Annotated in this window: 53 protein-coding genes (1 of these 53 cut by a window edge); 31 read left to right on the top strand and 22 right to left on the bottom strand. The window is 63.1% G+C overall.

From position 1 onward, the window contains the following. The 6 genes from F3J17_RS32420 to F3J17_RS32400 all read left to right on the top strand — a co-directional run. Positions 1-818, top strand: the 3' portion of a protein-coding gene (locus tag F3J17_RS32420; RefSeq protein ID WP_167069364.1) for an aspartate aminotransferase family protein. It extends 553 nt beyond the left edge of the window; the window shows 818 of its 1,371 coding nt (coding positions 554-1,371); the start codon falls outside the window, past its left edge; it ends in the stop codon at positions 816-818. A gap of 125 nt (positions 819-943) precedes the next feature. Beyond that, a complete protein-coding gene (locus tag F3J17_RS32415; RefSeq protein ID WP_167069362.1) occupies positions 944-1,501 on the top strand; it encodes an FUSC family protein in 558 nt (185 codons plus the stop codon). Positions 1,502-1,615: 114 nt separating this feature from the next. Continuing rightward, the gene (locus F3J17_RS32410) at positions 1,616-1,906 is read left to right on the top strand and encodes a nucleotidyltransferase domain-containing protein (protein WP_167069360.1); all 291 of its coding nucleotides are present in this window, start codon (positions 1,616-1,618) and stop codon (positions 1,904-1,906) included. Then, positions 1,903-2,271 carry a DUF86 domain-containing protein gene (locus F3J17_RS32405; RefSeq protein ID WP_167069358.1) on the top strand — a complete coding sequence of 123 codons (369 nt, stop codon included), beginning with the start codon at positions 1,903-1,905 and terminating at the stop codon, positions 2,269-2,271. The genes F3J17_RS32410 and F3J17_RS32405 overlap by 4 nt, the downstream gene beginning before the upstream one ends. Positions 2,272-2,544: 273 nt before the next feature. Further along, positions 2,545-2,676 carry a hypothetical protein gene (locus tag F3J17_RS36515; RefSeq protein ID WP_275692937.1) on the top strand — a complete coding sequence of 44 codons (132 nt, stop codon included), beginning with the start codon at positions 2,545-2,547 and terminating at the stop codon, positions 2,674-2,676. A gap of 51 nt (positions 2,677-2,727) precedes the next feature. Then, positions 2,728-3,144, top strand: coding sequence for a rubredoxin (locus tag F3J17_RS32400; RefSeq protein ID WP_167069356.1), 417 nt, complete (start codon positions 2,728-2,730; stop codon positions 3,142-3,144). A 28-nt stretch (positions 3,145-3,172) separates the two neighbouring features. On the opposite strand, the gene F3J17_RS32395 is transcribed toward F3J17_RS32400, so the two are convergent. Then, a complete protein-coding gene (locus F3J17_RS32395) occupies positions 3,173-4,024 on the bottom strand; it encodes a helix-turn-helix transcriptional regulator (protein ID WP_167069354.1) in 852 nt (283 codons plus the stop codon). Positions 4,025-4,180: 156 nt separating this feature from the next. On the opposite strand from F3J17_RS32395, the gene F3J17_RS32390 reads away from it, so the two are divergent. After that, positions 4,181-5,011, top strand: coding sequence for a carbon-nitrogen hydrolase family protein (locus tag F3J17_RS32390; protein WP_167069352.1), 831 nt, complete (start codon positions 4,181-4,183; stop codon positions 5,009-5,011). A 281-nt stretch (positions 5,012-5,292) separates the two neighbouring features. Continuing rightward, positions 5,293-6,648, top strand: coding sequence for an APC family permease (locus F3J17_RS32385; RefSeq protein WP_167069350.1), 1,356 nt, complete (start codon positions 5,293-5,295; stop codon positions 6,646-6,648). 114 nt (positions 6,649-6,762) lie between these two features. On the opposite strand, the gene F3J17_RS32380 is transcribed toward F3J17_RS32385, so the two are convergent. Next, a complete protein-coding gene (locus F3J17_RS32380; protein WP_167069348.1) occupies positions 6,763-7,434 on the bottom strand; it encodes a GntR family transcriptional regulator in 672 nt (223 codons plus the stop codon). A 426-nt stretch (positions 7,435-7,860) separates the two neighbouring features. Between F3J17_RS32380 and F3J17_RS32375 the strand changes: the two genes are divergently transcribed. Then, complete coding sequence (locus F3J17_RS32375; protein WP_167069346.1) at positions 7,861-9,024, top strand: branched-chain amino acid ABC transporter substrate-binding protein; 1,164 nt, start codon at positions 7,861-7,863, stop codon at positions 9,022-9,024. A 390-nt stretch (positions 9,025-9,414) separates the two neighbouring features. After that, positions 9,415-10,467 carry a DUF2242 domain-containing protein gene (locus F3J17_RS32370; protein WP_167069344.1) on the top strand — a complete coding sequence of 351 codons (1,053 nt, stop codon included), beginning with the start codon at positions 9,415-9,417 and terminating at the stop codon, positions 10,465-10,467. Positions 10,468-10,512: 45 nt separating this feature from the next. On the opposite strand, the gene F3J17_RS32365 is transcribed toward F3J17_RS32370, so the two are convergent. Next, positions 10,513-11,145 (bottom strand): LysE family translocator, encoded by a 633-nt coding sequence (locus F3J17_RS32365; protein ID WP_167069342.1) that lies wholly within the window; start codon positions 11,143-11,145, stop codon positions 10,513-10,515. A gap of 409 nt (positions 11,146-11,554) precedes the next feature. Between F3J17_RS32365 and F3J17_RS32360 the strand changes: the two genes are divergently transcribed. Continuing rightward, entirely contained in the window at positions 11,555-12,037 is a 483-nt protein-coding gene (locus tag F3J17_RS32360; RefSeq protein ID WP_027817200.1) for an Lrp/AsnC family transcriptional regulator, read from the top strand. Positions 12,038-12,050: 13 nt separating this feature from the next. On the opposite strand, the gene F3J17_RS32355 is transcribed toward F3J17_RS32360, so the two are convergent. Continuing rightward, positions 12,051-12,767: a TetR/AcrR family transcriptional regulator gene (locus F3J17_RS32355; protein WP_167069339.1), complete on the bottom strand. Its 717-nt coding sequence runs from the start codon at positions 12,765-12,767 to the stop codon at positions 12,051-12,053. 455 nt (positions 12,768-13,222) lie between these two features. On the opposite strand from F3J17_RS32355, the gene F3J17_RS32350 reads away from it, so the two are divergent. The 5 genes from F3J17_RS32350 to hydA all read left to right on the top strand — a co-directional run bounded on the left by F3J17_RS32350 (position 13,223) and on the right by hydA (position 20,418). Next, positions 13,223-14,488, top strand: a complete 1,266-nt coding sequence (locus F3J17_RS32350; RefSeq protein ID WP_167069337.1) for a Zn-dependent hydrolase — start codon at positions 13,223-13,225, stop codon at positions 14,486-14,488. A gap of 111 nt (positions 14,489-14,599) precedes the next feature. Then, positions 14,600-15,994, top strand: coding sequence for an NAD(P)-dependent oxidoreductase (locus F3J17_RS32345; protein ID WP_167069335.1), 1,395 nt, complete (start codon positions 14,600-14,602; stop codon positions 15,992-15,994). A 52-nt stretch (positions 15,995-16,046) separates the two neighbouring features. Beyond that, complete coding sequence (preA, locus tag F3J17_RS32340) at positions 16,047-17,324, top strand: NAD-dependent dihydropyrimidine dehydrogenase subunit PreA (protein ID WP_167069333.1); 1,278 nt, start codon at positions 16,047-16,049, stop codon at positions 17,322-17,324. A 58-nt stretch (positions 17,325-17,382) separates the two neighbouring features. After that, a complete protein-coding gene (locus tag F3J17_RS32335) occupies positions 17,383-18,909 on the top strand; it encodes an NCS1 family nucleobase:cation symporter-1 (protein WP_240161240.1) in 1,527 nt (508 codons plus the stop codon). A gap of 51 nt (positions 18,910-18,960) precedes the next feature. Beyond that, the gene (gene hydA, locus F3J17_RS32330) at positions 18,961-20,418 is read left to right on the top strand and encodes a dihydropyrimidinase (protein WP_167069331.1); all 1,458 of its coding nucleotides are present in this window, start codon (positions 18,961-18,963) and stop codon (positions 20,416-20,418) included. Between the two features lie 19 nt (positions 20,419-20,437). Here the strand turns inward: hydA and F3J17_RS32325 are convergent, their stop codons facing one another. From F3J17_RS32325 to F3J17_RS32300, 6 genes are all read right to left on the bottom strand, one after another. Continuing rightward, positions 20,438-21,124 carry an OmpA family protein gene (locus F3J17_RS32325; RefSeq protein WP_167069329.1) on the bottom strand — a complete coding sequence of 229 codons (687 nt, stop codon included), beginning with the start codon at positions 21,122-21,124 and terminating at the stop codon, positions 20,438-20,440. Positions 21,125-21,143: 19 nt separating this feature from the next. Continuing rightward, a complete protein-coding gene (locus F3J17_RS32320) occupies positions 21,144-21,944 on the bottom strand; it encodes a flagellar motor protein (protein ID WP_167069327.1) in 801 nt (266 codons plus the stop codon). 108 nt (positions 21,945-22,052) lie between these two features. Beyond that, positions 22,053-23,264: a cyclic nucleotide-binding domain-containing protein gene (locus tag F3J17_RS32315; protein ID WP_167069325.1), complete on the bottom strand. Its 1,212-nt coding sequence runs from the start codon at positions 23,262-23,264 to the stop codon at positions 22,053-22,055. 308 nt (positions 23,265-23,572) lie between these two features. Continuing rightward, positions 23,573-23,812: a DUF2783 domain-containing protein gene (locus F3J17_RS32310; protein ID WP_167069324.1), complete on the bottom strand. Its 240-nt coding sequence runs from the start codon at positions 23,810-23,812 to the stop codon at positions 23,573-23,575. Positions 23,813-23,927: 115 nt separating this feature from the next. Beyond that, on the bottom strand, positions 23,928-25,640 hold the full coding sequence (locus tag F3J17_RS32305) for an FAD-dependent oxidoreductase (RefSeq protein ID WP_167069322.1): 1,713 nt from the start codon (positions 25,638-25,640) through the stop codon (positions 23,928-23,930). Between the two features lie 27 nt (positions 25,641-25,667). Next, positions 25,668-26,627 carry an MBL fold metallo-hydrolase gene (locus F3J17_RS32300; RefSeq protein WP_167069320.1) on the bottom strand — a complete coding sequence of 320 codons (960 nt, stop codon included), beginning with the start codon at positions 26,625-26,627 and terminating at the stop codon, positions 25,668-25,670. Between the two features lie 275 nt (positions 26,628-26,902). On the opposite strand from F3J17_RS32300, the gene F3J17_RS32295 reads away from it, so the two are divergent. The 3 genes from F3J17_RS32295 (at position 26,903) to F3J17_RS32285 (ending at position 30,149) form a co-directional block, all read left to right on the top strand. Then, on the top strand, positions 26,903-27,751 hold the full coding sequence (locus tag F3J17_RS32295) for an IclR family transcriptional regulator C-terminal domain-containing protein (RefSeq protein ID WP_167069318.1): 849 nt from the start codon (positions 26,903-26,905) through the stop codon (positions 27,749-27,751). A 2-nt stretch (positions 27,752-27,753) separates the two neighbouring features. Then, positions 27,754-28,584 (top strand): IclR family transcriptional regulator, encoded by an 831-nt coding sequence (locus F3J17_RS32290; RefSeq protein WP_167069317.1) that lies wholly within the window; start codon positions 27,754-27,756, stop codon positions 28,582-28,584. Between the two features lie 110 nt (positions 28,585-28,694). Continuing rightward, on the top strand, positions 28,695-30,149 hold the full coding sequence (locus tag F3J17_RS32285) for a cytochrome P450 (RefSeq protein WP_167069315.1): 1,455 nt from the start codon (positions 28,695-28,697) through the stop codon (positions 30,147-30,149). Here F3J17_RS32285 and F3J17_RS32280 read toward each other — a convergent pair. From F3J17_RS32280 to F3J17_RS32265, 4 genes are all read right to left on the bottom strand, one after another. Beyond that, entirely contained in the window at positions 30,146-32,359 is a 2,214-nt protein-coding gene (locus tag F3J17_RS32280) for a tetratricopeptide repeat protein (protein ID WP_167069313.1), read from the bottom strand. The genes F3J17_RS32285 and F3J17_RS32280 overlap by 4 nt on opposite strands. A gap of 220 nt (positions 32,360-32,579) precedes the next feature. Next, complete coding sequence (locus F3J17_RS32275; RefSeq protein WP_167069311.1) at positions 32,580-33,452, bottom strand: MurR/RpiR family transcriptional regulator; 873 nt, start codon at positions 33,450-33,452, stop codon at positions 32,580-32,582. Between the two features lie 77 nt (positions 33,453-33,529). Continuing rightward, positions 33,530-34,597: a sn-glycerol-3-phosphate ABC transporter ATP-binding protein UgpC gene (gene ugpC, locus F3J17_RS32270; protein WP_167069309.1), complete on the bottom strand. Its 1,068-nt coding sequence runs from the start codon at positions 34,595-34,597 to the stop codon at positions 33,530-33,532. 43 nt (positions 34,598-34,640) lie between these two features. Then, a complete protein-coding gene (locus tag F3J17_RS32265; RefSeq protein WP_167069307.1) occupies positions 34,641-35,414 on the bottom strand; it encodes an SDR family oxidoreductase in 774 nt (257 codons plus the stop codon). 291 nt (positions 35,415-35,705) lie between these two features. Between F3J17_RS32265 and F3J17_RS32260 the strand changes: the two genes are divergently transcribed. The 3 genes from F3J17_RS32260 to F3J17_RS32250 all read left to right on the top strand — a co-directional run bounded on the left by F3J17_RS32260 (position 35,706) and on the right by F3J17_RS32250 (position 38,908). Beyond that, positions 35,706-36,950 carry a sugar ABC transporter substrate-binding protein gene (locus tag F3J17_RS32260; RefSeq protein ID WP_167069305.1) on the top strand — a complete coding sequence of 415 codons (1,245 nt, stop codon included), beginning with the start codon at positions 35,706-35,708 and terminating at the stop codon, positions 36,948-36,950. A 201-nt stretch (positions 36,951-37,151) separates the two neighbouring features. Continuing rightward, positions 37,152-38,066 (top strand): sugar ABC transporter permease, encoded by a 915-nt coding sequence (locus F3J17_RS32255; RefSeq protein WP_167069303.1) that lies wholly within the window; start codon positions 37,152-37,154, stop codon positions 38,064-38,066. Further along, complete coding sequence (locus F3J17_RS32250) at positions 38,063-38,908, top strand: carbohydrate ABC transporter permease (protein WP_167069299.1); 846 nt, start codon at positions 38,063-38,065, stop codon at positions 38,906-38,908. The genes F3J17_RS32255 and F3J17_RS32250 overlap by 4 nt, the downstream gene beginning before the upstream one ends. A 38-nt stretch (positions 38,909-38,946) precedes the next feature. On the opposite strand, the gene F3J17_RS32245 is transcribed toward F3J17_RS32250, so the two are convergent. The 5 genes from F3J17_RS32245 to F3J17_RS32225 form a co-directional block, all read right to left on the bottom strand. After that, positions 38,947-40,170: a patatin-like phospholipase family protein gene (locus F3J17_RS32245; RefSeq protein WP_167069296.1), complete on the bottom strand. Its 1,224-nt coding sequence runs from the start codon at positions 40,168-40,170 to the stop codon at positions 38,947-38,949. Continuing rightward, a complete protein-coding gene (locus F3J17_RS32240; protein ID WP_167069293.1) occupies positions 40,167-40,952 on the bottom strand; it encodes a 3-hydroxybutyrate dehydrogenase in 786 nt (261 codons plus the stop codon). The genes F3J17_RS32245 and F3J17_RS32240 overlap by 4 nt, the downstream gene beginning before the upstream one ends. A gap of 17 nt (positions 40,953-40,969) precedes the next feature. Continuing rightward, entirely contained in the window at positions 40,970-41,731 is a 762-nt protein-coding gene (locus F3J17_RS32235) for an acetoacetate decarboxylase (protein ID WP_167069290.1), read from the bottom strand. Between the two features lie 292 nt (positions 41,732-42,023). Further along, a complete protein-coding gene (locus tag F3J17_RS32230) occupies positions 42,024-42,239 on the bottom strand; it encodes a glycine zipper 2TM domain-containing protein (RefSeq protein WP_167069287.1) in 216 nt (71 codons plus the stop codon). Between the two features lie 87 nt (positions 42,240-42,326). Beyond that, a complete protein-coding gene (locus F3J17_RS32225; RefSeq protein ID WP_167069285.1) occupies positions 42,327-43,874 on the bottom strand; it encodes a DHA2 family efflux MFS transporter permease subunit in 1,548 nt (515 codons plus the stop codon). 163 nt (positions 43,875-44,037) lie between these two features. Between F3J17_RS32225 and F3J17_RS32220 the strand changes: the two genes are divergently transcribed. Then, the gene (locus tag F3J17_RS32220; RefSeq protein WP_167069283.1) at positions 44,038-44,481 is read left to right on the top strand and encodes a MarR family transcriptional regulator; all 444 of its coding nucleotides are present in this window, start codon (positions 44,038-44,040) and stop codon (positions 44,479-44,481) included. A 42-nt stretch (positions 44,482-44,523) separates the two neighbouring features. Here the strand turns inward: F3J17_RS32220 and speB are convergent, their stop codons facing one another. From speB to F3J17_RS32205, 3 genes are all read right to left on the bottom strand, one after another. After that, complete coding sequence (gene speB / locus F3J17_RS32215; protein ID WP_167069280.1) at positions 44,524-45,486, bottom strand: agmatinase; 963 nt, start codon at positions 45,484-45,486, stop codon at positions 44,524-44,526. Positions 45,487-45,574: 88 nt separating this feature from the next. After that, positions 45,575-47,065: an aldehyde dehydrogenase gene (locus F3J17_RS32210; RefSeq protein WP_167069278.1), complete on the bottom strand. Its 1,491-nt coding sequence runs from the start codon at positions 47,063-47,065 to the stop codon at positions 45,575-45,577. Between the two features lie 103 nt (positions 47,066-47,168). Beyond that, complete coding sequence (locus F3J17_RS32205) at positions 47,169-47,738, bottom strand: cupin domain-containing protein (protein WP_167069275.1); 570 nt, start codon at positions 47,736-47,738, stop codon at positions 47,169-47,171. Positions 47,739-48,177: 439 nt separating this feature from the next. Here F3J17_RS32205 and F3J17_RS36375 point away from each other — a divergent pair, with 439 nt between their 5' ends. From F3J17_RS36375 to F3J17_RS32165, 8 genes are all read left to right on the top strand, one after another. Further along, the gene (locus F3J17_RS36375; RefSeq protein WP_224013171.1) at positions 48,178-48,402 is read left to right on the top strand and encodes a hypothetical protein; all 225 of its coding nucleotides are present in this window, start codon (positions 48,178-48,180) and stop codon (positions 48,400-48,402) included. A 292-nt stretch (positions 48,403-48,694) separates the two neighbouring features. Beyond that, on the top strand, positions 48,695-49,501 hold the full coding sequence (locus F3J17_RS32195; RefSeq protein ID WP_167069273.1) for a gamma-glutamyl-gamma-aminobutyrate hydrolase family protein: 807 nt from the start codon (positions 48,695-48,697) through the stop codon (positions 49,499-49,501). Between the two features lie 31 nt (positions 49,502-49,532). After that, on the top strand, positions 49,533-50,867 hold the full coding sequence (locus F3J17_RS32190) for a glutamine synthetase family protein (protein ID WP_167069271.1): 1,335 nt from the start codon (positions 49,533-49,535) through the stop codon (positions 50,865-50,867). Between the two features lie 19 nt (positions 50,868-50,886). Beyond that, entirely contained in the window at positions 50,887-52,329 is a 1,443-nt protein-coding gene (locus F3J17_RS32185) for an aspartate aminotransferase family protein (protein WP_167069269.1), read from the top strand. 79 nt (positions 52,330-52,408) lie between these two features. Next, positions 52,409-53,530 (top strand): polyamine ABC transporter substrate-binding protein, encoded by a 1,122-nt coding sequence (locus F3J17_RS32180; protein ID WP_167069267.1) that lies wholly within the window; start codon positions 52,409-52,411, stop codon positions 53,528-53,530. A 308-nt stretch (positions 53,531-53,838) separates the two neighbouring features. Then, a complete protein-coding gene (gene potA, locus F3J17_RS32175) occupies positions 53,839-54,990 on the top strand; it encodes a polyamine ABC transporter ATP-binding protein (RefSeq protein ID WP_167069265.1) in 1,152 nt (383 codons plus the stop codon). A gap of 16 nt (positions 54,991-55,006) precedes the next feature. Next, a complete protein-coding gene (locus F3J17_RS32170) occupies positions 55,007-55,969 on the top strand; it encodes an ABC transporter permease subunit (RefSeq protein WP_167069263.1) in 963 nt (320 codons plus the stop codon). Further along, on the top strand, positions 55,966-56,877 hold the full coding sequence (locus tag F3J17_RS32165) for an ABC transporter permease subunit (RefSeq protein WP_167069261.1): 912 nt from the start codon (positions 55,966-55,968) through the stop codon (positions 56,875-56,877). The genes F3J17_RS32170 and F3J17_RS32165 overlap by 4 nt, the downstream gene beginning before the upstream one ends. Positions 56,878-57,046 lie beyond the last annotated feature (169 nt).

Below are 57,046 nucleotides of genomic sequence, written 5' to 3'. Positions count from 1 at the left end.
GCGCGAGCCTGCTCGGCCAGGTGTACGACCTGTTGCCGCATACGCGCGTGGTCGAGTTCAACGATCTCGCCGCGCTGGAAAACGCCCTGGCCGATGGCGAAGTCGCCTGCGTGCTGGCTGAGCCGGCCATGACCAATGTCGGCATGGTGCTGCCTGATCCCGGCTTCTGGCGCGAAGCCCAGGCGCTCATCAAACGCTACGGCACGCTGCTGCTGATCGACGAGACCCACACCATCAGCAGCAGCCCGCGCGGCTATGCACGCGCACACGGCATCGAGCCCGACCTCTTCGTGCTCGGCAAACCGGTGGGCGGCGGCGTGCCTTGTGCCGTCTATGGCTTTACGGCGGAACTGGCCGCGCGAGCGCAGAAAGCGAAACTGGATGCGCCTGCTGGACACTCGGGCATCGGCACCACCCTCACGGCCAATGCGCTCTCCATGAGCGCGATGCGTGCAACGCTCGACGAGGTCATGACCGATAGCGCTTACGCGCATATGTTCGCGCTGTCCGAGCGGCTCGCGGATGGCCTCACGGCGACCATCGCGCGCTACGCCTTGCCCTGGTGCGTGACACGCGTGGGTGCGCGCAGCGAATTCCAGTTCTGCGCCACGCCGCCGCGCAACGGCAGCGAAGCGCGCGCCGCCATGGACGACGAACTTGAGCACATCATCCATCTGTATCTGCTCAATCGGGGCGTGCTCATCACGCCATTCCACAACATGATGCTGGTCTGCCCCGACACCCGCGAAGCCGATGTCGACCGTCTGCTCGCAGCGTTCGATGCCTGTCTTAAGGAGTTGTGCGCGAATTCTTGCTGATAGCCGTCGAGATCCGATCTGGCACACGGACTTGCTATGCTTGGCGGCCTGACAGCGCGTGTCGATGGCGAACAACGCGACGCACGCGCCTGGTTTTCGATTCGGCTTTCAGACGCCTTTTGACGATGCACGACCCGCAAGACAATCTCTACGCTTACCTCACGTCTCTTCAGCAATCGGCGCTGGCCGCACTCAAGCGCCTGCCGCTGAAGAGCCGCGCCGCACAGGGCGCATTGATGGCGTTGCGCGCCGTCTGCGGCGCCGGACTCGCCTACACGATCGGCCGCGCGCTGCATACCGAACAGGCGTTCTGGGCCGCGATCACGGCCATTGCCGTCACGCAGCACGATTACGCCGATACGCTCACTCAGTCGCGCGACCAGTTCATCGGCGCTATTGCAGGCGGCATCGTCGGCTTCGCAGCGGCGACGCTGGGCGCGGAGAACATTCCCGCCTACCTTGCGGCGGTGGCGGTGGTGATCATGGCGTGCTGGTGTCTGCGCGTGAGCACCGCCGCACGCCTGGGCGCCATCACCACGACCATCGTGCTGCTCGTGCCCACCCAGGGGCCCGTGTGGGATGTTGCGCTATTCCGGATAGCGGAAGTGGCCATCGGCATGGCCTGCGCGCTGCCAGTGTGCTGGGTGGCTTCGTTTGTGGAGCGGCGGTGGTTGCATGGGTAGCCGTGCTGCAGGCCCAACGTAACCAAACAAAAACTCCACCTCGGGCTGCGCTATCATGAGGCGCTACACACAGCACGGCTTCACATCACGAGCGTCGTTGACCGGGAGAAGTCCATGAGGCCATCCACTGCGCTGAATGCCCATCGCGCCAGAATCCGCGAAATCGTCATCGCCAACAATGCGATGAATCCGCGCGTATTCGGCTCGGTAGCGCATGGCGACGACAACGAGGGAAGCGATCTCGATCTCCTCGTCGATCCCACGCCGGAAACTTCGCTGCTTGATATCGGCATCATTCAGGACACGCTGGTCCAGTTGCTCGGCGTCGATGTCGACGTCCTGACGCCCAAAGCGCTGCCGGAGTCGTTCCGCGCGACAGTGATCGCGGAGGCCGTGCCCGTATGAGTCGCGACAAGCTTCGCCTGCCGGACTATCTGCAACACATCCTTGACGCCATTGAACGCGTCGATCGCTACACATCGGGCATGGACAAGCAGGCCTTCGACGCGAACGATCTGGTACGCGATGCAGTTATTCGTAACATCGAGATCGTCGGCGAGGCGAGCTTCAATATTCGCAAGCACCATCCGGAATTCGCCGCGGCTCACAACGAGCTGCCTTGGGGCGGTGCCTATGGCATGCGCAACGCGCTGGCGCATGGTTACTACGCGGTAGATCTGGACGTTGTATGGAATACGGTACAAAGAGATCTCCCCGACCTTGCCAGACGCGTGCAGATATTACTGGACGACATCGCACCCCAAAATTGAGGTCGTCGCAGCACCGCAACGCCTGGCTCTCAACCCTCACGAAATAATCCATCTCCGCTCGCTGCGCAATGATCTGCGTAATAGCGGCGATAATGGCGCATGCCATGCGGCGATTCCCGATCCGGGCGCTTGCAAGGGCATCGCCGGGTGCGGCGGTAGCGCACGGGCGGCGTGCAAACGCCCCCTGTCGACGCGAAATCGTGCGACACTCCTCGGCCGCGCCAATCCGGGCGCACGAGATCTCACGACACGCGTTTCACGACGCCGCACGCCATGAATACGACCCCTCAATCTGTCCCCGCCACGAACGCCGCGCCGCGCAAGTCCATTTCGCTGCTGCAAATGCTCGCGCTGATCGCCTTCGGCGGCATCGCGGCCTCGCTGGTGCTCCGCCTCTTCGTTTGAGCGACTGAGCATCGAGCCGTGCGGGACGCCTGAACACCTGTTTTTTCGCTTATGTACAAGAAAGGCGTCGCCCTCGAAATCCAGTTTTCTCCCGAACGTCTGAACGACGGCGCAGGCGATCCGTACTGGATCGACCTCACCGCCGAGGAAGCCGCTGCGCTGCTCGAAACGCTGCAGACGAAGCTTGCGGCACGCGAGAGCACCTCGGCGCCGCTCGTCGTCGCGCTCGACACGCCGCCCGATGCGCCGGCAGCGCAAACGCCTGCAGCGGAAGCCGCCAAAGCGGCTGCCGAAGACACCGCTTTCAAGCAGTGGGTCTGCGTGATCTGCGGCTGGGTCTACGACGAGGCAGCCGGCGCGCCCGACGATGGCCTGGCGCCCGGCACCCGCTGGGCCGACGTGCCCGAAGACTGGCGTTGCCCGCTGTGCGACGTGGGCAAGGAAGACTTCGCGCTCGTCGAGTTCTGATCTCGCGCGCGAACGCCGGGCCAGGGTTTTAGCCGCCCTCGCGGGCGTGCGGCTCGTAGAACAGCGCGAACAGTTCCGACTGCGAACTCACGCCTAGCTTGGCGTAGATGTGCTTTTTGTGCGCCCGTACGGTCTCGAACGAGATTTCGAGCCGTTCGGCGATTGCACGTGTCGAAAAGCCCGACAGACTCTGCCGCACCACTTCGATTTCGCGCGCCGTGAGCGGCGTGCGCCCGTTCTGCTGCGTGACCGCCTCGAAGCGCCCAGCACTGTCCGCCTCGCGCAACGTCACGAGCGCGCTCGGCTCCACCGCTTCCGATTGCGGCGCATCCGCGACCACGTCGTTTGCGATCAGGGGTTCGTACGCCAGTCGCTGGCGCATCAGCGCAATCACCCACGGCGCGAACATCGCAAACTGCGCAATATCGCGCTCGGTGTAATGGTGCTTTGCACCCAGCGAAAAAATCAGCGTGCGCTGCGCGTCGAACGGCACGTTGAACTGCACTTCGTCGCCGATGATGTTGCTCTTGAAGTAGCGCTGATAGTAGTCCGTCATGCGGAAGTTATCGGGCGCGACTTCGGCGAGCGTGACGAGCCCCGCGCGCGGTCGTTCGCAGGCGTTGATATAGAACGGATCGAGCTGGTACATCCCCTCCAGATACGCGCGGAACAAGAGATCCACGGTGCCGTCGGGCATCGGCGACTCGGCGCAGACGAGCGGTGCGCGGTCGCGGATAAAGACCAGCGCGACCCAGTTGTCGAAGGCGGCGAAACGTTCGATGACGCGCGTCGTGCGGGTCCAGAAATCGGGGCCGTCGAGGGCGTCGATCAGCGTCGCGATGTGATGATGGAACGCGCGGTCCTGCCAGTCGGGTTCCATGGTTCCTCCGATCAGGGTAACCCTGCTGGGTAATTCCTGGACAAAAATAACGTGGTGATAATAGCCGCTATAGAGACTCGCGCGGCCAAATAAATGGGCAGCACCGAAGCAACACCGCCCGCGAGCCGGTAAGACGGATGCAATCTGGAGACAAGCATGCAACTCGAACTCGCGCAAATTCCCCTCATCGATGGCAATGTCGCGTCCAATCTGGCGCGCACGCTTGAGGTCATCGGCCAGCGCCGCGCGGGCACCGACCTGATGGTCTTCCCCGAAGCCACCCTGACCGGTTTCCCCACGCGCGAGAATGTGCGCGATATCGCCGAGACGCTGTCCGGCCCGTCGCTGTCCGCCGTGCGCGACGCCGCCCGCGCCGCCAGTATGGCCGTCGCCGTGGGCCTCGCCGAACGCGACGGCGAGCGCTTCTACAACACCACGGTGCTGATCGACGAGCGCGGCGACATCGCCCTGCGCTATCGCAAGACGCACCTGTGGGCCACGGACGTCGGCGTCTTCACGCCCGGCGAGCGCTTCGAAGTCTGCGAATTCAAGGGCATGACCGTCGGTCTGCTGATCTGCTACGACATCGAGTTTCCCGAATCCGCGCGTGCGGTGGGCTCGCTCGGCGCCGAAATGCTGGTCGTCACCAACGGCAACATGGACCCGTTTGGGCCGGTGCATCGCCGGGCCATCGTGGCGCGCGCGCAGGAGAACCAGATGTTCGCCGCGCTCGTGAACCGTATCGGCGATGGCGACGACAACCTCACGTTCCCCGGTGAATCGGCGCTCGTGAGCCCGTTCGGCGACGTGCTGGCCGAGCTGAAAAACGAAGACGCCGTGCTGCCCGTGACCGCGGACCGCGCGCTGCTCGCCCAAAGCCGCGAGCACTACAGCTATCTGCACGACGCGCGCATCGCCCTCAATCTCGTGGATGAGAACGACGCGCAAGGTCGCCGTTCGCTCAATATCCGTCCCCGGACGCGTTGATCCACGCCGATCAGCGCAAGATCACCCTACCCCGCAGTATTGTTTCGCCGCTGAGCGCGCTGCCCGTTTTGTAAATCGACGGGCTGGCGCGGCTCGATCAAGCAACATCCAGTGATTCGGACACCAAAACGAATCGCGAAGTCGAATGGAAATACCTGGCGCGCAACGCAGGGAGAACGCGCGCCGCAAGTTTGCCCCGGGATTCGCAGGCCCTTGCCGCACGGCATGGCGATGCGAGCCTGCGCAACCCACACCCGCAGCACTTTGGAGACACCTGCATCATGAAGCCATCCTCACCGGCCGCCGCCAGCGGCGCACGAGAACCGCATCTCAAGCGCACGCTCGGCCTGCCGTCCGTGCTGCTGTTCGGCCTCGCCTACATGGCCCCGCTGATCGTCTACGGCACCTACGGCGTGCTCGCCGGCGCAAGCCAGGACACGGCCGCACTCGCCTATCTGATCGCGCTCGTCGCCATCGTCTTCACGGCACTGAGCTACGGCAAGCTCGCGCGTCTGTTCCCGGTCGCGGGCTCCGCCTACACCTACACGCGCAAGAGCTTCAACGCGCACATGGGCTTCATGATCGGCTGGGCCACGCTGCTCGACTACTTCTTCCTGCCGATGGTGATCTGGCTGATCGGCGCGGCCTATCTGGGCGCGGCGTTCCCGAGCGTGCCCGCGTGGATCTGGATCGTCGCTTTCATCGTGCTGACCAGCGGTCTGAACGTGCTCGGCATCGAACTGGCCGCGCGCTTCAACATCGTGCTGATGGTCGTGCAACTGGCGATCTGCGCGATGTTCGTGGTGCTGTGCTGCCACTACGCGTCGGCGGCAGCGGGTCCTGGCGGCCTGATCGCCGCGCAGCCGTTCTTCCAGCCGCACGTGCCGCTGTCGGCCACCATGGCGGGCGCTGCGATCGCGGCTTACTCGTACCTCGGCTTCGACGCTGTCTCGACGCTGACCGAAGAAACCATCGAGCCTGAAAAGACCATCCCGCGCGCCATTGTGCTGATCGCACTGGTGGGCGGCGCGATCTTCGTGATCGCCGCGTACACGCTGCAGCTCGCGCATCCGGGCGCGGTGTTCAAGGACCCGGATTCGGCCGCGTTCGAAATCGCCCGCAAGGTTGGCGGCGACATCTTCGTGACGATCTTCCTGGCTGGCCTGATCCTCGCGCAGTTTGCTTCGGGCATCTCGGCGCAGGCAAGCGTTGGCCGTCTGCTCTACGCGATGGGCCGCGACGAAGTGCTGCCCAAGTCGATCTTCGGCTATATCCACCCGCGTTTCCGCACGCCCGCGATCAACATCGTGATCGCCGGTGTCGTCGGTCTGATCGCACTGAAGCTCGACGTCGCCACGTCCACGTCGTTCATCAACTTCGGCGCGTTCCTCGCGTTCACGTCGGTGAACCTGTGTGTGATTCGCCAGTACTTCAGCGGCGCGGCCGGTTCGCGCGGTTTCGGCTTCCTGGGCGGTCTGGTGTTCCCGCTGATCGGCGCGGTCACCGACATCTGGCTGCTGTGCAGCCTCGAAAAGACGGCGATCGTGCTGGGCGTGATCTGGTTCGTGCTGGGTCTTGCCTACCTCGGCTGGATCACGCGCTGCTTCCGCCGCGCGCCGCCGGAAATGGCTGTCTAAGCGGCACGTTTCTCTAAAGGCATCAAAACAAACGGCGAGCGTCCCGCAAGGGGCGCTCGCCGTTTTTCGTTGCGCGCGCAATTAATGCACAATCAACGCGCAATCAACACACATTCAATCCGATAACCCCGCCAGCCGCGCCGCGGCCATCACTTCGCGTTTGGTATCGAGAATATGCCGCTCGATCAACGCCACCACATCATCCACCGCGCGCCGCTTGCAGGCATCGACGATCTCGTAGTGATCGCGCTGCACGTCGCCCTTTTCCGTATCGAGCGACATGCGCAGGTGCGGATAGCGGTTCGTCGTGCTCAAACAATATTCCTCGATCATCTTGCGCAGCCGCGCGTTATTCGCGGGCGCGCACAGCGCGAGGTGAAACTGGCGATTGCACTCGGCCCATTCAGCGGGTGAAGTGGCGGCGTCGTAGGCGGCGAGAATGCGCTTCATCACGTCGATGTCTGCGGCCACCATGTTCGGCACCGCCAGCTTCGCGGCGTACGTCTCCAGCGCCGCGCGAATGTCCAGCAGTTCGCAGATCTCGCGCGTGGACATCGCCATCACCACCGCGCCGCGGTTGAGCTGATAGCTCACCAGGCCTTCGGCTTCGAGCTGGCGCAACGCCTCCCGCACGGGAATGCGGCTCGCACCGAAGCGCTCCGCCAGCCCCTCCTGGCGCAATTGCGCACCCGGCGGCAGCACGCCGCGCAGGATCTCGTCGCGCAGCTGATCGCGGATGGTTTGAGGCAGCGATCGTTGGTCTTCCTTGCCCTGCACTGTCGTCATGTGTTCGTGAGCGTTTTGGCCGGCCGAGCGTAGGCCGACGAAAAAATGTTGTCGTCGTTTTTTTCGTCTGCCAGAATTGGATACAATTCAGTCAGATATGGATACTCATGTTGACGGGTTGTATCCGTCAAACTGACCTTCCTTGTTGCCGCATCCTTGTCCGGAGACCCTATGGGATGTTGTAAGCGTCTGAAAAACAAACAATTTTAGCGTATCCGTCCGGGCCGACCGAGACCGTTGCGGGCGCAACGGTTTAAGGGTCGCAGCGCTGGATCGTTTTTGGATCCAGTTTTGGATTCCGCTTTGGATCCATTCGGCCCGGCTCCAGCCGATTTACCCCTGCGCATCAGGCACGCCGCGCGTTTTCACGCGGTGCGGGCCCGCTTGCGCCCATGAAAAACGTAGAACGCAGAGGAGAGAACCAAGATGGCACGCAACACCCATGGCAACAACCCGAAACTTCGCGCATCTGCGCTGATCGCCGCGCTGGCAGGCCTGTGGAGCGCAGGCGCGTTCGCCCAGACCAACGACGTGAAAATCGGCTTCGCCGCGCCGCTCACTGGCGGCCAGGCGCACTACGGCGCGGACTTCCGCAGCGGCGTGGAAATGGCGATCGAGGACGAAAACGCCACCAACCCGACCATCGGCGGCAAGCCCGTGCACTTCGTGCTGGACGCCTACGACGATCAGGCCGACCCGCGCACCGGCACGACCGTCGCGCAAAAGCTCGTCGACGACAATGTCGCCGCCGTGATCGGCCACTTCAACTCGGGCACCAGCATTCCGGCCGCGCCGATCTACGCCAAGGCCGGCATCCCCGAAATCGCCACCGCCACCGCGCCCGCCTACACGCGCCAGGGCCTGCCGACGACTTTCCGCCTCGTCACGTCCGACGCGCAGCAGGGCAGCGTGCTCGGCGCTTACGTGGTGAAGGATCTGAAGTTCAAGCGCTTCGCGGTGATCGACGACCGCACGGCCTACGGCCAGGGCGTGGCCGAGGAGTTCGCAAAGTCCGTGAAGGCGGCGGGCGGCACGGTGGTCGCGCAGGAGTTCACCAACGACAAGGCGGTCGATTCCCGCTCGATCCTCACGCACATCAAGTCGGCTGACGTCGACGCGATCTTCTACGGCGGCGCCGACACCCAGGCCGCGCCGATGCTCAAGCAGATGAAATCGCTCGCCATCAAGGCGACGCTGATCGGCCCCGACATGGTCCATTCCGCCGAGCTGATCAAGATCGCCGGTCCGGCCGCCGACGGCGCGCTGGCTTCGTCGGGCGGCAGCCCGCTCGAACAGATGCCGGGCGGCAAGAGCTATGTCGAGCGCTACTCGAAGCGTTTCAACAAGCCGGTCGAGCTGTACTCGCCGTACGCCTACGACGGCACGCGCGCGGTGTTCGCGGCGATGAAGAAGGCCAATTCGACCGATCCGCACATCTATCTCGCTTCGCTCAAGTCTACGGCGATGAAGGGCGTAACCACCAACGAGCTGGGCTACGACCAGTACGGCGACCTGAAGTACGGCGGCGTGACGGTTTACAAGGTCGTCAACGGCCAGTGGCAGCCGCTCACGACGGTCGGCACGAAGTAAGCCCAAAGAGGAAAGTAAGTGAACACTCACGTCGCAAACCTTGCAGGCGGCGCGACGTGTACGGGACAGCCGGCGGTACCCGGCTGCGGCGCGCAAACCGGCAGGCACCTTCTCCGTCTGCCGACGCGCGCGCCGGGTTGACACGGGCTCTCGCCTTAAGCGGAAGCCCGTTTTTTTCGCTCCGCAAATTTTTTTCGCGTACTCCCGGCAAGCGCGACACGAAGCCGCGCATCACCGTCCCACGGGGCTTCCAGCGCTTTTAGGGTCGGGCGGAAACTGTCATTCGGTCCTGCAGACCGGAACCGAACTACAATGCATGCCGTCCACTGGTTTGCCGGTCGTTCGTTAACTGTGGTTTGAGTCTCGAACGCCGTCCCGTTTGCACCGAACATGCCCCGTTTTTCCAGACTTACCCCGTTCCTGCTGATTCCGCTGGTTGCTGTCCTCGGCGCGTGCTCGTCGGCCAAGCCCTCCAACAAGTTTCAGGACGACCAGCTGCTGAGCAGCGCGCCCAGCCCGTTCTCGCGCAACTTCAGCTATGCCAGCGCCGATGCCTGTGAGGCCTCGCGCCGCGCACTGCTGAGCCAGGGCTACATGACGACGATGACGCACAACGACACCGTCGACGCCACCAAGAACTTCCAGCCGACGAGCGATCAGCACATCGTCGTGGAAGTGCACGTGGTCTGTACCGTGGCCGATGCGTCCAATACCAGCATGGTCTACGTGAACGCCGTGCAGAACGGCTATGCGCTCAAGAAGAGCGACACGTCGGCGAGTGTGGGTTTGTCGATTCTGGGGTCGGTATCGCTGCCGATCCGCTCGAATAGCGACGAGATGGTGAAGGTGTCGAGCGAGACGATCCAGTCGGGCGCGTTCTACACTCGCTTTTTCGACCTGGTCGGCAAGTATCTGAACACCGTTGCGAAGAGCGAGCCGGTGCCGGGCAGCGGGTCGATCAAGATCACGCCCCTGCCGCCGAGTCTCGAACCGCAGACCGCGCTGGCCAATGCGGGTGCGCCGGGTGTGGCGACGCCGGGTATGTCGGCCTCGCCGGCGGCCGCGGTGGCGGCAGCGGCGACGGGCGCAGCCGCCGTCCACAACGACGCACTGCCCGCCACGCCGGTGCTGGGCGCGATCCAGCCGATCCAGCCGACGGCGCAAGGCAATCAGGCGGTGCACGCGGTCATGCCGGTGGCGCCCGCCGCCTCGGCGACGTTACTGACGCCGGTCGTGCCTGCCGCAGTCGCGGCGGCGGCCAGCGCAGCGAGTGCTGCCGGCGTGGCGAGTGTGGCGAGTGTGGCAAGTGCGTCGAGCCCGAGTGCGGCGGCAGCGCCCGCCGCAGCGTCGGCTACCCCTGCGGCGCAGGCGTCGGCCGCAACGGTCGCCAGCGCGGCGCAGACATCGAGCGCCACGCCAGCCACGACCACCACGGCACCCTGACGCTTATCTCACGCAGCAGGACGGGGCATCGCGCGCAAAGTCGCTTTAGCGCAGCCCCGCCATCATCGCCCCCATCCCCACCAGCAGGCTGCCCATCAGGCGATTGACCGCGCGCAGACGGCGCGGCCGTTGCAGCACATGACGCAGCCGGTGCGAAAACAGCGCCATCGACGCCACGCCGCCCGCGAACAGCACCGCGAAAGTCGCCGCCAGCACCAGATACTGACGATTCGCGCCCCACGCCGCATCGGCGCTGATGAACTGCGGGAAAAACGACGGGAAGAACAGCAGCGTCTTCGGATTGAGCCCCGAAGTCGCGAACCCGCGCCAGAACAGATCGCGATGCGAAGTGAGCGTCGGCTCCGCGGCTTCGCTTTCTTCAGGACCGCCCAGCGTGCGGCTGCGCCATTGCTTGCAGCCCAGCCACACCAGATAGGCCGCGCCGACCCAACGCAACACGGTGAGCGAGTGCTCACTGATGAGCAGCAGCGAATTCAGACACAAGGCCGTCAGCACGAGCTGCAGCAGCACCGCGAGCGTGCCGCCCCAGACGCAGGGCAGCGCGCGCCGCCAGCCGGCGTGCAGCGCCTGGCTCATGGTGAGCACGTTGACGGGACCGGGGGTGTACACGAGAACCAGCGCGGCGGCGAGAAAGGACAAATACAGCTGGAGCGACATTTCCGGGAATTCTGGCGAAGGCGTTTGGATGGAAGCGGCGGCCCGCTCAAGCGCAATAGAGCCGCACGGCGACGAAAAATCGGCAACAAAAAACCGCGCAACAGCGCGGTTTTCAAATGCCATCCGCCCGATCGGACGCCGCAGGCCGCGAGATAAACGCGCGCCGCGCCCGATAGCCGCCGCAGGATGCAGCGAAGGATCGGCTCAGACGGTCCACCGCGGCTTGTGGCTGCGGCGGCGCGCCCCAACGCGGGGAGGTGGCCGCGTGGGTCGTGCCGGACGAGAAGGCATGTGAAAAATATACCGGGATCGAGGCTGGATTTGCTTCCTGTTTTCCGGCCAAAAGCCCCTCTAACCAGAAGCTCCTTCCGCTAGAATCGACTTTCCCTGTACAAAATTCTTTTTCGCCATGAGCGCCCGCGAACGCCAGCCCAAAACCCTCGACAATCAGGACCGCAAGATCCTGCGCGCCCTGCAGCAGAACGCGCGTCTGTCCAACGCCGAACTCGCCGAGCAGGTCGGCATGTCCACCACGGCGTGCTGGAACCGCACACGCCAGCTCGAAGCCGATGGCTATATCGACGGCTACGTGGCGCTGGTGAACCAGCGCAAGCTAGGTTTCGCCGATATCGTGATTCTGGAAGTGACGCTCGATCGCCACGAGGACGACGCGCTCGCGCGCTTCGGCTCAGAGCTTGCGGCGCTGCCCGAAGTGCTGGAGGCGTATCTGGTGTCCGGTGAATACGACTACTGGATCAAGGTGGCCGTGGACGGCACCGCCGGCTACGAACGGTTCCTGCGCGAGAAGCTCTATCGCATCTCCAGCATTCGCCATAGCCGTTCGATGTTCGCGTTGCGCTGCATGAAAGACGTGGCGTCGATGCAGGTTTGATTCGGCTTCCGAATTATTTTCCGGGCGAGCGAGCCCCGCTCGCCCGCAGAATCATCTTGACGACCTCTTCGGTCGTCGTTTCGAAGCTCGCCGCCGACAACGCGCGCTTGCCCGCGAGTGCACGAATCTGCGCTTCGAAATCCGCGTAGTGCTGCGTGGTCGCCCAGATCATGAAGAGCAGCGTGCGCGGCTCGACGGGCGCAAGCAGGCCTTCCGCGACCCAGCGCTCGATCAGCGTCACGCGCGACTCCATCCACGGCTTGACGCGCTTCAGAAGAATGTCCTGCATGTGGGTCGCGCCGCTGATGATTTCGTTGGCCCACACCTTCGAGCCCAGCGGCCTGCGCCGGGACAGTTCCATCTTCGCGCGCACATAGCCGCCAATTGCTTCGACGGGGTCGTCGCTCGCATCGAAGGTATCGGCTGCCGCGTTCCATTCCTCGAACAGATCGTCCAGCACGCGCCAGTAGAGCGAAAGCTTGGTTGGGAAGTAGTAATGCAGATTCGCTTTGGGCAGGCCCGCGCGTTCGGCGATCAACGCCGTGCTCGCGCCTTCGAAGCCACGCTCGGCGAATACGGCTTCCGCGCACGCGAGCAGATGCGTTTCGTTCGACGCACGGATCGACGCCTTGCGGCGCGGCTTTTTCGTGCTGTCCTGCTCCTCGTGCGCGCTCCCACTTTGGCGCAGTGCAAGGTTCGCGGCTGGCGTGCTGGTTTCGTCGTCGCGCATGGCTTCGGTCCGTTCAAGAAAGTGGCATCGCAGCGCGACGCGGTTTCATTGTAGACACGCAGTGTGCGCACGGTGATCCGGCGTGTGTCATGTCATCGGGTAAACGTGAGTACTTCGCGTGTGTACTGCGCATGTCTACTGCGCCTCTGTATCGCCCGCGTACCGCGCGTTTTTCGCGCACTGCAACATCGATGGCACGCTTCTCGCTCGTATTACCGCATTGAATTCCCTTTATTTATAGCCTACAACCTGTCCAATCGGACAGGATTCGGCGAGCGGGATTTCACTGCCCCGAATGAGCGTCGCGCGCATGCACCGTGATTGCGCAACACGCCCCAGACGATGGCACCGATGCACGCTTCATGAACACAAACGTCGTCGCGAACCCCACAGCGGCCCCATGAAAAACCGCCTCGCGACGCAACGCCCAGTCGAACATTGACAGGAGAGCACGCATGAACGTAGTAAGCGAAGCCGCGCTGACCACCGCGATTCACGTGAATGGCCAGCGTCTCTGGGACAGTCTGATGGAGATGGCGAAGATCGGCGCGACGCCCAAGGGCGGCGTATGCCGCCTCGCGCTCACGGACCTCGATAAACAGGGCCGCGATCTCATCGTCAAGTGGGCGAAGGAAGCGGGCTGCACGGTGAGCGTCGACCAGATGGGCAATGTGTTCATGCGCCGCGCGGGCCGCAACAACGATCTGCCGCCCGTGATGACGGGCTCGCATGCGGATTCCCAGCCCACCGGCGGTCGCTTCGACGGCATCTACGGCGTGCTGGGCGGTCTTGAAGTGATCCGCTCGCTCAACGATCACGGCATCGAAACCGAACACCCCATCGAAACCGTCATCTGGACCAACGAAGAAGGCTCGCGCTTCGCGCCCGCGATGGTGGCGTCCGGCGTATTCGCGGGCGTGTTCACGCTCGATTACGGACTGTCGCGCAAGGACGTTGACGGCAAGACCATCGGCGAGGAACTCAAGCGCATCGGTTACGCAGGCGATCTGCCGTGCGGCGGCCGCAAGATTCATGCGGCGTTTGAATTGCATATCGAACAAGGCCCGATTCTCGAAGCCGAAAACAGGACGATTGGCGTGGTGACGGACGCGCAAGGTCAGCGCTGGTATGAAGTAATCCTGACCGGTCAGGAAGCGCATGCGGGCCCCACGCCGATGCCGCGCCGCCGCGACGCCTTGCTGGGCGCGTCGCGCGTCGTGCAGCTCGTCAATGAAATCGGCCTGCGTCACGCGCCGCTCGCGTGCGCCACGGTCGGCATGATGCAGGTGCACCCGAACTCGCGCAACGTGATTCCGGGTCGCGTGTTCTTCACCATCGACTTTCGCCATCCGCTGGACGAAGTGCTCGCGCAGATGGATGCCGAACTGCGCGAGGGCATCGCGAAGATCGTCGAGCAAGGCAAGCTGGAAGCCGAGGTCGAGCAGATTTTCTACTACGCTCCGGTGCCGTTCGACGCGGCCTGCGTGAAGTCCGTTCGCGCCGCGGCCGAGCGCTTTGGCTATTCGAATCGCGACATTGTGTCGGGCGCGGGCCACGATGCCTGCTATCTCGCGACGGTCGCGCCCACCTCGATGGTGTTCGTGCCGTGCATCGACGGCATCAGTCACAACGAGATCGAAGACGCCACGCAGGAATGGATCGAGGCCGGCGCGAATGTGTTGCTGCATGCGATGCTGGAGCGCGCGAGCGAGCCGGGCTGAACATCGCGTTATCCGCCAGATAAAGCCATAACAAGCTGTTCCCCACGTACCGGCTGCCGCGCCCCGCGCGCAGCCGGCGGACCCGTGTTTTGCCTCGTCAGGAGCATCCGGATGTCCCACTCCGCTAAAAACAATACGCGTGCCACTCAAGGCATCGCGGCAGGACGCCTCAGCGCAGAAGAACTGGGCTGCCAGTTCGCCGATGTCGCCCCGCCGCTTTCCGCCAATGCCGCCGTCATTGCTTCCGACCGCTGCCACTACTGCTACGACGCGCCATGCGTTGCGGCCTGCCCCACCGGCATCGACATTCCCAGCTTTATCCGCAAGATCGGCAACGGCAATCTCAAGGGCGCGGCGCGCGATATCCTGAGCGCGAATCCGCTGGGCGGCATGTGCTCGCGCGTGTGTCCAACCGAAATTCTCTGCGAAGGCGCCTGCGTGAGAAATCATCAGGATGGCGAACCGGTTCAGATCGGCGCGCTGCAACGGCATGCCACCGACTTCCAGATGGCGCGTGAGGCCGAGGGCGCTGCGCCGCTGTTTCGCCGAACCAGCGAGACCGGCCGCAAGGTCGCGGTGATTGGCGCGGGTCCGGCGGGACTGGCGTGCGCACATACGCTTGCGCTCGCGGGTCATGACGTGAGTGTTTTCGACTCGCGCGAGAAACCCGGCGGCCTCAACGAATACGGTATCGCCGCGTATAAAACCGTCGACGATTTTGCGCAGAAGGAAGTCGCCTGGCTGCTGTCGATTGGCGGCATCGAGTTGAAACAAGGCCAGCAACTGGGCCGCGACTTCACGCTCGACGCATTGCGCCACGACTTCGACGCCGTGTTTATCGGCATCGGTCTGGGCGGCACGCACGCGCTGAAGATCGACGGCGAGGCGCTCGATGGCGTGCGCGACGCGGTGGACTTCATCGCGCAACTGCGCGAAGCGGACGATCTCGCCACGCTGCCGGTGGGCCGCCGCGTGGTGGTGATCGGCGGCGGCAATACCGCCATCGATGCCGCCGTGCAAAGCCGCAAGCTGGGCGCGGAGCACGTGATACTCGCGTACCGTCGCGGCAGCGCGCACATGAGCGCGACCTGGGCCGAGCAGGAATTCGCGCGCCAGCAAGGCGTGACGATTGTGGAGTGGATGAAGCCCGTGCGAATCACGGGCGATGGTGCGGTAGAAGCCGTGGAGTTCGAGCGCGCGGCGCTCGATGCAAACGGCGTGCTGCAAGGCACCGGCGAGATCGAACGCATCGAAGCCGACATGGTGCTCAAGGCCATCGGCCAAAAGCTCTTGCCTGAAGGCCTGGAAGCGCTGCAATTGAGCGCGGGCGGCGTGCGCATTGCCGTCGATGCCGATGGCGCGACGTCGCTCTCAGGCGTGTGGGCCGGCGGCGATTGCGCGGGCCACGGCGCAACCGACCTCACCGTGCAAGCGGTGCAGGACGGCAAGCTCGCCGCACACGCCATCGACCGCTATCTCGCCGCGCAAACCGGCAAGGCCGCATAAAGCAGGAACGCACAAGCAAACGCCCCACACCGATAAAACAAGGAGTCGCATCATGGCCGATCTGCGCTGCTCGATTGCCGGTATTGAATCGCCCAATCCGTTCTGGCTTGCCTCCGCGCCGCCCACCGACAAGGCCTACAACGTCAACCGCGCCTTCGAAGCAGGCTGGGGCGGCGTGGTCTGGAAAACGCTCGGCCTGGACCCGCACGTGGTCAACGTGAGTTCGCGCTACGGCGCAACCACGTGGCGCGGCCAGCGCATCGCGGGCCTGAACAATATCGAACTCATCACCGACCGCCCGCTCGACGTCAATCTCAAGGAAATCGCCGAGGTGAAACGCGACTGGCCGGATCGCGCGTTAATCGTTTCGCTGATGGTGCCGTGCACCGAAAGCGACTGGAAGTGGATTTTGCCGCTGGTCGAAGACACCGGCGCGGACGCGGTGGAACTGAACTTCGGCTGCCCGCACGGCATGAGCGAGCGCGGTATGGGCGCGGCCGTCGGTCAGGTGCCCGAGTACATCGAAATGGTCACGCGTTGGGTCAAGGAGGGCACGCGCCTGCCTTGTCTCGTCAAGCTCACGCCCAATGTCACCGATATCCGTCACGGCGCGCGCGCGGCGCTCAAGGGCGGCGCGGATGGTGTTTCGCTCATCAACACCATCAATTCGATCGTGGGCGTCGATCTGGATGTCATGGCGCCGCTGCCGACCGTCGACGGCAAGGGAACGCACGGCGGCTACTGCGGCCCCGCAGCCAAACCCATCGCGCTACACATGGTGGCCGAAATCGCGCGTGATCCACAAACGCAAGGGCTGCCGATCTCGGGCATTGGCGGCATTTCCGACTGGCGCGACGCCGCCGAATTCATGGTGCTGGGCGCGGGCAGCGTGCAGGTCTGCACCGCCGCGATGCATTACGGATTCCGAATCGTCGACGACATGATCGACGGCCTGTCGAACTGGATGGATGACAAGGGCTACGCCAATCTCGACGCGATTCGCGGCCGCGCAGTGCAGAACGTCACCGACTGGCAATACCTCAATCTGAACTACGACATCAAGGCGCGCATCGATCAGGACCGTTGCATCCAGTGCGGGCTGTGCCACATCGCCTGCGAAGACACCTCGCACCAGGCCATCACCGCGACGAAGGACGGCCAGCGCCATTTCGAAGTGGTCGATGCGAATTGCGTCGGGTGCAATTTATGCATGCATGTTTGCCCGGTCGACGCATGCATCACGATGGAGCGCGTCGATTCGGGCCGCTACTCGAACTGGACCACGCATCCCAACAATCCTGGCCGCGTAGCCGATCCGAAGGCCGCCTGATCTACCGGTACTAAAAAAACCCAATAAACCGAACGACAAGACACGGAGAATCCGCATCATGAGCCAGCCAGCAGCCAGCGGTGACGCAGGTGCAACAGCAGGCGACGCCAGCGCGCGCCGCAGCGCCAGCGAGTTGTACAACGACGATCTCGCACCCACGGGCGTCGACCAGCGCACGTGGCGCTGGTATCACTTCGCGGCGCTGTGGGTGGGGATGGTGATGAACATCGCCTCCTATATGCTCGCGGCAGGGCTCACCGAGCAAGGCATGTCGCCGTGGCAAGCTGTTATCACCGTGCTGCTGGGCAACGTGATCGTGCTGGTGCCGATGCTGGCCATCGGCCATGCGGGCGCGAAGTACGGCATCCCGTATGCGGTGCTGGTGCGCTCGTCGTTCGGCACGCAAGGCGCGAAACTGCCCGCCATGCTGCGCGCCATCGTGGCGTGCGGCTGGTACGGCATCCAGTCGTGGCTGGGCGGCAGCGCCATCTATACGCTCGCCAACATCCTGTTCCACAACGCACTGGTGGGCGATGCGCTGCCGTTTCTGGGCATCTCCATCGGCCAGGGCGCGTGCTTCCTGCTGTTCTGGGTGCTGCAGCTTTACTTCATCCTGCATGGCACGGATTCGATCCGCTGGCTCGAAAGCTGGTCGGCGCCAATCAAGGTGGTGATGTGCGTGGCGCTGGTCTGGTGGGCCTGCTCGAAAGCGGGCGGCGTGGGCAGCATGCTGTCGCAGCCCTCGCAATTCACCGCGGGTGGCAAGAAAGCCGGCCTCTTCTGGGTCACGTTCTGGCCGAGCCTCACGGCGATGGTGGGCTTCTGGGCCACGCTCGCGCTCAATATTCCCGACTTCACGCGCTTCGCGAAGACGCAGAAGGACCAGCTCGTCGGCCAGGCCATCGGTCTGCCGATTCCGATGGCGCTGCTCTCCGTGGTGTCGGTGGTGGTGACGTCAGCGACGGTGGTGATCTACGGCAAGGCAATCTGGGACCCCATCGATCTCACCAGCCGCATGGAAGGCATCGGCGTGGGCATCGCGCTCGTGATTCTCACGCTCGATACGATGTGCTGCAATCTGGCCGCGAATCTGGTCGGCCCGGCCTACGATTTTTCGAGCCTGTGGCCAAAGGGCATTTCGTACAAGGCAGGCGGCCTCATTACGGCGGGCATCGCCATCGTCATGATGCCGTGGAAGATTCTGGCCACCACGCAGGGTTATATCTTTACGTGGCTGGTAGGGTATTCGGCGCTGCTCGGCCCGGTCGCGGGCATTCTGATGGTCGACTATTTCCTGATTCGCGGCACCCGGCTCGATACCGAACAACTCTTTGAGGAAAGCGGCGAATACGCCTATTCGAACGGCTGGAATCCCGCTGCTGTGATCGCGCTGCTCGCGGGCGTGCTGCCGAACCTGCCGGGCTTTCTCAACGAGGCATTCCCGAACGCCTTCCCCTCCGTGCCCGATGCGTTCAAGGGACTCTATACGTACGCGTGGTTCGTGGGACTCGCGATTGCCGCCATCGTCTACGGCGTGCTGATGAAGCTGGGCAAGAGCCGCAGGCCCAGCGTCGCCAATGCGTGACAGCTTAAAACCACTGGAAATGCAGGCTCAAACTGAAGGAGACATAGCATCATGGCGATCCTGATTCGAGGCGGCACCATCGTGGACGCGGACAAGACGTATCGCGCCGACGTGCTCTGCGACAACGGCACGATCACGGCGATCGGCGAGAACCTCGACGCGCCCGCCGGGGCCACCGTCGTGGATGCGGGCGGCCAGTATGTGATGCCGGGCGGCATCGACCCGCACACGCATATGGAACTGCCCTTCATGGGCACCAAGGCGCACGACGACTTCTTTACGGGCACGGCGGCCGGCCTTGCGGGCGGCACGACATCGATCATCGACTTCGTGATTCCCAACCCGAAGCAACCGCTCATGGAAGCGTTCCGCGAGTGGCGCGGCTGGGCCGAAAAAGCCGCCGCCGATTACGCCTTTCACGTCGCCGTGACGTGGTGGGACGAGAGCGTGCATCGCGACATGGGTCTGCTCGTCAACGACCACGGCGTATCGAGCTTCAAGCACTTCATGGCGTACAAGAACGCCATCATGGCCGACGACGAAATCCTCGTGAACAGCTTCGCGCGCGCGCTCGAACTGGGCGCGCTGCCCACCGTCCACGCGGAAAACGGCGAACTCGTGTTCCAGCTTCAGCGCCAATTGCTGGCGCGCGGCTTTACGGGACCGGAGGCGCACCCGCTTTCGCGTCCGCCCGAAGTGGAAGGCGAAGCCGCCAACCGCGCGATCCGCATCGCCCAGGTGCTGGGCGTGCCGGTGTATATCGTGCACGTTTCCGCCAAGGAAGCGCTGGAAGCCATTACGCGGGCGCGCGCCGAAGGCCAGCGCGTGTTTGGCGAAGTGCTTGCCGGGCATCTGGTGATCGACGCAGCGGTCTATCGCGACCCCGACTGGACGCGCGCCGCCGCGCACGTCATGAGCCCGCCGTTCCGCACCAAAGAACACCGCGACGCGCTCTGGCGCGGCCTGCAAGGCGGCCTGCTGCAAACCACGGCCACCGATCATTGCGTGTTCTGCGCCTCGCAGAAAGCCATGGGCCGCGACGATTTCACACGGATTCCTAACGGATGCGGCGGCGTGGAAGACCGCATGGCGATTCTGTGGGATCAGGGCGTGAACACGGGACGGCTAACGCCGAACGAATTTGTGCGCGTCACGTCCACCAACGCCGCACAGATTTTCAATCTCTATCCGCGCAAGGGCGCGGTCGTCGTGGGCGCGGATGCCGATCTCGTCGTCTGGGACCCGGAAGCCACGCGCACGATCTCGGTGAAGACGCATCACCAGAACGTCGACTTCAATGTATTCGAAGGCATGACGGTGCGCGGCGTGCCCACGCATACGGTTTCGCAGGGCGAACTGGTATGGGCCGATGGCGACTTGCGTGCGCGCCGCGGCGCAGGCCGCTATCTGAAGCGGCCCGCGAATCCGGGCTATCTGCAAGCTTCGCGTCTGGCGAAACAGTTGAAGGAAACCGAGCCGGTGCATCGCGAAGGCGACAAGGTTGCCTGAGCGCTGAGGTCAAACCAAGTCAGTACTGCACGACGATCGTCACGCGGCGATTGAGCGCGCGGCTCGCAGGGTCGGTGCCGGCAACGAGCGGAAAGTTGTCGGCCCGGCCGATCGCCGCGAGGCGATGCGGCTCGACACCGCGTTCCACCAGATAGCGCACCACCGCGCCCGCGCGCGCCGACGACAACTCCCAGTTCGACGCGTAACGCGCATTGGCGATCGGCGTGCTGTCCGTATGGCCTTCCACGAGGATATTGCCCTCGGGCACTTGCGCAAGCACGCTGGCAACCCGGCTCAACACGCCGAATGACTCCGGCAGCAACGCGGCATCGCCGGCATTGAACAGGATCTTCGCATTGATGCCGATTTCCATGCCATGCGCCACAGGCGAAACGGTAATCTCACCGCGCGCGCGCAAAGGATCGAGCGAGGCCAGCAAGACGCGTTCGGTGTTCTGTGACGGCGCTGGTTTTGCAGGCTGCGCCTGCACTGTCTGTGACTCGGTGCGCAGTTCCTGTTCGTGACGCTTCGCAAGCTGCATGGCGTAGAGCGCGAGGAACAGCACCATCATCGTCGTGACGAGGTCCGCATACGAAAGCAGCCAGCGGCCCGTTTGCCCCGAATGCTCGCCGCTTTCTTCCTCGTCGTGATCGAGTATGCCCGCCAGCAGGTCGCGCGCTGCGGGCTTGTCGGATGAGGTTTGCATGCTGATGGTCCGCTCGCGCTCAGTTGACGGTCGCGCTCTGGCGCGCCCACGCATGGGTATCGCCGCGTCCGCCCGCATGCGTGATGACTTCGCCCGAAAGACGCGTGGCGATCATATGCGGCGTTTCCTTGCGAGAAATCGCCAGCAGGCCATCCAGATAGAGCTTGCGCAGGCGCAGTTCGCTTTCGATATGCGCGCGCATCTTGCCGTATAGCGGCAGAAACACGAGATTCGCCAGCGCAAGGCCGTAGAGCGTGGCGACGAAGGCCACCGCGATGCCCGTGCCGAGTTGCGACGGCTCGACCAGATGCGCGGTCACCTGGATCAAACCCAGCACCGAACCCAGAATGCCGAAGGTCGGCGCATAGCCGCCCGCCTGCTGCCAGACGCGCGCGGCCGCCAGATGGGTGCGGCCATAGTTTTCGAGCTCGCGGTTGAGCGCGTCTTCCAGCACGGCGGTGGAAACGCCACTCGCCAGCAGTTCGAGCCCACGGCGCGCGAAGGGATGGATACCCGCCCAGTCCATCGACTCGAAAGCAAGCAGACCGTTGAGCTTGGCCTGATCGCCCCATTCAAGCACGGCGGCGAGGCTCGCCTCATCGACCTGCTGCGCGCGCACGAACACCGTGCGCAGACGGCGGATCGCGTCGAAAAAGCGCGCCCACGTATTCTGGATCATGACTGCACCCAGCGTGCCGCCCAGAACGACCACGAACGCTTCGGGCTGCAACAGCGCGGCAAAGTGACCGCCTTCGAGCATAAAGCCCACGATGACAGCCGCGCCGCCAAGCAGGACGCCGAACAACGTCAACAGATCCATGCGTGTTTCCAATGAAAGTCAGGTAAAGGTGAGGCGCGTGCGCGTTCAGCGCGCCCACATCGTGCGGGCGCGCCAGGCTCCATGCCGTTGTCGGAATGAATCGCTGCGTTAAGCGGCGCGCGCCCGGAGTTCGCGCACTGCGCTGAGAAGGCGCTCCTCGATGCCTTCCAGTTCGAGCGGATCGGACTTGATCTCGCGCCGCATGAGCCAGGAGATTTCGTTCTTGCGCGCTTCGGACAGCACCGATTGCAGACGCTCGGACACCGCCGGATCCTGAAGCGACGCCAGCAGCTTCGCGAGATCGTAGGTATCGAGCGCGCTGACCGCGTCGAACAGCGTGCGTTGATCGACGAACAGCAGATCGTCGAGCGTCTTCACATCGCCGGAACCGCGATTCGCGCGTTTGCTGAAATACGCAACGCCCTTTTGCTCGACAAAATTCAGCACCTTCGATTTGCGGAACGCGAACAGTTCGTCGGCGATCTCGCCATGCGAGAGCTTGTTGAGCAGCAGCGTGCGCTCAACGCCGATCAGCGCTTCCAGATCGCTCAATTCGATGAGTTCGAGTTCGCTGTTGATCGAGACGTCCAGATCGTGATCGGCCACCTGCCCCGCGCGATCGATGATCCGCACCGGGTCGAAGGTCACGAACTGACGGCCGAGCGCGCCATCGCCGCTATCCGCGCCGGCCAGGTGCGAAGCCGTCTGGCCCGATTCCATCGTGATGAGGTTGAGCTTTTCCATGCGGCGCAGCATCGCCATCACGTGCGGGCGCGAATGGCCCGCCACGGCGCGGCACTTGTGCACCACGTCCGCCAGCGCGACGCTCACTTCGCCCGCGCTGGAACCGGCGCCCTGGCGCAACCAGCCGCCCTTGGGCTCGGCGCGCTCGGCGCCCGCCAGCAGCGAGAGCACGTGCGCATAGGACAGCACGCCAGGCATGAAGTCGGCGTGCGTGTAGGTGGCGAGTTGATCGTCCTTCGCCTTCGCGCGGCGGATCATCGTGCGCACGACGTGGCGCAGCAGCGGCGAGACGCGTTCGAGTTCGTCCTCGATGATGTTCGCGGGAATGACGGTGAGCTGGCAGAACGACAGCGCCTTGGCGGTGCTCGGGCGCGGCTCCGCGCCCAGCAAAGCGCTTTCGCCAAAGAACTCGCCGCGGCCCAGCGTTGCCGTCACGACGCGCTTTTCTTCGCAGCGGGTGGAAATTTCGACTTTGCCGTCGGCGATGACGAAGAGCAGGCGCTCGCCCGCGTAGCCTTCCGAATAGATGACTTCGCCCGGCGCGGCGGTGCGCGACCATGTTTGACTGCGATTCAAGGTGATTCCCCGTATGCGGTGTCGTTGTTGACCGTCTGAAGCGCCCGGTTTGAAAGCTCAAGGACGATCGATCTGGTTCTCGTATGACTGCCGTTTACGGCTTTGCGCAGGGGGTTCTTGAATCAATTTGCATCGGCGTTGCGCGGGTGCAAGCGGGCCTGGTCCGGCCGGTGGAATGCGTTGCAATCGATACGCACGTTTTAGCGCTTCGATCGACGCAGATAGCGTGAAGGCAAACGATTGCGTTCGCTGTGCATGTACACGCTCGCGGAGACCGGGATAGGGAATCCCGGACCCACATTTTTTAATCAAGCCGCCAGTTTCCCTACCGATCCCATCGTTCCATTCGCCGGCGGCACGACGACGCCCGCACGCGCAAAGCGGATCGCCTCCATCAAGGCCTCGTGCTCGCCCACGTGATTGGCCAGCAGCAGGATCAGTTGCGCGTTGACCGACTGGCTCTGCGCATCGTCGAGATCGCGATGCATGTCGATCAGCGCTTCGTAGAAGTCGTCGGGGCGCGCGAGATTGGGTTGGGTATTCAGCATCGTCGTCTCCTGTCCCATCTTCATTTCGTCGTTCGTTTCGTAATGGTCTACATAAGCGATCCGAAAGGCGGCGCGCTTTCGTTCGCGCAAAACGGCCGCCTTTCTCGTCACCGCGTCATGCCGTGCCTTCCACGCACAGCGCCCGCTTCAACGCGCGCTCCACGCGCGGTGCGCTGATACGATGCCAGCGCGCGCTCACGTGCTGATCCGGACGGATCAGATAGAACGCGCCGTCCTGCGCGCCGTAGCGCTGCGCCGCCAGCCCTTGCGCATCGCGCAGCACGGTCGTGCCTGCCGGCAAGGCTTCGGGCGCCGCGCCCTCGCCTTCGATCACCGCGACGAAGTTGAGCGGCACCGCGCCGCCTGCCAGCGCATCGAGCGCGGCGCGCGTTTCGCTGTCGAGCGTCGATCCCGCGCGGCAGAACAGCAGCCCCGTGAAGCGTCCGCCAAGCTGCTTGAGCAGCCATTGCGCGTTGCCTTGCGCATCGGACAGCGGCGCGTCGGCGCAGGACGCGCCGGGCACCATCTGGCCGGAGAAGCGGTCTTCATCGGCGGTATTGAGCGTCGATTCGTGCAGCACGGCAGGCACCGAAAGACGCCCGCTATTCACGAGTTGACGCGCAAACGCATGCTCGCGCGCCAGCGTGAGCACGGCGTCGCGGAACACCCGGCTCACCGCGCTCTTGGGCGTGATGAAATCGGTCGAACGCGTGGAATTGCGGATGTTTTCATCGGCGGCAAATTCTCGCTCGCTTGCGTAGGTGTCGAGCAGCGCATCCGGCGCGCGATGCTCCAGCACCATCGCGAGTTTCCACGCCAGATTTTCGCTGTCCTGGAAGCCGCTATTTGCACCACGCGCGCCGAACGGCGACACCAGATGCGCGGAATCGCCCGCGAACAGCACGTTGCCGTGCCGGAAGCTGTCCATGCGCAGGCACGAAAACGTGTAGATGCTCACCCATTCAAGCTCGAATTTCACGTCCGGGCCGAGCAAGGCGCGCACGCGCGGAATCACGCGTTCGGGCGTCTTTTCCAGCACCGGATCGGCATCCCAGCCGAGCTGGAAGTCGATGCGCCAGACATTATCCGGTTGCCGATGCAGCAGCACCGACTGATTCGGATGGAACGGCGGATCGAACCAGAACCAGCGCTCGGTCGGGAAATCGGCTTCCATCTTCACGTCGGCGATCAGGAAGCGATCCTTGAAGGTGCGGCCGTGGCTGTCGAGGCCCATGAGCTTGCGCACGGGACTGCGCGAGCCGTCCGACGCCACCACGTAGCGCGCGAGCAGTTCATACGGACCGTCGGGCGTGTCGATTTCGAGCGCGACGTGCGCGTCGTCCGTGTGAGGCTCGCCACGTTGCGAAAGCCCCGTGACCTTGCTCTTCCAGCGGATTTCGAGGTTCGGCAATGCCTGCGCGCGTTCGAGCAGGAAGCCTTCCACATAGTACTGCTGAAGATTCACGAAAGCCGGACGATGATGGCCGCTTTCAGGCAGCAGATTGAAGGTGTAAACCAGTTCGTCCTTGCGGAACACCTTGCCTACGTTCCAGCTCACGCCCTTCTCGACCATGCGCTCGCCGCAGCCGAGGCGGTCGAAGATATCGAGCGAGCGCTTCGAAAAGCAGATCGCCCGCGAACCGGTGGAAAGCGTGCAATCGTCGTCGACGAGCACGACCTTGATGCCCTGTTGCGCCAGGTCGATTGCCGTGGCGAGGCCCACCGGGCCCGCGCCAACGACGACGACCGGTCGCACGCTCTTTTCAACGCCGACGCCTTGTTCATGGCAGCGTGCGTAGTCGAACGTCAGAGATTGGTAATCGATCATGTGTCTCTCCGTCTCCTCCAGAACCGCTCAATCCTGCAGCGCGTCCCACATTTCCTTGTCGCGCTGCGCGGTCCAGATGCGCGGATGCGTGATGCCGCTCGCTTCGTCATAGGCGCGCGTCACGTCGAACGGCAGGCAATGCTCGTAGATGAAGACGTGGCCGAACTTCGGGTCCATCGCTTCACGCGTGAGCGCCATCGCGCCCTTCAGATCGAGCTTCTGTTCGACGGCGGCACGACCCTGCGTGAGCAGCGTCGACACGAAATCCTTCGTGTAATCGAGGCCCTTGTTGACTTCGTCGGGATTGAGCAGCGCGGGGCCGCGGCCCGGCACCAGCTTGTCAGCGCCCAGTGCGCGCAACGCTTCGAGCGTGGCGGGCCATTCGGCCAGTTGGGCGTCGCCGCAATAACAGGCCGCGTCGTATTCCACCAGGTCGCCCGAGAACAGCACCTTCTGCTGCGGCAACCACACCACCGTGTCGCCCTTCGTGTGGCCCGAGCCCAGATGCGCGATCTTGACTTCGAGCTTGCCGAGGAACAGCGTGATTTCCTTCTCGAACACCAGCGTCGGCCACGTCAGGCCCGGCACGGTTTCGACGCCTGCGAACAGCCGCGGGAAGCGCTCGATTTCCGACTTCATGTCCTGCTCGCCGCGCTCGACGATCATCTCGTACGTGCCGCGACTGGCGATGATCTGCTGCGCGCCTTCCTCGAAATACGCCGACGCGCCCAGCACGCGCACCGCGTGATAGTGCGAAAGCACCACGTATTTGATGGGTTTGTCGGTGACGCTGCGGATCTTCGCGATGAGGTCCTGCGCCATCGCGGGCGTGGCGGTGGTGTCGACGATCAGCACGCCGTCGTCGCCAATGATGACGCCCGAATTCGGATCGCCTTCGGTCGTGTACGCGTAGGCGTTTTCCGAAAGCTGGGTGAAGGTGACCTGCTTTTCTTCGAGGTCGGCCTGCGATGCGAACGCCTTTGCCATCTGAGTCTCCGTATCTGTGGGGAACGGTCGACAAGGCGAGGCTGAACGCACGCGCCACAGAAGCGCACGTGCAGGAACCGGCGCGCAGGCGCCAGCCGTTTTTGTCTCGCCCCGTCTGGTTTAGTTGAACCGCTGTTCTGCCGGGGTGAAGCCATGATCGCCCGACGGTTTTTATTTGTCAATAGCGAATACACTAGCCATATGCAAACAACGAAACCCACAGGATTCTTCTGTCATTCAGTTAACATGGACCCTTTTTCAGCCTGGTACAACGAGTGAAGACCCCTCGCAACGCGCCGCCGTCCGCCGCCGGAACCGACGATGAAGCCGCTGGAGCCAGCCGCGCCCAGCGCGGCATCCAGAGCGTCGAAGTGGGCGCGCGCCTGCTGCGCGTGCTCGCCGACGCGCGCGTGCCGCTCGCGCCCACCGATCTTGCGGCCGCGGGCGACATCGCCTCCAGCCAGGCGCATGCCTATCTGGTGAGCCTCACGCGCCTCGGTCTCATCAAGCGCGACGCGCTGTCCGGGCGCTACGAGGCAGGGCCGCTGGCATTGCGCCTGGGCCTGCTGCATCTCGCGCAGCAGCCCGCGCTGCGCGAAGCCGTGCCGCACGCGGCGGCGCTCGCGCAGGCGCACAACTGCAGCGTCGCGCTGTGCATCGCCGGGCCGCAAGGGCCCACCATCGTGCGCTACGAGCACGCCAGCCTGCCGCTGCATGTGAACCTGCACGTCGGCACTGTCATGTCGCTGCCAGCGACCTCGACGGGCCGCGTGTTCGGCGCATTTCTCGACGACGCTACGCTGCGCGCGATGTGGGCCAACCAGACGGCGCAGCCGGTCTGGCGCGGCACCGCGGCGGCCGAAGACATCCCGGCGCCCGACGCCGCCTTTTCCGCCACGCTGGACACGATCCGCGCGCGCGGCTTTGAAATCGGCATCGACGCGCCCAGCCCCGGTGTGAGCAGCGTCTGCGTGCCGGTGTTCGACGCCCAGCGCACGCTACGCCTGACGCTCACCGCCATCGGCGCGAGCGGCGCGCTCGATGTGCGCGTCGATGGCAAGCTCGTGCACGCGCTACGCGACGCCGCGCAAGCCATCGCGCAAGCCGCCTTTCAATCGACCTGACCATGCCCAAAGAAGCCACAGAGACCATCGAAGCCGCCGACAAGCCCCAGCGCGGCATTCAGGCGCTCGACGTCACAGGCGAGCTGCTCGCCGCGCTCGTTGCGGCCGGCACGCCGCTGTCGCTGCGCGACCTCGCGGCGGCGGCCGGCATGCCCAGCGCGAAGGCCTTCCCGCATCTGGTCAGCCTGCTCAAAACCGGCCTGTTGGCACGCGACGAAGCGGGCCGCTACGAAGCCGGGCCGCTGAGTCTCGAACTTGGCCTGCTGGGCCTGGCGCGCCTGTCTCCCGTGCGCGAAGCCGATGCCGAACTCGTCGATCTCGCCACCGGCACGGGCATGAGCGTCGCGCTCGCAGTGCCGGGGCCGCTCGGCCCTACAGTCGTGCGGCTGGAGGAATCGCCGCGGCCGCTGCATGTGAGCCTGCGGCCCGGCACGGTGATGTCGCTCGTAAATACCGCCATCGGACGCGTGTTCGCCGCGTGGCTCGACGACGATGTGCGCGCGGCGCTGCTCGCACAGGACTCGCTGCGGCTGGCTGGCGTAACGCAGGCGCCAATGCCTGACGACGACGCGCGCTACGCCGAACGCCTCGCCGCAATCCGCACGCAAGGCCTGGACACCGCACTCGACAAGCCTATTCCCGGCATCAGCACCGTGGCCGCGCCTGTGTTCGATCACACCGGCAGCGTGTGCCTCGTGCTCGCCTTGATGGGGCCGTCGGGGAACCTCGACACCACCCGCGAAGGCTCCAGCGCGCAACGCCTGATGGCAGCGGCGGAGCGCCTTTCGCGTCGCTTCGGCTACGTGGCGGGCGCGGTGCTCCCGGCTTTATAAGCCGTCGATATAATCGCGCTTTTAGCGCGGCTTATCCGGCACACGCGAGACAGCACGCGCGCGCTCGCACCGCCGCGTCACCCACGCCATCAAGGCACAAGGACCCGCCCATGAGCACGGCCTCCACCGGTTCCAACGCAGCGTTGCGTCAGGTCGCAGATCTGCCCTGTCCGCGCGGCCTGCCGCTCGTCGGCAATCTGCTGCAGCTTTCGCCCACGCGCCTGCATCTGATCCTCGAACGCTGGGCCGAAGAACTCGGCACGCCGTATCGCTTTCAGGTGGGCAGCATTCCCATCACGATCTGGACCGACACCGAGCTGATCCAGCAGATCATGCGCGAGCGTCCGCACCGCTACCGGCGCTATCAGCCGATCGAAGCCGTGCTCGAAGAAATGGGCGCGAACGGCCTCTTTTCCGCCGAAGGCGCGGCGTGGGAAACGCATCGGCGTCTGGTGATGCAGGCGCTTTCGATCAACAACATCAAGGCGTTCTATCCCACGCTCGCGGACATCACGCAGCGCCTGCGCACGCGCTGGCTGCGCGCCTCCGAACGCGGCGACACCGTGGAGATGACCGACGATCTCAAGCGCTATACGGTGGATGTGACGAGCGCGCTGGCGTTCGGCGAAGACCCGCGCACGCTGGAACGCGATCACGGCGTGATCCAGGAGCATCTGGAGCGCATCCTGCCGAGCGTGATGGGCCGCATCAATGCGCTCTTTCCGTATTGGCGCGTCTTCAAGCTGCCGGCGGATCGCAAGCTCGATCAATCGCTTGCGGAAGTGCATCGCTACATCGATTCGATGATGGCCCGCGCCCGCGAGCGCATGTGCGACGAGCCGTCGGACACGCCGCGCAATTTGATGGAAGCCATGCTCGTGCAACAGCAAGGTGGCGAACACGGCGGCACGCCCATCACCGATGCGCAGATTCGCGCCAATGTGCTCACGATCCTGCTCGCGGGCGAGGATACGACCGCGGATTCGATCGCGTGGACGTTGCCCTATCTGGCGGCTGATCCTGCCTTGCAAACCCATCTGGGTGAAGAAGCGCATCGTGTGCTGGGCGACGCGCCGGTTTGCCCCGACTACTCAACGCTCAAGGAACTCGATATTTTCGAGGCGATCTGCATCGAGGCCACGCGCCTGCGCCCGGTGGCCGCCGTGCATTCGTTCGAGCCGCTCGAAGACGTGGTGGTGGATGACGTGGCGCTGCCCAAGGGCACGCGCATGTTCTTCGTTGCACGGCCCGCGATGATCGACGCGAAGAATTTCGTTGATCCGCAGCGCTACGATCCGTGGCGCTGGATGCGCAAGGGCGAACACGCCGAGCATGCTGCCAGCGCGGGCGCGCATGATGTACGCGCTTATCTGCAGTTTGGCGCCGGACCGCGCGTGTGTCCTGGGCGTCATCTGGCCACGGTGGAAATGCGCCTGGCGCTTTCCATGTTGATGAACGAGTTCTCAATCGAAATGGCGATGGATCCGGCGAAGATCAATGAGGTGTCCGCATTTACGATGGTGCCGGACACCATGCCGGTGAAGCTGACTAAACGCGTGCGCTAGCTACGCGGCTCCTCGCACCACACACGCCACATGTGGCGAAAGGCGGCTTCCATGTTGCGTGCGAAGCGTGCGCCATCCATCAGCGGCGATGCCTGCATGCGCGAGCGTAGGCCCGCGCGCAACGCCGCGAGACGCGGGAGATCGCGGGCAAGCGCGACGACGATGGACGCGTAATCGGCGTCGTTGTCGGCGGCGAGTTCGGGCAAGCCGAGGTTCGCAAGCAGGCAAAGACCCGCGCGGCTGGTTGCTGACCGCCCGTAACGCGTCGGCACCGGGACGCCCATCCAGAAGGCGTCGAGGCTGGTGGTATGGCCCGTGTAGGGGAACGTGTCGAGCGCGATGTCGATTTGCTGATAGGTGCGCAGATAGTCGGCGCGTGCCTGGAAACCGATGAATTTCACGCGCGCCGGATCGATTCCGGTTGCCTGAAAGCGCATTAGTAGCCGCTCGCGGGCCGAACCTTCCGGTGCCATCAGCAGGAGCTTCGCGTCGGGAAGCGCGACAAATACCTGCGACCAGAGCGCAAGCGTCGCGTCGGTCAGTTTGCAGGGATTATTCAGGCATCCGAATGTTATATGGCCGTTCGTGAGCGCGGGTAGTTCATTGATCCCGGCGTCTGAAGTCAGCGAGTCGTAACACCAGAAAGCGTCGAGGAGGCGCAGTGAGCGCTCGGTGTACTGGTCGTCGACATTGGGTTCGTGCGGCGGATCGATCCACGGATCGGTGAGCCGCCAGTCAATCGACGGGCTGCCCGTCGTGCCCGGATACGCCAGCCACGCCACCTGCACTGGCGCGGGCCGACGCGCAAACAGCAGACGCCGCGCGCCATCCATATGCATCGTCAGATCGACGAGAATATCGATGCCATCGTCGCGAATCTGCTGCGCGAGGCGCGCGTCATCGAATTCACCCATTTCGCGCCATGTGTCGGCGTGGCGCTTGAGTTGCGCAGTAACGTCGTCGCGCTGGTTGCCGAGCGCGTAGCAAACGATTTCAAAGTCCGCGTGATCGTGATGACGCAACAGCGGCATCGTGAACAGCGACTGGCAGTGATTGCGAAAATCCGGAGAAACATAGCCGATGCGCAACCGCCGCGCGGGCACAGGCGTATTCGCGTGGCGCGTCTGCGCACTCTCGGCAAGCAGCGCGGATTCGTGCTGCGCGGCGAAGCGCTCTGCCTCCGCGCGAATTGCGTGACCGTCGTCGCAAGCGAACATCAGCGAAAACAGCAAGTTGCTGTGGGCGCCAATGCGCGTGGGTTGGCTCGCCAGAATGCGTCGATAGACAGCGATGGCCTCGTCGATATCGCCCATCTTGCTGTGCGTACTGGCAAGGTTATGGAGCGCATCGGCGAAATCCGGCTTGATTTCAATGGCACGCGCGAACGCGGCGCGTGCTTCGTCCACTTGCCCCACGCGCAGACGCAGATTGCCGAGATTGTTCCAGGCGGACGCGCGGCGGGGATCCAGTCCGAGCGCGCGTTCTAGCACGGCTTTCGCTTCTTCGATACGGCTTGCGCCAGTCAACGCGGAACCGAGATTCGTCAGGACTTCGACAGAGTCTGGCGCAAGCGATTGGGCGTGCTCGAAGACTGCAAGCGCTTCGCTCAGCCGATGCGTATTCAGCAGTACTTGCCCCAGATTGTTCCAGGCGTTCACGTGTGTGGGCGCAAGTTCCAGCGTGCGCCGCAAGACGGCTTCCGCGCGCGCAAACTCGCCCGCCTGAGAAAGCATGGTGCCGTAGTTGAAGTGAATGCCCACATGCGTGGGCGCCAGTGCAAGCGCGCGCTCGAAGCAATGCGACGCCGCAGCGCAATCGCCCGCTTCGCCGTATAAATGGCCGAGGTTATTGAGCGCAATCGGGGAATTCGGTTCGAGTTCGAGCGCGCGTTGCAGCGCGCGGATCGCCGTGTCTCGATTCGTGGCGTCACAGGTCATTGCGAACGTCACGAGGTAGTGCGGCGCTTCGCGCACGCTCAGTGCGCGATCGATCAGAGCGCGCGCCGCAAGCCGATCGCGCGCGAGTTCCAGCATGGCGGCAAGGTTGAGCGCGTCGGCGTCCTGCGGGTTAGCGCCGAGCAGTCGCGCGCACATTTCGCGGGCGATGTCGATTTCGCCGCGTTGCCAGGCGGATTCGGCGGCGGCGAGCGTGATGTGCGGCGTATCACGTTCAAGACGTTTTAATACTTCCGGAGCTCGAAATTGGGACATGATGCGAGACGCGCCACAAAGCGGATAACGCTCAAGTCTAGTGACGTCTCAATATCGGTGGCCGGATTTCTGACAGACAGCGCTTGCAACGCAATGCTAAACGCCGAAACGCGCGAAAAAGCCCTGATGTTTCTCGACCCTGGCAATCTTCGCCGCAGCATCGATATAGACATCCGCCCGACTACCAGCAACGCAGCAAGAACGGCCAATGCGCGCCGCCTCACTCCTTAACCTCCCCCAAACTATCCGACCCACTACGCGTTTGCGCATCCCGCATCTTCTCCAGCGTACGCGGCGTCAGCCCCATCGCCACCGCAATCGCCAGCGCATCGATCACTGCCAGATGCGCGATACGCGCAACACCAGGCGCATGCGGTTCCTGCGCAGCCGGCACGCGCAACAGCAACGGGATATCGACAACCCAAGCCAGCCGCGACCCTGCATTAGTCAGCGCAATCGTCGTCGCACCACGCTCCTTGGCGATCTGAATACTCTCATTAACCTCGACACTGCGTCCCGACTGCGAAATCGCGAACGCCACATCGCCGGGTTCCAGCAAACCCGCATAGAGACGTTGCAAATGCGCATCCGTAAAAGCGCTTGCCGCGATATCCAGACGCAACAATCGTAAAGCAGCGTCCTGCGCCACCAGCCCAGACCCTGCCCCCACGCCAAAGAAATAAACCCGCCGCGCGCTTCCAAGCGCCGTCGCCGCTGCCTCGAACACCGCCGGATCAAGCGATGCGCGCGCGTGCTTCACCCCCTGCGCCACCGCTTCCGCGACGTTATCGAGCAGCGTGCCGACCGACGTAACGTCGCCGCTCGTCACTTCCTGCGCCGCCACGAACGGCATGCCGCCCGCCGCGCTTTGCGCCAGCCGCATCTTGAAGTCGCGCAGTCCGTGCGCGCCCACCGCGCGGCAAAAGCGCGTGACCGAGGGCTCGGACACATCGGCGCGCAGCGCGAGTTCGGTGATGCTTGCGCGCATCGCGAAGTCAATGTCGGCGAGCACCATCTCCGCGACCTTGCGTTCGGCGGGCCGCAGCGACTCCGCAACATTGCGGATGTGATGGATCAGGTTGGAAACCGGCAAGCTATTTTCCGTGGAGTGAGCCGTGGATGAACCATGGAAGGCGCGAGCGACACCAGGCCCGAGGCCGGACATTCACCTCATCCGTCGAGCCGCTTGCCGCTTTCGGTATCGAACAGATGCAGGTGCGCGAGAGGCAAACCCAGCGCCATACGCTGGCCCGGTTCGATGCCGGGCCGCGCGCGCGTCGTGACGCACCATGAATTGCCGCCAATTTTCCCGTACAAGTGGGTTTCGGCGCCAGTCGGCTCGATCACTTCGACCGTGAACGGCGCTTCCCCATTGCCAGTTTCGATATGTTCCGGACGGATGCCCAGCGTCACGCGCGCGCCTTGCTCGGCGCGCCCTTCGGGAATCGCAATGCGCACGCCATCGTCAAGCACCAGCGCCGTCCCGCGCGCGTCGCTCACCACCGTGCCCGCCACGAAATTCATTGACGGCGAACCCAGAAAGCTCGCCACGAAGAGATTGCCGGGTTTGTCGTAGAGATCGAGCGGCCGCCCGATCTGCTCGATGCGTCCGGAATTCATCACGACGATGCGGTCCGCCATCGTCATCGCTTCGATCTGATCGTGCGTGACATACACCACGGTATTGCGCAGTCGCTGATGCAGCGCCTTGATTTCCGTGCGCATCTGCACGCGCAGTTTGGCGTCGAGATTCGAAAGTGGTTCGTCGAACAGGAACAGCGAAGGCTCGCGCACCACGGCGCGGCCCATCGCTACGCGCTGACGTTGTCCGCCCGATAGCGCGCGCGGCAGACGGTCGAGATAATTCGAGAGATTGAGCATTTTCGCAGCGGCTTCGATGCGCGGCTTGAAGCCGTCCTCTCGCTCCTTGCGAATTCGCGGGCCAAACGCAATGTTGTCGTACACCGATAGATGCGGATACAGCGCGTAGCTCTGGAACACCATCGAGATATTGCGTTGCTGCGGCGGCAGCGCATTGGCGCGCGTGCCGCCGATGGTCAGATCGCCGCCGCTGATGTCCTCCAGACCCGCGATCATGCGCATGAGCGTGGTCTTGCCGCAACCCGAGGGGCCGACCAGCACGACGAATTCGCCGTCCTCGATGTCGAGGTCGACGCCATGCACGACCTGGGTCTCGCCGTAGCGCTTGTAGATGCCGTTCAGTTGTACCGCTGCCATGCTGTCCTCGTTCGCGTGTGCGCGTTTTGCGTGCGTCTTTGCTTCAGATTTCGTCGAGCGTGAGTTCGTTCGCCATCAGCCGGTTGCCCGCCATCAGTCCCGCATCCACCGGCAGCGCGACGCCCGTAATCACGCGCGCCTGCGGCGAGGCGAGAAATTGCACGGCATCGGCGATATCGTCGGGCGTGGCCACGTCGCCGAGCGGATACCATTTCTTGAGTTGTTCGAATATTTTCGGATTCTTCTGCACGCGCGAGTGCCACGCCGGGGTCTTGACGGTGCCAGGGCAAACGATATTCGCGCGGATGCCATGTGGCCCCAGCTCCATCGCCAGGGCTTTCGTATAGCTCACCAGTCCCGCCTTGGCCGCGCTGTATGCCGGATGACCCAGCGCGCTCAAGCCATTCACCGAGCCGATCAGCACGAGCACGCCGCGCCCGCGCTCGATCATCGAAGCGCGCACCGCTTCCACGGTGTAGTAGGTGCCGTTCAGATTCAGGTCGACGTCGCGCCGCCAGCTGGCCGCGTCGGTATGCGCGAGCGTGGTGCCGAGCGCGCCGCCTGCGTTCGCCACCGCCACGTCCACCGGCCCGCGCGCAGCGACGGCGCGCGCCACCGCGTCTGCCAGCGCGGCGGCGTCGCTCACGTCGGCGGCCAGCGCTTCGAGGCGCTGTGCGCCGAATTCATCGGCGAGTTGCTGCACAGCCGCGGCCTCGCGGTCGAGCGCCAGCACGGTGTCGCCCGCGTCGAGGAATCGTTTGCACAACGCACGGCCTATGCCGCCGCACGCGCCCGTCACCAGCACCACCCGGCTCATTGTCGACTCTCCGCGAAAGGTTGCTTTCGGGCGCGGCGCAGATCTGAGCCGGGCCTGTAAATTTCCAACATCATCATGTTTTCAATCATCGATGAAACCGATGATCGAGGGTTTACACGCAGGCGTCCCAAATATTGCACTGCGAGAATTTCCCTTGTTTTACTGCATGTTATGCAAATTCAGGAGCAGAAAACAATATCGCGTTTCCCAGGTGACAACGCTTTTTTCATCCTGTAGGATTTTTTCAAACAACGCAAGGCCAGCCAGATAACCACGTTAGGAGAGACAGAAATGGCGTTTAAGGCACGTGCATCCACCACGCTCGGCAAGCTTGCCGTCGCATTGGCCGTAGGTATGACTACGGCAGGCATCACCGTCGCGGCGCATGCCGATACGGTCCGCGTGACCGTCGCCCACTACAGCGACGCAACGGCCCCGTACTTCGAGAAAATGGCCAAGCAGTTCGAAGCCGCCAACCCCGGCACGACCATCAAGATCGAAGACGTGAACTGGGATTCGCTGCAGCAGAAACTGCAGACGGATATCTCGGGCGGCGCCAATGCCGACCTCGCGATCATTGGCACGCGCTGGCTGCTGGACTTCGTGAAGGACGACATCGCCGAGCCGCTCGATCCCTATATGGACGCCAATTTCAAGGGCCGCTTCATTGGTCCGTTCCTGGCGCCGGGTGAAATCAACGGCAAGATCTACGGTCTGCCGATCGCCGCTTCGGCGCGCGCGCTCTACTACAACAAGGACATGCTCGCCTCGGTGGGTTATCCGAACGGCCCGAAGACGTGGAATGACGTGATCGACGCGTCGAAGAAGCTCAAGGCCAAGGGCATCGCCGGTTTCGGCCTGCAAGGCAAGGAAATCGAAACCGACGTGTATTTCTACTACGCGCTGTGGACCAATGGCGGCGACGTGGTGGGCAAGGACAACAAGGCCGCGTTCAATTCGGCCGCCGGCGTGAAGGCCGCCACGCTCTACAAACAGCTGATCGACGAAGGCCTCACGGAACCGGGCGTCACCGGCTACAGCCGCGAAGACGTGCAGAACCTCTTCAAGCAGGGCCGTGTGGCGATGATGATCTCCGCGCCGTTCCTCGCCAAGCAGTTGAAGAAGGAAGCGCCGAACATCAAGTACGGCATCGATCCGATCCCGGTCGCCACGACGCCCGCGACCTACGCGGTCACGGACTCGATCATGATGTTCAAGAACTCGAAGGTGAAGAAGAGCGCCTGGAAGTTCCTCGACTTCCTGTTCACGAAGCAGCCGCGCGTGGAGTTCACCAGCACGGAAGGCTTCCTGCCGACGACCAAGGCTGAAGCCACCGACCCGGCGTTCCAGGACCCGGATACCAAGGCTTTCGTCGCCCTGCTGCCGCACGCGAAATTCGCGCCGACGGTGACGGGCTGGGAAGACACCGCCAAGGCCGTAACCAATGCGATGCAGTCGATCTACCTCGGCAAGGCCAAGCCCGCCGATGCGCTGAACCAGGCCGCGACCGAAGCCAACAAGTCGCTCGGCAAGTAACGCAGCCGCCGCAAGACATCGCGGCTTGAACCGGCGCGTGGCGTAGCATGGCGCTTTGCCACGCGCCGGTTGTTCGATCGACGGCCTGCGACTGCTGCACCTGATCGCAAGCAACACCGGACGCATCACGATATGACTACGGGTCCCCTGAAGCAGACGCCGCCAGGCGTTGCGAACGACCTCCCACGCGCAGGCAAACGCATGAGCCGTCCCAATCGCGCCGAGCGCAACATCGCCCTACCCCGCGCCCCCTGGCTGCTGATCGTGCCGAGCCTGGCGCTCGCCCTGTTCATCATCAGCTACCCGATCTTCAACATCGTCTGGCAGTCGCTGCACGATGTATCGCGCTTTGGCCAGATCCGCGACTTCAGCGGGCTGCAGAACTTCTACAACGTATTCGGCGACCCGGTCTTTCTGAGCGCGCTGAAGAACACCATCATCTGGACCTTCTGCGTCGTGGTGGGCACCGTGGCGATTTCCGTGCCCGTTTCGCTGGTGCTTAATCAGGACTTCTATGGGCGCGGCGTCGCACGTACGATCGTCATGCTGCCGTGGTCGGTGTCGCTCACGATGACTGCCGTGGTGTGGCGCTGGGCGTTCAACGACGACTACGGCATGGTCAACGTCACGCTGCAGAAGCTCGGTCTGATCGCCGGGCCGATCCACTGGCTCGCCACGCCCGAGTACGCGTTTCCGGTAGAGATTGCCGTGGGCATTCTGGTGTCGATTCCATTCACCACCACGATCTTCCTGGGCGGCCTTTCTTCGGTGCCCGGCGACATCTACGAAGCCGCGCGCATCGACGGCGCAAGCGCGTGGCAGCAGTTCCGCCAGCTCACGCTGCCACTGCTCAAGCCGTTCATCAACATGGCGATCCTGCTGAACGTGATCTACGTGTTCAACTCGTTCCCGATCATCTGGGTGATGACGCAAGGCGGCCCGGACGACAGCACGCACATCCTCGTCACCTATCTCTACGAACTCGGCTTCCGGCTGGGACGGCCAGGCGAAGCGGCGGCCGTCTCGCTCATCATGCTGGTGATCCTGTTCGCGTTTTCCGTCGCCTATCTGCGCGTGCAGGCGAAACGCGGCGGCGCAGAAGGAGACCTCGCATGAACCGCAAGCTCAAACGCTCGCTCTGTTGCTGGCTCGCGCTTTCGCCGCTGGTTGTCGCCGTGCTGTTCCCGTTCGCGGTGATGTTCTTCACCTCGTTCAAACCGGCCAACGAAGTGTTTGTCTATCCGGCGCGCTGGTTGCCGCAGCATTGGCGCTGGGAAAATTACGTCGATATGTGGCAGGCCGCGAACTTCGGCGTGGCGCTGCGCAACAGCATCGTCATTTCGTTCCTGTCGACGGCACTCGCGCTTGCCGTGAGCTTGCCCGCCGCGTATGCACTCGCGCGCTTTCCGTTTCGCGGACGCGGCGTGTACCGCCAGTTCCTGCTGGTCACGCAGATGCTCTCGCCGATTCTGCTGGTAGTGGGGCTATTCCGCCTCGCCGCGATGATTCCGTATGGCGACAGCAATCTCGTCGATTCGAAGATCGGCGTGATCGTCTCGTATGCGGCGTTCAATATCGCCTTCGCCGTGTGGATGCTGTCGTCGTATTTCCAGACCGTGCCGCGCGATCTGGAGGAATCCGCGTGGCTGGAAGGATGCAGTCGCACGGGGGCTGTTTTCCGCGTGTTCCTGCCGCTCGCGATCCCCGCCGTGGTGGTGACCGCCATCTTCACCTTCATCAGCGCGTGGAATGAATTCGCCGTGGTCTACACGCTCATCCGCTCGCCCGAGAACAAGACGCTGACGGTCCAGGTCACCGACATGGTGGCCGGCAAGTACACCGTCGAATGGGAACTGGTGATGGCGGCGACGCTCGCGGCCACGCTACCGGTTTCGGTGGTGTTCGCGTGGCTGCAGCGCTATATGGTGAAGGGGCTCGCGCTGGGCGCGGTGAAATAAGTCGAGGGTCAACGGGCTTCGCACCCGTCGACCGCGTTTCACACGTCGCGACGATGAATATCGTGCGTGACGAAGCCAGTCTGGTTGGTTGGCAAATCGAGCCAGCCGTCCTGGCCCAGGGTCTGGCGTATATCGGTCAGGCCCGCCTCCCAGTGACTGCGCATGGTGGTGTGGCCAAACTGATAATCCTTGTCGCCGCGCTCGAACTTCTGCTGCTGATAGATCAGTTGCAGCACGTTATAGCGCTTGCTGCACGAAAGATCCTGCGCAAGCCTGCAAAGCCGGTCGCTTTCGAGTGTCGCCTTGGGCACGCGCTCCAGCAGCTCGCGCAGCAGATTGCGGTAGCGTTGCTCGCGCTGGAGCATGTCGGTCACAAGACGCGTGCGGCTGGAATACTGGATGTCCTTCACGCGCGTGGTGACGTTCTCCATGGTCTCGGGCACCGGCCCGCGCGCCGACCATAGATCTACCTGAAACACCAGCGTATCCCGGCGCGGCGCCGCGCCCAGCACCTGCTGCAAGGGCGTATTCGACACCACGCCGCCATCCCAGTAGAACTCCCCGTCGATCTCGACCGGCGCGAAGCCCGGCGGCAGCGCTCCCGATGCGATGAAATGCTCTGGGCGCAGCGTCGTATGCGTGTTGTCGAAGTAGGTGAAGTTGCCTGTAGCAACGTTCACTGCGCCCACCGAAACCCGCGTCGCGCCCGAATTGATACGGTCGAAATCGCAGAAGCGTTCGAGCGTCGCCTTGAGCGCCGTGGTGTCATACCAGCTCACGCGATCCGGAGCCTGCATCGCCCACGGCAACGGCGCAGGCACGCGCGGCGCGAAGAAGCCGTGCTGGCCCTGGGTTGCCGCGCTGGCCGCCTGAAATGCGGTGAGCATCGCGCGCGTGGCGTCCGAAACCGAGAACATCAGATGCTCGAACGGTGCGGGCAACGGTGGCGTGAATGCGGGCTTGCAGATGGTTTCCCAGAACGCGCGCATGCGCGACACGCGATGCTCAGGCGCGTTGCCTGCGATCAGCGCCGTATTGAGCGCGCCGATCGAGATACCCGCAACCCAGTCGAGCCGGATGCACGCTTCCTCCAGCCCTTCGAGCACGCCCGCCTGGTAGGCTCCTAACGCGCCGCCGCCCTGCAATACGAGCGCTACCGTCTCGTAGTCACCGCAACGGTCATGGTGTCGGCGCGTATCGGCGGCAGAGGCGCGCGCACGCTTCGCGGGCGTGGGCCGCACAGCGTTATCGCGCTCACTCATTGCATGAACCAGCCGTGGCTCACCACGAGTGATTGCCCCGTAAGCGCCGCGCTCGGGAACGCCGACAGGAACAGCACCGTCTGCGCGACGTCTTCGACCGTGGTGAACACGCCGTCCACCGTGCCGCCGAGCATGACCTTCTTGATCACTTCTTCTTCGGAAATGCCGAGTTCCTTGGCCTGTTCCGGAATCTGCTTGTCCACCAGCGGCGTGCGCACGAAACCCGGGCAAACCACATGCGAGCGCACATTGTGTTTGCCGCCTTCCTTGGCCAGCACGCGCGCGAGACCCAGTAGACCGTGCTTGGCCGTGACATACGCCGACTTCAGCGGTGACGCTTCATGCGAATGCACCGAGCCCATGTAGATCACCACGCCGCCGCGATCGTCCTTGTACATGTACTTGAGCGCAGCCTTGGTCGTGAGAAACGCGCCATCGACGTGAATCGCCTGCATTTTCTTCCAGTCGGCAAACGCATAGTTTTCGATGGGATTCACGATCTGGATGCCGGCGTTCGACACTAGAATGTCGATCGAGCCGAAGGTGGCGGCGACTTTATCGATGCCCTCGTTGACGGCTTCTTCGCTGGTCACGTCCATGGCGATGCCGATGGCTTTGCCGCCCGCATCGACGATGGCGTTCGCCACGCTCTGCGCGCCGTCGAGATTCAGGTCGGCGATGGCGACGGCCGCGCCTTCCGCCGCCAGCGTCAACGCGATCTGCTTGCCGATGCCGCTTGCTGCGCCCGTGACCACTGCCGTCTTGCCGGTGAGTTTTTTCATGGTGATGTGTTCCGTATTCATTGTGAAAGAGTGGTTTGCCGCGCTGACTTCGCGAGGTAGTCATGCACCACTTCGCCCAGACCGAGCGTGAGGTCCGCAATCAAATGACGCGCTTCGACGATTTCGAGCACCGGCAGATCGGCGACGGGGGCCAGCGCATGCGGCATCAGATGCAGTGCGGCCGGCCCGGTCCATGCGCCCTTGAGCTGAATATCGGTCAGGTAGTAGCGCACGAGTTCGCACACGCGCGGCGTGCCGTCCACGTGCGGCACGATCTTGAGCAGGTAGTTCGCGCCCGCGAGACGCCGGGTTTGTTCAGCCAGGTCGAGTTCGCGATGCTTGTAGCCCATCGTGCCGGTGGCCACGCGAACGGGACCGTAATCGAGCGTGCCAACCAGCGTGTCCGAGAACGGCGCGAGCTTCGGCGAGGCGAGCTTCTTCGGAAAGCCCCACAGTTCGCGGCCACCCGCGATCGGCGGGTGGTCGTCCAGATACATCGCATGCGTGTAGGTGCCGGGCTTGCCCTCATACGTAACCGGAATCACCTGGCCGCTTTCGGTGTAGTCGCCAAAACCGGTGGAATCCGGCATGCGGATGAACTCGTAACTCACAAGCGGCTCAGTCATTTCGAGCGGAGCGGGCACGATCTTGCGCAGTTTCTCGGGATCGGTGCGATAGGTGATGATCAGAAATTCGCGATTGACGAACTTGTACGGCCCCGGCGGAAACGCGGGATTGCTCAGGGGCATCGCAAATGCCTGGGACAGGATGTCTTGCATAAATAGCCTTGGCGAGATGGCGAATCCATTCCTTATCGTTCGGATTACGAATCGTAATGCGCGAACATTCGAAAACGAACGGACCGTGAAGTGGCTTTTGACGCTCGCGGGAACCGTGCGAGTCAGACGAGCGAAAAGTATAGATTCCCGATGTGGGACCGCACGCCGCTACTCAACCGATGTTTGAGTAGGGTTAAAGGAAGGGCAAGAATGAAAATCGGACGTCGGATCGTACAAGCGGCGCGTGACTGCACAACGCATTTGACGCGCCGCCTGGCTTGATTGGGCTGTTTTATTTACTGAGTTCGTGGCCGATCACACCGCCCGCCACTGCGCCGCCCACGGTGCCCACTGCGCTGCCGTCGGTCGCCTTGTTACCGACGTAGCCGCCTGCGGCCGCGCCGCCCAGCGTGCAGGCGCTCGCGCCCAGCGTTATCGCGACAATTGCACCGATGAAAACCGCGCGCGTAGCACCACGACCGGTCTTGCTGCTTTTGAGCCAGTTCATCGTCGTCTCTCCTGATCGATGGAATGGCTTACAGAGAGCAAACGGCGTGCCGTACACCCGGAGGACTTGTATGAAGAACCCGCGTTTTCAGTCCATCGCCGCGTGGCCCGCATCGACTGCGCCGCCGCCGCCCGAAGGCCGGATCAGCACCAGCAGCGGGATCACCAGCAGCGTGGCGACGAACATCATCTTGAAGTCGTTGAGATAGGCGATCATCGTGGCCTGCTGCGTGATGGCCTGGTTGAGCACGGCCAGATCGTAGCGCGAGCCGGTGGCAAGCATCGGTTGCATCATCGGATTGAACGGCGTGATGTGCGCGGCCAGATCCGAATGCGCGACCTGAGTGCCGCGCGTAACGAAGGTCTGCACAATCGAAATGCCGATACTGCTGCCGATATTGCGCATCAGGCTATAGGTGGCCGTGCCGTCCGCGCGCAATTGCGGTGTGAGCGTGGAAAAGGTGAGCGCGGAAAGCGGCACGAACACGAAGCCCAGGCCAAAGCCCTGCACCACGCCTGGCCAGACGATATCCGACACCGACAGCACGATGGTGTACTGCATCATCTGCCATAGCGCGTACGCCGATACGACGAAGCCGAACAGCAGCATGGCGCGCGCATCGACATGTTTGAGCATGCGCCCCGCGATCAGCATCGCGACCATCGTGCCCGCGCCCGAAGGCGCCGTGACCAGGCCCGTGGTGGCAACCGGGTAGCCCATGAGGTTCTGCAGCATCGGCGGCAACAGCGCGCGCGTGGCATAGAGCACCGCGCCGATCACGAAGATGAAGAACGTGCCGGTCGCGAAATTGCGGTCTTTCAGCAGTTGATAGCGAAAGAACGTGGTGGGCCCGGAGCTTGCCGTATGGACGATGAAGAACGCAAAGGCCAGCGCGGACACCAGCGCCTCGATGCGGATTTCGAGCGAGCCAAACCAGTCGAGTTGCTCCCCGCGATCGAGCAGCGCCTGCAATGCGCCAATGGCAAGCGCCAGCGTGGCGAAGCCAAACAGGTCGAAGCGCGCCTGGCCGCCCCGCGCGCGCGCCGGCATGAAGGTGGAGACACCGAAGAACGCGAAGGCGCCAATCGGCACGTTGATGAAAAACACCCAGCGCCAGTTGTAGCTGTCCGTGAGCCAGCCGCCGAGCGTCGGCCCGAGCACCGGACCCACCATCACGCCCATGCCCCAGACCGCCATCGCCTGTCCCTGGCGCTCGCGCGGATTGATGTCCAGCAGGATCGACTGCGAGAGCGGCACCAGCGACGCGCCAAATACGCCTTGCAGCAAGCGCGAAGCGACGATTTCCCCGAGTGTTTCCGATAATCCGCATAGCGCCGAGGCCACCGTGAAGCCCGCGATCGCCACGCCCAGCAACTGCTTCACGCCAAAGCGATCGGCGAGCCAGCCCGTGAGCGGCGTGGCGATGGCTGCCGCGACGATGTACGAGGTCAGCACCCAGGTGATTTCATCCTGCGACGCCGAAAGCGTGCCTTGCATATGCGGCAGCGCTACGTTGGCGATCGTGCTGTCGAGCGTCTGCATCAGCGTGGCGAGCATGATCGACAGCGTGATCATGCCGCGGTTCAGGGGCGCAGCTTCACGCTGCGCGGCCAGGCCTTGCGGGACTGCAGTCATCGTGGAATCGGACGAGGTTCGGGAACGCGGTTCGAAAAAATGATAAGCCTGCTTATTATACGAATCGCCCCTTTCTGCGCAATCGGAAAGAATCCCGACGTCGACCCGCATGCAGGCCGCATCCGCGGTGAGCAACCTGAAGGCCGCCGCTTATAATTGCGCCATGACTACCGACCTCGAAAAACGCTTCGGCTTCTTGATCGTCGACGTGGGCCGTCTCTATGGCAAGCGCTACGACGAACTGGCGAAGTCATCGCTCGAACTCACGCGCGCACAGTGCCGCATGCTCGCGTACCTCGACCACTACGGCCCCATCAATCAGGCGAGCCTTGCCGAGCGGCTCGAAGTCGCGCCAATTTCGGCTGGCAGGATGCTGGAACGTATGGAGGAAAGCGGCTGGGTCGTGCGCGAGCCCAATCCGGAAGATCGCCGCGAATGGCTCGTGAGCCTCACCGCCAAAGCTGCGGGCGTGCTGACGTCGGCACGCCGCGTGGGCGATGAAGTGCAGGACGAAGCCCTCGTGGGCTTTACGCCGGAAGAAGCCGAGCAGTTCGGCGAGATGCTTCAGCGCGTGCGCATCAATCTCGGACTGCTGGTCGAACGTTGAGCGCACGCCGTCGCCAACGCGGCGGCGTGGCTGCGGAATGCCTTATTGACCCGCGACCTTGCGCTGACGCCACAGGCACAGCAGATCGCAGGCGAGATGCGCAGCGGCCAGCGCCGTGATCTCGCTTTGATCGTAAGCGGGCGCGACTTCCACCACATCCGCGCCCACCAGATTCAGTGCTTCCAGCCCACGCACGATCGCCAGTGCCTGGGCGGACGACAGACCGCCCGCCACGGGCGTCCCGGTGCCCGGCGCAAACGCGGGATCCAGACAGTCGATATCGAAGGTCAGATACGCGGGCCTCTCACCCACGATTTCAAGGATGCGATCACGCGCCGCGCGCGGTCCATGCTCATGCACCCAGGCGGCGTCCAGCATATTGATGCCCAGAAAGTCGTCATTCCACGTGCGGATGCCCACCTGCACCGATGTCTTCGGATCGATCAGTCCTTCCTTGACGGCCTTGTAGAACATCGTGCCGTGATTGAGGCTGTCCGGGTGATCGTCGGGCCAGGTGTCGCAATGCGCGTCGAAGTGAATCAGCGAAAGCGGTTTGCCGTATTTTTCCGCGTGTGCGATCAGCAGCGGGTAGGTGATGAAATGATCGCCGCCGAAGGTGAGCATCTTCGCATTCGAGCGCAGGATGGTGCGCGCATGCTCGATGATCGCGGGCTTGATCGACAGCGGATTGTGGGCGTCGAACCAGCAATCGCCGTAGTCGGTCACGGCCAGCGTATCGAAAGGATTGAAGCCCCACGGGTACGGATGCAGTTCCGCCAGTTGCACGCTCGCTGCGCGAACTGCCGATGGCCCCAGTCGCGCGCCTGAGCGAAACGTCGTGGCAAGGTCGAGCGGTACGCCGCTGATCGCCACGTCCACGCCGTTCAGATCACGGGTGTAGTTGCGGCGCATGAACGACAGCACGCCCGCGTAGGTATTCTCGATGGAAGCGCCGTAGAGCGAGCCGCGACGGATCGCGCCGTCGCCGTGGATCGTGTCGTCCATGTGCATGATGTCTTTTGTATTGAGGGGATTGCGTGGCGGCGCACTTCTGCGCGGCGCCACGCGGGCGAATGGCTCGCCTGATCGTGATTTAACGCAGACGCACGAGCGTCGACTTCAGTTCGGTGTACTTCTCAAGTGCGTGCAGCGACTTGTCACGGCCATTGCCCGACTCCTTGAAGCCGCCGAACGGGAAGTTCATGTCGCCGCCTTCGTCGTAGCAATTGACCCAGACCGTGCCCGCACGCAGACGACGCGAGATTTCATGCGCGTTCGTGAGGTTAGACGTCCACACGGCAGCCGCCAGACCGTAATCGCTGTCATTGGCGATGCGCACCGCTTCGTCGATGGTGCTGAACGTGATGACTGACAGCACCGGTCCGAAGATTTCTTCGCGCGCGATGCGTGCGTCGTGATGCGTGTCGAACACCGTCGGCTCGACATAGAAGCCACCGGTCGCTTCGTTGACGCGCTCGCCGCCGAACAGCAGCTTCGAGTCCTTGCGCCCTGCTTCGATATAACCGAGCACGCGCTCCATCTGGATCTTGTCGACGATTGCGCCCATCGACACGTTCGGATCAAGAGGATTACCAGGTTTATACGCCTTCGCAGCTTCAACGAGCTTCGCAAGGAACACGTCCTTGATGTCGCGATGCACCAGCAGGCGCGAACCCGCCGTGCACATCTCGCCCATGTTGTAGAAGATCGCACCCGCCGCCGCGTTGGCCGCACGGTCCAGATCCGGACAATCCGGCAGCACGATGTTCGGCGACTTGCCGCCCAGTTCGAGCCAGACGCGCTTGAGGTTGGATTGGCCGGCGTACTGCATGATCTGCTTGCCGACGTTGGTCGAGCCGGTAAACGCGATGCAATCCACGTCGCGATGCAGGCCGAGCAGCTTGCCCGGTTCGCCGCCGCCGGGCAGCACGTTGAACACGCCCGCAGGAATGCCGGCTTCATGGGCGAGTTGCGCCACGCGAATGGCGGTGAGCGGCGATTTTTCCGAGGGCTTGAGCACCACGCTATTGCCCGCGGCCAGCGCCGGTCCGAACTTCCAGGAGGCCATCAGGATCGGGAAATTCCACGGCACGACGGCCGCCACCACGCCGATAGCCTCACGCGTGACGAGCCCAACCAGATGATGGTCGGCGGGCGCCACTTCTCCGCCGACCTTGTCGATGGCTTCCGCGAACCACTCGACGCAGTACGCCGCGCCGGGCACGTCGACTGAAGTCGTATCGCCGATGGGCTTGCCTGCGTCGAGCGTTTCAAGCAACGAGAGTTCGTCGAGGTGTTCGCGCATCAGCGCGGCCCAGCGCAGCAGAATGGCTTTGCGCGCGCGCGGATTGAGGCCCGCCCACACGCCATCGTTGAAGGCACGGCGCGCGGCCGCCACCGCTGCATCCACATCGGCAGCGCCGCAGTCCGCCACGTTCGCGAGTACGCGGCCGTCGATCGGGCTCACGCAATCGAAGGTGCGTCCCGAGTAGGCGTCGCGATACGCGCCGTCGATGAATGCGCGACCTTCGATCTTCAGCGTCGCGGCCTTGTCCTGCCAGTAAGCGAGAGTTTTCTTTTCCATCAGGATGCCTCAATGATTGACGATCCGCCCGGCGTGCCGAAGCAGCGGCAACAGGCGAACCGGATACGCGCGTTGATGAAACCTGCGAAGCGGGCGATGAAACCTAGAAGGTGGGCGGCGAATTCGCCGACACCACTTCGCAGACTTCGTTTGCGCTGGGATTGCGAAACCGGTGCGGGAAGCGGCTTTCGAAGTAATAGCTGTCGCCGGGGTCGAGCAGCCAGGTGGTGCCGTCCACGGTCAGTTCGATCTGGCCCGCCACCACCACGCCGCCTTCATGTCCCGCGTGCGAGAGCATTTCCGGGCCGGTGTCGGCGAGCGGTTGATACACCTCGCGCATGATGCCCATATTGCGGTCCTTCACATTAGCGCCCGCAAGGTAGAACTCGATGGAGGCGTTGCCGAGGTTCGGCATTTCGCCGCGCCGCGACACGATGCTCGCGCCCTCGTTGAGATCAAATGTGAAGAATTCCGCGAGGCTCATCGGAATACATTCGAGGAGCTTCTTGAGCGAACCCACCGAGGGACTGACACGACTTTGCTCGATAAGCGAAATCGCGCCATTCGTCACGCCCGCGCGCTTGGCCAGCTCGCGTTGCGACAGCCCATAGCGTTTGCGCACGTAGCGCAAACGCGTGGCAACTTCAGAGGAAACGGATACAGACTCGGACACGATTAAAGAACCGATTGAAGAACCGTTTGGGTCAGGAAACACACTGGAAGCGCACGCAGGATCCAGGCCGAAATGCAACACGGCGGTGCGGTGGCGTGTTGAATATTCTAATCAGTTTGTTTTTTTTTGCGTCAGTACTAACCCCTGTAAGTTATTCGAAATATAAAGACAGTGCAGGATATTTCGTACTGCGCGACGTTTGCGGGCGTCTTGGGGAAAGTGCTGACATAAAAAACGTAAAAAAATAATTGACGGCCTTTTTGGCTCGTATATGCTGAAACACAGGTCGATCGAACGATGAAAAGCGCATTACATTGCCCTGCAATACGCGATCAATGCTCAATACATCGAATGACACCTATGTGTCGATGCTGAAGAGCGCAGTTTCCATGCCGCGCATCGAAAAACAGTGATCAACAAACTCCAGTCGAGTGTAATTGTGAGAGTCCGTGGCCCTCTGGTGAGATGGGATCGAAGTCATGCGAGGTGTCTTCGCAGTGACTGCGCCGCCATCGCCGATGGCAGTAGCGGCAGGCTTGCCTCTCGTCCGCTCCTGTCAGTCTTCACAATCCTTTCCCGTCGGTCCGTCCGTCGCCATAACGCCGTCTCGGCACGCGCATTTATCGCGGTGCATACCGACGAAGTCGCGTCGCTGCTGCCCTAGCGCCTCTCCTTCCTGCGTTGTTCGTTTCAGCCGTCGATCGCGAGCGGGTGGTTTTGCTGCGCGCGCACGATGTGGATGCGCACGCCTGAACACCGTCGCGCCCCATAACGGCAGGAAACGAACTGCGTACATGATCTCCACGCGTAGCGCGATCCGTTAGCGCCGCTGCGCCCCGCACTTAAAGGTTTGCGGCCGTGTCTTCTGCACGGTTGCAAGGTCATGTCACGCCTGAAGCATCGCTAAAAACAGCCTGATTTGCGATGCAACGGGAAGAAGAAACAAGACGTTAGTCATGCGAACCAAACCATTGATTGGAGTTACCGCCGATCGCACCATGATGGGGCCGCACGCATCGCACGTAGCCGGTGAGAAGTACATCGCCGCTGCTGTCGATGGGTCGGATGGACTCGCGTTCGTGCTGCCCGCACTGGGTGAGCGGCAGGCTACGGCGGACATTCTGGACGCTGTGGACGGCCTGCTCTTTACAGGCAGCTATTCGAACGTGGAGCCGCACCGTTATGGCGGCCCGGCAAGCGCCGCTGGCACGCTGCACGATCCGGCGCGCGACGCCACGACGTTGCCGCTGCTGCGCGCGGCCATCGACGCAGGGGTGCCGGTACTGGCCATCTGCCGCGGCTTTCAGGAAATGAACGTGGTGTTCGGCGGCACGCTGCATCAGGAAGTACATGCGGTGGACGGCCTCAACGATCATCGTGAAAACAAGGCTGATCCGCTCGAAACGCAATATGGTCCCGCGCACACCATCGCGCTAACGGAAGGCGGTTTGCTGCAGAAGCTCGCAGGCGGCGCACGCGAAGCACGCGTGAATTCGCTGCACGGTCAGGGCATCGACACGCTCGGTCACGGACTCGTTGCGGACGCAACGGCTACGGACGGACTGGTCGAAGCCATCACCGTTGCGAACGCAAGCAGTTTTGCACTGGGCGTGCAATGGCACCCCGAGTGGCTGCACGCACAAAACGCCCTTTCCACCGCTATCTTCCGCGCCTTTGGCGACGCCTGCCGCGCCCGCATGCTTGCACGAATACAGGGCGGGGCCGCACGCCACCCCGCACGCGCGCATGCCGCGCAGGTCTGACGCCGGCCCACACAGAACAGAGAGAACGAAAATGCACGACATCGACGAATTCCTGAAGAAACATCACATCACCGAAATCGAAGCGATCATCCCGGATATGGCCGGCATCGCGCGCGGCAAGATCATTCCGCGCAGCAAGTTCGAATCGGGCGAATCCATGCGCCTGCCGCAGGCCGTGATGATCCAGACCGTCACCGGCGATTACCCGGAAGACGGCAGCCTCACGGGTGTCACCGACCCGGACATGGTCTGCGTGCCGGATGCTTCGACGATCCGCATCATTCCGTGGGCGACCGATCCGACCGCCCAGGTGATCCACGACTGCGTGCACTTCGACGGCTCGCCCGTTGAAATCTCGCCGCGCCGCGTGCTGCGCCGCGTGCTCGAACTCTACGAAGCGAAGGGCTGGAAGCCCATCATCGCGCCGGAACTGGAGTTCTATCTCGTCGATATGAACAAGGATCCGGATATTCCTCTCGCGCCGCCGATCGGCCGTACGGGTCGTCCGGAAACGGGCCGCCAGGCGTATTCGATCGAAGCGGTGAACGAGTTCGATCCGCTCTTCGAAGATATCTACGAGTACTGCGAAATTCAGGACCTCGAAGTCGACACGCTGATTCACGAAGTCGGCGCTGCGCAGATGGAAATCAACTTCATGCACGGCGAACCGCTGGGTCTGGCCGACCGCGTGTTCCTCTTCAAGCGCACCGTGCGCGAAGCCGCGCTGCGTCACCATATGTACGCCACCTTCATGGCGAAGCCGATGGAAAACGAGCCGGGTTCGGCCATGCACATCCACCAGAGCCTCGTCTCGGCGGAAAGCGGCCAGAACCTCTTCACCGGCGCGGACGGCAAGCCCACGGACATGTTCCATGCGTATATCGCGGGCCTGCAGAAATACACGCCGGCACTGATGCCGATCTTCGCACCGTACATCAATTCGTATCGCCGTCTGTCGCGCTTCATGGCCGCGCCGATCAACGTGGCCTGGGGTTACGACAACCGCACCGTGGGCTTCCGCGTGCCGTATTCGTCGCCGGCTGCGCGCCGCGTGGAGAACCGCATTCCGGGCGTGGACACGAACCCGTACCTCGCGATCGCCGCGACGCTGGCCGCCGGTTATCTGGGCATGACGCAGCACCTCAAGCCCACCGAGCCGCTGCTGAGCGACGGTTACGCGCTGCCTTACCAGCTGCCGCGCAATCTGGAGGAAGGCCTCACGCTGATGAGCGGTTGCGAGCCGCTCAACGACATCCTCGGCGAAAAGTTTGTGCGCGCCTATCTCGCGCTCAAGGAAACCGAATACGAAGCGTATTTCCGCGTGATCAGCTCGTGGGAACGCAAGCACCTGCTGCTGCACGTGTAATAGAAAGGAGACATTGAAAATGAGCTATCGGATCGACGCCCCCGCCAGCGCACTGCAGGAAGTGCCGACGACGTTGCGCGCGCAATCATCGCAAACCGCTCGCACCACGGCCGAATATCGCGCGCTCGACGCGGCGCATCACATCCATCCGTTCTCGGACATGGGGTCGCTCAACAAGAGCGGCAGCCGCGTGATCGTGAAGGCCAAGGGCGTGTACCTGTGGGACTCGGAAGGCAACCAGATCATCGACGGCATGGCCGGTCTGTGGTGCGTGAACGTGGGTTATGGCCGCAAGGAACTGGCCGACGCCGCGTACACGCAGATGCAGGAACTGCCGTACTACAACACCTTCTTCAAGACCACGCACCCGCCGGTGATCGAGCTTTCGGCCCTGCTCGCCGAGCTTTCGCCGGAGCCGTTCAACCACTTCTTCTATTGCAACAGCGGCTCGGAAGGTAACGACACGGTGCTGCGCATCGTGCATCAATACTGGCTCACGCAAGGCAAGCCGTCGAAGAAGGTCGTCATCTCGCGCAAGAACGGCTATCACGGTTCGACCATCGCGGGCGGCACGCTGGGCGGCATGGGCTATATGCACGAGCAGATGCCCTCGAAGGTCGAGAACATCGTTCACATCGACCAGCCGTACTTCTACGGCGAAGCCGAAGGCAACATGACGCCGGAGGAATTCGGCCTCGCGCGTGCGCAGCAGCTCGAAGCGAAGATCCTGGAAGTGGGCGCGGAGAACGTCGCCGCGTTTATCGGCGAGCCGTTCCAGGGCGCCGGCGGCGTGATCTTCCCGGCCTCGACCTACTGGCCGGAAATCCAGCGTATCTGCCGCAAGTACGACATCCTGCTGTGCGCAGACGAAGTGATCGGCGGCTTTGGCCGCACGGGCGAATGGTTCGCGCATCAGCACTTCGGTTTCGAGCCGGACCTCATCACGCTCGCCAAGGGCCTCACCAGCGGCTATGTGCCGATGGGCGCGGTCGGTCTGCATGACCGCGTGGCGAAGGTACTGATCGAGAACGGCGACTTTAATCACGGCCTCACGTATTCGGGCCATCCGGTTGCGGCCGCCGTTGCCGTGGCGAACCTCAAGCTGCTGCGCGACGAGAAGATCGTCGAGCGCGTGAAGACGGACACCGGTCCGTACTTCCAGCAACAGCTGCGCGAAACCTTCGCGAATCATCCGATCATCGGCGACATTTCGGGCGCGGGTCTCGTGGCCGGTCTGCAGCTCGCCGAAGATCCGAAGACGCGCAAGCGCTTCGCGAACGGCGGCGACGTGGGCACGATCTGCCGCGACTTCTGCTTCAACGGCAATCTCATCATGCGCGCCACGGGCGACCGCATGCTGCTCTCGCCGCCGCTCGTCATCACGCGCGGCGAGATCGACGAAATCGTGTCGAAGGCGAAAAAGGCCATCGACGCAACCGCGCAACAACTGGGACTTTCGTAACGCTGCAACTGTAAGGGCCGGCGGCGCACAACGGGGTGCGGGCGCCGCCCGCCGACCTTCATCATCTGGGGAAATCAACATGAGTGTCAGACATCTTCGTCATGCCGTCGCACTGGCCGCGCTTGCCGTCTGTGCGGGTCTCACGGCGACTTCGAGCCAGCCGGCTCGCGCCGCGGACGACGCACTGAACGTCTACAACTGGTCCGACTACATCGCGAAAGACACGATCCCGAACTTCGAAAAGCAGACGGGCGTTCACGTCAAGTACGACAACTACGATAGCGACGACACCTTGCAAGCCAAGCTGCTCGCAGGCAGCTCGGGTTACGATATCGTTGTGCCCACATCGAACTACATGGCCAAGCAGATCCAGGCCGGCGTGTACCAGAAGCTCGATAAATCCAAGCTCCCCAATCTTTCGAATCTCGACCCGCTGCTGATGCACATGATCGCCGACGCCGATCCGGGCAATCAGTACGGCGTGCCCTGGGCCTACGGCACCGACGGCGTGGGCTACAACCAGGAAGCCATCGAAAAGGCATTGGGCGCGAATGCACCGGTGGATAGCTGGTCGCTGATCTTCGATCCGCAATATCTCTCGAAGCTCAAGGGCTGCGGCGTGTCGTTCCTCGATCAGGCCGTCGACGCTTTCGCCGCCACGCTGCAATACATGGGCAAGAACCCCAACAGCACGAACCCGGCCGATTACCAGGCCGCTTTCGAAGTGCTGAAGAAAGTCCGCCCGTACATCACGCAGTTCAATTCGTCGGGCTACATCAACGACCTCGTGAATAACGACATCTGCGTCGCGTTCGCCTGGTCGGGCGACGTGGGCATCGCTCACCGCCGCGCCGAGGAAGCCAAGCGTTCGTATCACATCAAGTTCGCCAATCCGAAGGAAGGCGGCCTGCTGTGGTTCGACGTGATGGTGATTCCGAAGGATGCACCGCACCCCGAAGCCGCACTGAAGTGGATCAACTACATCGAAGATCCGAAGGTCAATGCCGCGATCACCAACGAGGTGTTCTATCCGACCGCGAACAAGGCCGCGCGCCAGTTCGTGACGCCGGCGGTGGCGCAGGACCAGACCGTCTACCCGGGCGACGAAGTGCTCAAGAAGATGACGCTGATGAAGCCGATGCCGGCCGACATCCTGCGCCTCGAAAACCGTTTGTGGTCGCAGTTGAAGACGGGCCACTAAGCCTCAACCCGGCGCTTCAAAGCCGTCGATGAACGGCTGGGCGCCGAAGGAGAAGGAAGGAGACAACGCGCGGATGAGGGATCGCTCGACCCCTCTCCGCCAGAAGTCCGCTGTTCGAAGTCCGGCTGAGCGCGCCGCTCCTGTGTAAAACGACGCGCCAGTCTCCAACGAGCTCCGTTCGCAGTACTGACCTCCGCGAGTCGCTTCGGCGCCCCGTGCGGGACGGCTCATGCCTGCGTTTCGGCAAACAGTCGATGCAGGCACGCTAGAACGGGCAGTGCCGCGATCAGAAAGGAACCAGTTACATCATGAATTCGACGTCCCAAGTCAACGCCTCCGAAGCCGCGCGCGCTGCCGCGACGGCCAGCTCCCGCGACGCTTTCGTACGCATCGAAAACGTCGTCAAAAAGTTCGGCGACAGCACCGCCGTGAACAACGTGAGCCTGAACATCGCGAAGAACGAGCTCTTCGCCCTGCTCGGCAGCTCGGGCTGCGGCAAGTCCACGCTGCTGCGCATGCTCGCGGGTCTCGAAACCGCCACTTCCGGCAAGATTTATGTCGATGGTGAAGACCTCGCCTCGCTGCCGCCGTATCGCCGCCCGGTCAACATGATGTTCCAGTCGTACGCGCTCTTTCCGCATATGAGCGTGGAAACCAACGTCGCCTTCGGCCTCAAGCAGGAAGGCGTGCCGAAGAACGAAATCAAGGAACGCGTGGCCGATGCGCTCAATCTCGTGCAGATGAGCCGCTACGCCAAGCGCAAACCGCATCAGCTTTCCGGCGGCCAGCAGCAGCGCGTGGCGCTCGCACGTTCGCTGGTCAAGCGCCCCAAACTCCTGCTGCTCGACGAGCCGATGTCGGCGCTCGATAAAAAGATCCGCCAGAAGACGCAGCTCGAACTCGTGAACATCATCGAAAAGGTCGATGTCACCTGCGTGATGGTCACGCACGACCAGGAAGAGGCGATGACGATGGCCAATCGCCTCGCCGTCATGAGCGAAGGCCGCATCGTGCAGATCGGCTCGCCCAGCGAAGTCTACGAATTCCCCAACAGCCGTTTCTCCGCCGAATTCATCGGCTCGACCAACCTGTTCGAAGGCAAGGTCGTGGAGGACGAACCCGATCACATCTTCGTCGAAAGCGAGGATCTGGAAACGCGCATGTACGTGAGCCACGGTGTGACCGGGCCGCTGGGCATGCCGGTGGGTATTTCGGTGCGCCCCGAACGCGTGCGCGTGACGCGCGAGAAGCCGGGCACCGCCAACAACTGGGCGCGCGGCGTGGTCACGGATGTGGCCTACATGGGCAGCTATTCGCTCTATCACGTGCGTCTGCCGGGCGGCAAGGTGGTGGTCTCGAACCTGTCCAGCTCGCACCTGATGAACGAAGGCACGCCGGCCTGGAACGACGACGTCTATGTGTCGTGGTCGCCGTCCAGCGGCGTCGTGCTCACGGCCTGATGAGGAGGATGCCTAAATGAGTTCCGTTCCCTCTACTTCCGCCGCGCCGCGTGGCGCGGTCAAGCGCGGTGCGCTGGGGCGCTTCTTCTCGCGCTTCGTGCCCTCGGGCCGCACCACCGTGATCGGTGTGCCGTTCATCTGGCTGGCGCTGTTCTTCGCCCTGCCCTTCGTGCTGGTGCTCAAGATCAGCTTCGCCGATCAGGTCATGGGCATTCCGCCCTATTCGAACCTGGTCGAGATGAAGGACGGCATGGTCCATCTCGCGCTGCAGCTTTCGCACTACGCGTTCCTGCTGCAGGACAGCCTCTATATCGCCACCTATATCAGCTCGCTGAAGATGGCGGCGGTATCGACGTTCTTCTGTCTGCTGATTGGCTACCCCATCGCCTATTACATCGCGCGCTCCAATCCGGCCACGCGCAATGTGCTGATGATGGCGGTCATGCTGCCGTTCTGGACGTCGTTTCTGATCCGCGTCTATGCGTGGATCGGCATTCTCAAGGACGACGGCCTGCTCAATCACGCGCTCATGGCCATCGGCCTGATTCATTCGCCGCTGCGTCTCTATCACAGCGATGCAGGCGTCTATATCGGCATGGTCTATTCGTATCTGCCGTTCATGGTGATGCCGCTTTACGCGCACCTCTGCAAGATGGATCTCACGCTGCTCGAAGCCGCGTATGACCTGGGCGCGAAGCCGTGGGTGGCGTTCACGAAGATCACGCTGCCGCTTTCGAAGAACGGGATTATCGCGGGCAGCCTGCTGGTATTCATTCCGGCGGTGGGCGAATACGTGATCCCCGAACTGCTCGGCGGCGCGGACACGCTCATGATCGGCCGCGTCATGTGGGACGAGTTCTTCAACAACATGGACTGGCCGATGGCCTCGGCTGTCACCGTCGCGATGGTGTTGCTGCTGCTCGTGCCGATGGCAGTCTTTCAGTACTACCAGGTCAAGGAACTGGAGGAAAGCAAATGATCAAGCCCAATCGCGCGATTTCCACCAGCGTCCTCACGCTTGGTTTTCTGTTTCTCTATATCCCGATTATCAGCCTCGTTGTCTATTCGTTTAACGAGTCGAAACTGGTGACGGTGTGGTCGGGCTTCTCGCTCAAGTGGTACGCGGCGCTGCTGCAGGACGATGAGCTTCTTTCTGCGGCGTGGCTGTCGCTGAAGATCGGTCTGATGACGGCGTTTGCGTCGGTGGTGATCGGGACGTGGGCCGGTTTCGTGCTGGCACGCATGGGTCGCTTTCGCGGTTTCACGCTCTACACCGGCATGATCAATGCCCCGCTTGTGATTCCTGAAGTCATCCAGGGTATCTCGCTGCTGCTGCTTTTCGTGGCGCTCCAGCAGATGATTGGCTGGCCGGCAGGACGCGGCATCCTCACGATCTGGATCGGCCACGTGATGCTGTGCGTGTCGTACGTCGCGATCATCGTGCAGTCGCGTGTGAAGGAGATGAACAAGTCGCTTGAAGAAGCGGCGCTCGATCTGGGCGCCACGCCGCTGAAGGTGTTCTTCGTCATCACCTTGCCGCTGATCTCGCAGGCGCTGCTCTCCGGCTGGCTACTCTCGTTCACGCTCTCGATCGACGATCTGGTGCTTTCCGCGTTCCTCTCGGGCCCCGGCTCGACGACGCTGCCGCTGGTGGTGTTCTCGCGTGTGCGTCTGGGTCTGAACCCCGAGATGAATGCGCTGGCGACGCTCTTTATCAGCGCCGTGACGATTGGTGTGATCGCCGTGAACCAGCTGATGAGCGCACGTGAAAAGAAGCGCATGCGCGATATGCAGATGGCCTTCATCCAGCCCGACCCCGCTGAAACCGCTACGGCAGGCACGCCGCCTGGCGCAGTGGGTTCGCCGATTGGACGGCGCGCTGCGTAAATCAGGTGCGAAGTAATTCCCGTCGTGCGTTTGAGAGAACGCGCGACGGATAAAAACGGCCACCAGAAAAACCCGCAATAAAAGAATTAAACGTCGAAACGCCTGCAATAACGACCCATAAGGAGAATGTCGATGAAGAAGAAGTTAATCTGTCTGCTGGTGGCCGGGG

It is taken from the genome of Burkholderia sp. Ax-1719 (assembly GCF_011753055.1).
Classification (GTDB): Bacteria; Pseudomonadota; Gammaproteobacteria; order Burkholderiales; family Burkholderiaceae; genus Paraburkholderia.
Note: the sequence above shows the minus strand (reverse complement) of the source record. Positions and strands in the feature narration are given on the sequence as shown.

Excerpts from the sequence above, each read along its gene's own strand:
- F3J17_RS32415 (WP_167069362.1), top strand. The coding sequence starts at position 944 with ATGCACGACCCGCAAGACAATCTCTACGCTTACCTCACGTCTCTTCAG.
- F3J17_RS32410 (WP_167069360.1), top strand. The coding sequence starts at position 1,616 with ATGAGGCCATCCACTGCGCTGAATGCCCATCGCGCCAGAATCCGCGAA.
- F3J17_RS32405 (WP_167069358.1), top strand. The coding sequence starts at position 1,903 with ATGAGTCGCGACAAGCTTCGCCTGCCGGACTATCTGCAACACATCCTT.
- F3J17_RS36515 (WP_275692937.1), top strand. The coding sequence starts at position 2,545 with ATGAATACGACCCCTCAATCTGTCCCCGCCACGAACGCCGCGCCGCGC.
- F3J17_RS32400 (WP_167069356.1), top strand. The coding sequence starts at position 2,728 with ATGTACAAGAAAGGCGTCGCCCTCGAAATCCAGTTTTCTCCCGAACGT.
- F3J17_RS32395 (WP_167069354.1), bottom strand. The coding sequence starts at position 4,024 with ATGGAACCCGACTGGCAGGACCGCGCGTTCCATCATCACATCGCGACG.
- F3J17_RS32390 (WP_167069352.1), top strand. The coding sequence starts at position 4,181 with ATGCAACTCGAACTCGCGCAAATTCCCCTCATCGATGGCAATGTCGCG.
- F3J17_RS32385 (WP_167069350.1), top strand. The coding sequence starts at position 5,293 with ATGAAGCCATCCTCACCGGCCGCCGCCAGCGGCGCACGAGAACCGCAT.
- F3J17_RS32380 (WP_167069348.1), bottom strand. The coding sequence starts at position 7,434 with ATGACGACAGTGCAGGGCAAGGAAGACCAACGATCGCTGCCTCAAACC.
- F3J17_RS32375 (WP_167069346.1), top strand. The coding sequence starts at position 7,861 with ATGGCACGCAACACCCATGGCAACAACCCGAAACTTCGCGCATCTGCG.
- F3J17_RS32370 (WP_167069344.1), top strand. The coding sequence starts at position 9,415 with ATGCCCCGTTTTTCCAGACTTACCCCGTTCCTGCTGATTCCGCTGGTT.
- F3J17_RS32365 (WP_167069342.1), bottom strand. The coding sequence starts at position 11,145 with ATGTCGCTCCAGCTGTATTTGTCCTTTCTCGCCGCCGCGCTGGTTCTC.
- F3J17_RS32360 (WP_027817200.1), top strand. The coding sequence starts at position 11,555 with ATGAGCGCCCGCGAACGCCAGCCCAAAACCCTCGACAATCAGGACCGC.
- F3J17_RS32355 (WP_167069339.1), bottom strand. The coding sequence starts at position 12,767 with ATGCGCGACGACGAAACCAGCACGCCAGCCGCGAACCTTGCACTGCGC.
- F3J17_RS32350 (WP_167069337.1), top strand. The coding sequence starts at position 13,223 with ATGAACGTAGTAAGCGAAGCCGCGCTGACCACCGCGATTCACGTGAAT.
- F3J17_RS32345 (WP_167069335.1), top strand. The coding sequence starts at position 14,600 with ATGTCCCACTCCGCTAAAAACAATACGCGTGCCACTCAAGGCATCGCG.
- preA (WP_167069333.1), top strand. The coding sequence starts at position 16,047 with ATGGCCGATCTGCGCTGCTCGATTGCCGGTATTGAATCGCCCAATCCG.
- F3J17_RS32335 (WP_240161240.1), top strand. The coding sequence starts at position 17,383 with ATGAGCCAGCCAGCAGCCAGCGGTGACGCAGGTGCAACAGCAGGCGAC.
- hydA (WP_167069331.1), top strand. The coding sequence starts at position 18,961 with ATGGCGATCCTGATTCGAGGCGGCACCATCGTGGACGCGGACAAGACG.
- F3J17_RS32325 (WP_167069329.1), bottom strand. The coding sequence starts at position 21,124 with ATGCAAACCTCATCCGACAAGCCCGCAGCGCGCGACCTGCTGGCGGGC.
- F3J17_RS32320 (WP_167069327.1), bottom strand. The coding sequence starts at position 21,944 with ATGGATCTGTTGACGTTGTTCGGCGTCCTGCTTGGCGGCGCGGCTGTC.
- F3J17_RS32310 (WP_167069324.1), bottom strand. The coding sequence starts at position 23,812 with ATGCTGAATACCCAACCCAATCTCGCGCGCCCCGACGACTTCTACGAA.
- F3J17_RS32305 (WP_167069322.1), bottom strand. The coding sequence starts at position 25,640 with ATGATCGATTACCAATCTCTGACGTTCGACTACGCACGCTGCCATGAA.
- F3J17_RS32300 (WP_167069320.1), bottom strand. The coding sequence starts at position 26,627 with ATGGCAAAGGCGTTCGCATCGCAGGCCGACCTCGAAGAAAAGCAGGTC.
- F3J17_RS32290 (WP_167069317.1), top strand. The coding sequence starts at position 27,754 with ATGCCCAAAGAAGCCACAGAGACCATCGAAGCCGCCGACAAGCCCCAG.
- F3J17_RS32285 (WP_167069315.1), top strand. The coding sequence starts at position 28,695 with ATGAGCACGGCCTCCACCGGTTCCAACGCAGCGTTGCGTCAGGTCGCA.
- F3J17_RS32280 (WP_167069313.1), bottom strand. The coding sequence starts at position 32,359 with ATGTCCCAATTTCGAGCTCCGGAAGTATTAAAACGTCTTGAACGTGAT.
- ugpC (WP_167069309.1), bottom strand. The coding sequence starts at position 34,597 with ATGGCAGCGGTACAACTGAACGGCATCTACAAGCGCTACGGCGAGACC.
- F3J17_RS32265 (WP_167069307.1), bottom strand. The coding sequence starts at position 35,414 with ATGAGCCGGGTGGTGCTGGTGACGGGCGCGTGCGGCGGCATAGGCCGT.
- F3J17_RS32260 (WP_167069305.1), top strand. The coding sequence starts at position 35,706 with ATGGCGTTTAAGGCACGTGCATCCACCACGCTCGGCAAGCTTGCCGTC.
- F3J17_RS32255 (WP_167069303.1), top strand. The coding sequence starts at position 37,152 with ATGAGCCGTCCCAATCGCGCCGAGCGCAACATCGCCCTACCCCGCGCC.
- F3J17_RS32250 (WP_167069299.1), top strand. The coding sequence starts at position 38,063 with ATGAACCGCAAGCTCAAACGCTCGCTCTGTTGCTGGCTCGCGCTTTCG.
- F3J17_RS32245 (WP_167069296.1), bottom strand. The coding sequence starts at position 40,170 with ATGAGTGAGCGCGATAACGCTGTGCGGCCCACGCCCGCGAAGCGTGCG.
- F3J17_RS32240 (WP_167069293.1), bottom strand. The coding sequence starts at position 40,952 with ATGAAAAAACTCACCGGCAAGACGGCAGTGGTCACGGGCGCAGCAAGC.
- F3J17_RS32235 (WP_167069290.1), bottom strand. The coding sequence starts at position 41,731 with ATGCAAGACATCCTGTCCCAGGCATTTGCGATGCCCCTGAGCAATCCC.
- F3J17_RS32230 (WP_167069287.1), bottom strand. The coding sequence starts at position 42,239 with ATGAACTGGCTCAAAAGCAGCAAGACCGGTCGTGGTGCTACGCGCGCG.
- F3J17_RS32225 (WP_167069285.1), bottom strand. The coding sequence starts at position 43,874 with ATGACTGCAGTCCCGCAAGGCCTGGCCGCGCAGCGTGAAGCTGCGCCC.
- F3J17_RS32220 (WP_167069283.1), top strand. The coding sequence starts at position 44,038 with ATGACTACCGACCTCGAAAAACGCTTCGGCTTCTTGATCGTCGACGTG.
- speB (WP_167069280.1), bottom strand. The coding sequence starts at position 45,486 with ATGGACGACACGATCCACGGCGACGGCGCGATCCGTCGCGGCTCGCTC.
- F3J17_RS32210 (WP_167069278.1), bottom strand. The coding sequence starts at position 47,065 with ATGGAAAAGAAAACTCTCGCTTACTGGCAGGACAAGGCCGCGACGCTG.
- F3J17_RS32195 (WP_167069273.1), top strand. The coding sequence starts at position 48,695 with ATGCGAACCAAACCATTGATTGGAGTTACCGCCGATCGCACCATGATG.
- F3J17_RS32190 (WP_167069271.1), top strand. The coding sequence starts at position 49,533 with ATGCACGACATCGACGAATTCCTGAAGAAACATCACATCACCGAAATC.
- F3J17_RS32185 (WP_167069269.1), top strand. The coding sequence starts at position 50,887 with ATGAGCTATCGGATCGACGCCCCCGCCAGCGCACTGCAGGAAGTGCCG.
- F3J17_RS32180 (WP_167069267.1), top strand. The coding sequence starts at position 52,409 with ATGAGTGTCAGACATCTTCGTCATGCCGTCGCACTGGCCGCGCTTGCC.
- potA (WP_167069265.1), top strand. The coding sequence starts at position 53,839 with ATGAATTCGACGTCCCAAGTCAACGCCTCCGAAGCCGCGCGCGCTGCC.
- F3J17_RS32170 (WP_167069263.1), top strand. The coding sequence starts at position 55,007 with ATGAGTTCCGTTCCCTCTACTTCCGCCGCGCCGCGTGGCGCGGTCAAG.
- F3J17_RS32165 (WP_167069261.1), top strand. The coding sequence starts at position 55,966 with ATGATCAAGCCCAATCGCGCGATTTCCACCAGCGTCCTCACGCTTGGT.